General features: G+C 36.4%; 37 protein-coding genes and 1 pseudogene (2 of these 38 running past the window's edge). 32 read left to right on the top strand and 6 right to left on the bottom strand.

Features of this window, described 5'->3' with window-relative positions; genetic code table 11:
• The 8 genes in view from LY28_RS08695 to LY28_RS08660 are tightly spaced (at most 31 nt apart) and all read left to right on the top strand, a layout consistent with a single transcriptional unit that may run on beyond the window.
• A protein-coding gene (locus LY28_RS08695; RefSeq protein WP_165835534.1) for a non-ribosomal peptide synthetase crosses the window boundary here: on the top strand, positions 1-7,157 show its 3' end. Its footprint begins 8,005 nt before the window's first position; 7,157 of the gene's 15,162 nt are visible here — the last part of the coding sequence; its start codon lies beyond the left edge, outside the window; its stop codon occupies positions 7,155-7,157.
• 19 nt (positions 7,158-7,176) lie between these two features.
• Complete coding sequence (locus LY28_RS08690) at positions 7,177-14,109, top strand: non-ribosomal peptide synthetase (protein ID WP_110461787.1); 6,933 nt, start codon at positions 7,177-7,179, stop codon at positions 14,107-14,109.
• A 1-nt stretch (position 14,110) separates the two neighbouring features.
• Entirely contained in the window at positions 14,111-15,376 is a 1,266-nt protein-coding gene (locus LY28_RS08685) for an MFS transporter (RefSeq protein ID WP_110461786.1), read from the top strand.
• 11 nt (positions 15,377-15,387) lie between these two features.
• A complete protein-coding gene (locus LY28_RS08680) occupies positions 15,388-16,098 on the top strand; it encodes a thioesterase II family protein (RefSeq protein WP_165835533.1) in 711 nt (236 codons plus the stop codon).
• Entirely contained in the window at positions 16,098-18,608 is a 2,511-nt protein-coding gene (locus LY28_RS08675) for an ABC transporter permease (RefSeq protein ID WP_110461784.1), read from the top strand. The genes LY28_RS08680 and LY28_RS08675 overlap by 1 nt, the downstream gene beginning before the upstream one ends.
• Before the next feature lie 19 nt (positions 18,609-18,627).
• Positions 18,628-19,326, top strand: coding sequence for an ABC transporter ATP-binding protein (locus tag LY28_RS08670; RefSeq protein WP_110461783.1), 699 nt, complete (start codon positions 18,628-18,630; stop codon positions 19,324-19,326).
• 1 nt (position 19,327) lies between these two features.
• Entirely contained in the window at positions 19,328-20,542 is a 1,215-nt protein-coding gene (locus tag LY28_RS08665; protein WP_165835532.1) for an ACP S-malonyltransferase, read from the top strand.
• 31 nt (positions 20,543-20,573) lie between these two features.
• Positions 20,574-21,515 carry an alpha/beta hydrolase gene (locus tag LY28_RS08660; protein ID WP_110461781.1) on the top strand — a complete coding sequence of 314 codons (942 nt, stop codon included), beginning with the start codon at positions 20,574-20,576 and terminating at the stop codon, positions 21,513-21,515.
• A gap of 165 nt (positions 21,516-21,680) precedes the next feature.
• Here the strand turns inward: LY28_RS08660 and tnpC are convergent, their stop codons facing one another.
• Together tnpC and LY28_RS08650 are read right to left on the bottom strand one after the other, a co-directional pair.
• Positions 21,681-23,279, bottom strand: coding sequence for an IS66 family transposase (tnpC, locus tag LY28_RS08655; RefSeq protein WP_242981190.1), 1,599 nt, complete (start codon positions 23,277-23,279; stop codon positions 21,681-21,683).
• Positions 23,280-23,975: 696 nt separating this feature from the next.
• Complete coding sequence (locus LY28_RS08650; protein ID WP_110461780.1) at positions 23,976-24,488, bottom strand: hypothetical protein; 513 nt, start codon at positions 24,486-24,488, stop codon at positions 23,976-23,978.
• Between the two features lie 698 nt (positions 24,489-25,186).
• On the opposite strand from LY28_RS08650, the gene idi reads away from it, so the two are divergent.
• The 21 genes from idi (at position 25,187) to dxs (ending at position 51,671) form a co-directional block, all read left to right on the top strand.
• The gene (gene idi / locus LY28_RS08645; RefSeq protein WP_207658072.1) at positions 25,187-25,729 is read left to right on the top strand and encodes an isopentenyl-diphosphate Delta-isomerase; all 543 of its coding nucleotides are present in this window, start codon (positions 25,187-25,189) and stop codon (positions 25,727-25,729) included.
• A 30-nt stretch (positions 25,730-25,759) separates the two neighbouring features.
• Positions 25,760-26,761, top strand: a complete 1,002-nt coding sequence (locus LY28_RS08640) for a polyprenyl synthetase family protein (RefSeq protein WP_110461778.1) — start codon at positions 25,760-25,762, stop codon at positions 26,759-26,761.
• Between the two features lie 217 nt (positions 26,762-26,978).
• Positions 26,979-28,157 (top strand): MFS transporter, encoded by a 1,179-nt coding sequence (locus LY28_RS08635; RefSeq protein WP_165835530.1) that lies wholly within the window; start codon positions 26,979-26,981, stop codon positions 28,155-28,157.
• Positions 28,158-28,222: 65 nt separating this feature from the next.
• The gene (locus tag LY28_RS08630; RefSeq protein ID WP_110461776.1) at positions 28,223-28,852 is read left to right on the top strand and encodes a response regulator transcription factor; all 630 of its coding nucleotides are present in this window, start codon (positions 28,223-28,225) and stop codon (positions 28,850-28,852) included.
• Positions 28,853-28,972: 120 nt separating this feature from the next.
• The gene (locus LY28_RS08625) at positions 28,973-29,908 is read left to right on the top strand and encodes a UbiA family prenyltransferase (protein ID WP_110461775.1); all 936 of its coding nucleotides are present in this window, start codon (positions 28,973-28,975) and stop codon (positions 29,906-29,908) included.
• A 141-nt stretch (positions 29,909-30,049) separates the two neighbouring features.
• A complete protein-coding gene (locus tag LY28_RS08620; protein ID WP_165835529.1) occupies positions 30,050-31,810 on the top strand; it encodes a prenyltransferase/squalene oxidase repeat-containing protein in 1,761 nt (586 codons plus the stop codon).
• A complete protein-coding gene (locus tag LY28_RS08615) occupies positions 31,810-32,781 on the top strand; it encodes a UbiA family prenyltransferase (RefSeq protein WP_110461773.1) in 972 nt (323 codons plus the stop codon). The genes LY28_RS08620 and LY28_RS08615 overlap by 1 nt, the downstream gene beginning before the upstream one ends.
• Before the next feature lie 25 nt (positions 32,782-32,806).
• Complete coding sequence (locus LY28_RS08610; RefSeq protein ID WP_165835528.1) at positions 32,807-34,534, top strand: prenyltransferase/squalene oxidase repeat-containing protein; 1,728 nt, start codon at positions 32,807-32,809, stop codon at positions 34,532-34,534.
• Positions 34,535-34,553: 19 nt separating this feature from the next.
• On the top strand, positions 34,554-35,981 hold the full coding sequence (locus LY28_RS08605) for a radical SAM/SPASM domain-containing protein (RefSeq protein ID WP_110461771.1): 1,428 nt from the start codon (positions 34,554-34,556) through the stop codon (positions 35,979-35,981).
• A gap of 24 nt (positions 35,982-36,005) precedes the next feature.
• Positions 36,006-37,436, top strand: a complete 1,431-nt coding sequence (locus LY28_RS08600; RefSeq protein WP_110461770.1) for a radical SAM/SPASM domain-containing protein — start codon at positions 36,006-36,008, stop codon at positions 37,434-37,436.
• 40 nt (positions 37,437-37,476) lie between these two features.
• Positions 37,477-38,904 (top strand): radical SAM/SPASM domain-containing protein, encoded by a 1,428-nt coding sequence (locus tag LY28_RS08595; RefSeq protein WP_110461769.1) that lies wholly within the window; start codon positions 37,477-37,479, stop codon positions 38,902-38,904.
• 11 nt (positions 38,905-38,915) lie between these two features.
• Positions 38,916-40,394, top strand: coding sequence for a radical SAM/SPASM domain-containing protein (locus LY28_RS08590; protein ID WP_110461768.1), 1,479 nt, complete (start codon positions 38,916-38,918; stop codon positions 40,392-40,394).
• 2 nt (positions 40,395-40,396) lie between these two features.
• Entirely contained in the window at positions 40,397-41,818 is a 1,422-nt protein-coding gene (locus LY28_RS08585; protein ID WP_110461767.1) for a radical SAM/SPASM domain-containing protein, read from the top strand.
• 131 nt (positions 41,819-41,949) lie between these two features.
• Positions 41,950-43,386, top strand: coding sequence for a U32 family peptidase (locus LY28_RS08580; RefSeq protein WP_110461766.1), 1,437 nt, complete (start codon positions 41,950-41,952; stop codon positions 43,384-43,386).
• A gap of 152 nt (positions 43,387-43,538) precedes the next feature.
• A complete protein-coding gene (locus tag LY28_RS08575; protein WP_110461765.1) occupies positions 43,539-43,985 on the top strand; it encodes a hypothetical protein in 447 nt (148 codons plus the stop codon).
• 58 nt (positions 43,986-44,043) lie between these two features.
• On the top strand, positions 44,044-45,588 hold the full coding sequence (locus LY28_RS08570; protein WP_110461764.1) for a B12-binding domain-containing radical SAM protein: 1,545 nt from the start codon (positions 44,044-44,046) through the stop codon (positions 45,586-45,588).
• Positions 45,589-45,614: 26 nt separating this feature from the next.
• Entirely contained in the window at positions 45,615-46,613 is a 999-nt protein-coding gene (locus LY28_RS08565) for a polyprenyl synthetase family protein (RefSeq protein WP_110461763.1), read from the top strand.
• A gap of 155 nt (positions 46,614-46,768) precedes the next feature.
• Positions 46,769-47,902 (top strand): SPL family radical SAM protein, encoded by a 1,134-nt coding sequence (locus LY28_RS08560; RefSeq protein WP_110461762.1) that lies wholly within the window; start codon positions 46,769-46,771, stop codon positions 47,900-47,902.
• 51 nt (positions 47,903-47,953) lie between these two features.
• The gene (locus LY28_RS08555) at positions 47,954-48,706 is read left to right on the top strand and encodes an ABC transporter permease (protein WP_165835527.1); all 753 of its coding nucleotides are present in this window, start codon (positions 47,954-47,956) and stop codon (positions 48,704-48,706) included.
• A gap of 42 nt (positions 48,707-48,748) precedes the next feature.
• Positions 48,749-49,699, top strand: coding sequence for an ABC transporter ATP-binding protein (locus LY28_RS08550; RefSeq protein ID WP_110461760.1), 951 nt, complete (start codon positions 48,749-48,751; stop codon positions 49,697-49,699).
• 64 nt (positions 49,700-49,763) lie between these two features.
• Positions 49,764-51,671 carry a 1-deoxy-D-xylulose-5-phosphate synthase gene (gene dxs / locus LY28_RS08545; protein WP_207658071.1) on the top strand — a complete coding sequence of 636 codons (1,908 nt, stop codon included), beginning with the start codon at positions 49,764-49,766 and terminating at the stop codon, positions 51,669-51,671.
• Between the two features lie 109 nt (positions 51,672-51,780).
• Here the strand turns inward: dxs and LY28_RS08540 are convergent, their stop codons facing one another.
• Positions 51,781-52,146 carry a hypothetical protein gene (locus LY28_RS08540; protein ID WP_110461759.1) on the bottom strand — a complete coding sequence of 122 codons (366 nt, stop codon included), beginning with the start codon at positions 52,144-52,146 and terminating at the stop codon, positions 51,781-51,783.
• Positions 52,136-52,453: a hypothetical protein gene (locus LY28_RS08535; RefSeq protein ID WP_110461758.1), complete on the bottom strand. Its 318-nt coding sequence runs from the start codon at positions 52,451-52,453 to the stop codon at positions 52,136-52,138. The genes LY28_RS08540 and LY28_RS08535 overlap by 11 nt, the downstream gene beginning before the upstream one ends.
• A 384-nt stretch (positions 52,454-52,837) precedes the next feature.
• Between LY28_RS08535 and LY28_RS08530 the strand changes: the two genes are divergently transcribed.
• Entirely contained in the window at positions 52,838-54,067 is a 1,230-nt protein-coding gene (locus LY28_RS08530) for an IS256 family transposase (RefSeq protein ID WP_110461757.1), read from the top strand.
• A gap of 293 nt (positions 54,068-54,360) precedes the next feature.
• Here the strand turns inward: LY28_RS08530 and LY28_RS19350 are convergent, their stop codons facing one another.
• Complete coding sequence (locus LY28_RS19350) at positions 54,361-55,314, bottom strand: alpha/beta hydrolase-fold protein (protein ID WP_110461756.1); 954 nt, start codon at positions 55,312-55,314, stop codon at positions 54,361-54,363.
• A gap of 278 nt (positions 55,315-55,592) precedes the next feature.
• On the opposite strand from LY28_RS19350, the pseudogene LY28_RS19520 reads away from it, so the two are divergent.
• Positions 55,593-55,724: pseudogene (locus tag LY28_RS19520) on the top strand (IS256 family transposase); the annotation flags it as partial.
• A gap of 488 nt (positions 55,725-56,212) precedes the next feature.
• On the opposite strand, the gene LY28_RS08520 reads toward LY28_RS19520, so the two are convergent.
• Positions 56,213-57,061 carry a GntR family transcriptional regulator gene (locus tag LY28_RS08520; RefSeq protein ID WP_110461755.1) on the bottom strand — a complete coding sequence of 283 codons (849 nt, stop codon included), beginning with the start codon at positions 57,059-57,061 and terminating at the stop codon, positions 56,213-56,215.
• 263 nt (positions 57,062-57,324) lie between these two features.
• On the opposite strand from LY28_RS08520, the gene LY28_RS08515 reads away from it, so the two are divergent.
• Positions 57,325-57,671, top strand: partial view of a carbohydrate kinase family protein gene (locus LY28_RS08515; protein WP_110461754.1) — the 5' end (the start) only. The gene runs 601 nt beyond the window's last position; the window shows 347 of its 948 coding nt (coding positions 1-347); it begins with the start codon at positions 57,325-57,327; its stop codon lies beyond the right edge, outside the window.

Genomic DNA, 57,671 nt, shown 5'->3' with positions numbered 1-57,671 from the left:
AATTGTGCCAGGGAGAAAGCCCGATAGAAGAGCAGAATATCCAGTACAGTGATTATATAGACTGGTTGCAGGAACAGGATATGGAGGAAGCTGCCCAGTACTGGAAGGATCAGGTTTACAATTATGAGAAGCCAAATGAATTGTATAAGAGCGGTAACAAGCAGGAGAGCGGACAGAATGAGATAAAGATTAAGCTAGATAAGAAAATAGCAGACAGCCTTACAATTGCGGCAACCAACAGGGGTCTTACTTTAAACTCTATTATGCAGGCAGCATGGGCAGTTACACTCATGAGATATTGTGACACCAATGATATCGTGTATGGTTCTGTGCTTTCAGGACGTTCTGCACCTGTTAAGGGAATTGAGGATATGATTGGCTTGTTCATCAGCACCTTGCCTATTAGGGTAACAGCTTCACAGGAAGTATCCTTTACAGAACTGGCTAGACAGGTTCAGACTACATGTGTTAAGGCAGAGGGCTATAGCTATTATCCACTTGCATCCATTCAGAAGTTCTCAGAGTATGGAAGCCAATTGTTTGACCATATATTCGTATTCGAGAATTTTGACTTGATAAGAGAAAACAAGGAAAGCGTATCAGATAATGCATTTCGTATTGTAGAAGCATCTGCAGATGAGTCTACTAACTACGATTTAACTATTGTGGTTATTCCAAGGAGAGAAATTGAAATAACCTTTATGTATAAGAAAGCAGCATTTAATGATGCATTTATGGAACAGATATTATGCCATTACCAGAATGTTCTGACGCAGGTAGCAGGACATATGGATAGACCTGTTGCTGAGATGGAAGTCTTAGGTGAGACGGACTATCAGCTAATTGATGTAGAAGAAGCGTTTAACATCGGATTCACAGATGTTACTATTACGGAACTATTTGAAGAACAGGTAAGAAAATATCCTGACCGCACAGCAATCCAGTATGGTGAAGAGAGATACACCTACCAAGAAGCAGGAAGGTTATCTAACAGGATTGCAAATACCTTAGTTAAACATGGCATCCAGACGGAAGATATAATTGGAATTCTCATGGAGAAGAATTCAAAAGCAGTTATTACGGCGCTTGGTATCTTAAAAGCCGGTGGTGCATACATGCCATTAGATCCAAGTTATCCTGCAGAACGCCTTGAGTTTATGATAAGTGACAGTAATGCCAAACTTGTTGTAACTGCAGGAAACTTATTTGATGTGACGGTAAATTGCCCTGTTATCGACTTTAATACAGATTTAGAGGAAAATGATGCGGAGCTGGCTTTAATGGCATCACCTGAAAATCTTGCTTACATCATCTACACATCAGGAACTACTGGTAAACCTAAAGGCGCAATGATTTTTCACCGCAACGTGATAAGATTGTTTGTAAATGACAACTGTCTGTATGATTTTACAGAACAAGATGTATGGGTAATGTTCCACTCCTTCTGCTTTGATTTCTCTGTATGGGAGATGTATGGTGCTTTATTATTTGGCGGGAAGCTCATTATCATCTCGAAAGATTTTGCAAGAGATACTTATAAGTTTATGAAGTTTTTAGAAAATGAGAAGGTAACGATATTAAACCAGACACCATCTGCATTTAACTCCTTATCCTTACAGCTTGAGATAGAACCAGGAGTGGAACTTGCCGTAAGATATGTCATCTTCGGTGGTGAGAAGCTACATCCAGCGGTCGTGAAGTATTTCCATAGCAGATATCCATCCTGCAAAATTATCAACATGTATGGAATTACGGAGACAACTGTTCATGTTACATATAAAGAGATTACGGAGAAAGAAATTGAAGAAAACGTTAGTGACATCGGTTTGCCAATCCCAACACTAGGGCTAGTTCTGGTAGATTCCAGATTGAAACCAGTGCCAAGAGGTATGCAGGGAGAACTTCTTGTGTGGGGACATGGTGTATGCCGTGGCTATATTAACAGACCAGAATTGACTGAAGCCAAATTTATAAAATACACCCACAACGGAAAAGAACTCTATGTCTATAGGAGCGGTGATGCAGGAAGGTTTATTGATGGTGGACTTGAGTATATCGGAAGAATCGACCAGCAGGTTAAGATAAGAGGACATAGAATTGAGTTAGGCGAGATTAAGAACATCATTCTAAAGAATGAGAAAGTAGAAGATTGTGTGGTAATTGTGGATGCAGATGCAGAAGACAACAAGTTTATCATTGCATACTACCAGCAGAAGCAGGAACTGGATTACCACGAGTTACGAAGCTTTATGGAGGAACATTTACCAGGATATATGGTACCGGCATATTTTATGCCAATCAAAACTATTCCGGTAAATATAAACGGAAAAGTTGACAAGAAGGCATTGCCAAAACCTGAGATTAAGTCTGATTTAAGCAGATATGTAAAAGCCGAGAATGCCATGCAACAGTATATCGTGGATATTTGGGAAGAGATTCTGGATTATGCACCAATCAGTATTGATGATAATTATTTTGAAATTGGTGGAGATTCCATTAAGGTAATCAAGATTTTGTCCAAGGTACATTCCGACGGATATCATTTTGAGGTTGCAGATTTATTTGCCCATCCGACTATTAGGGAGTTTTATCAGTATATGCAGTCTAACAAGAGTGCTTACTCTCAGGATGAGATTGCAGGCAAGATGCTGCTGACTCCAATCCAGAAGGAACTTTCAGAAGATGAGCAGGCAATGACAGGCCAATATAACCAAGCGATTATTCTTCATTCAGAAGAACACTTGGATGAAGAAAGCCTTATGAAAGCTCTTAAAAGATTGGTAATTCATCATGACTCATTGCGTTCTGTTTTTGTAAAGGATGAAGATAATTCTTATCTGAACGTCCTGAGAGCAGAAGAGATGAATGGGCTAGATGCACTCAGAGTAGAGCATTTGGAAAATGTGACAGAGGATGAACTGGACTGCGTGATGGAAGCCATCTGCAATGAAGAACAAGAAGCAATTACACTAATCAGTGATAAATTATATAGAATGACACTTATGGTTACATCAGAAGGAGATTACGTATTTTTTGCAGTACATCATATGGTTATTGATGTGGTGTCATGGAATATAATTGCAGAGGATCTTACAAGGCTTTACCATGATGAACAGAATCATACAGAGGTTATACTCCCTGAAAAGACAATGTCTTTCAAGCAGTGGACAGATGTATTATATTCTGACGAACTGAAAGAAGAGCTTAAGTTTAATTATGAGTCTCTTTGGAGAGGACTTGCAAAGGAAAAGGATACACCGGTATGGGAAACAACTGAGTATGGAACTTTTGGGGATACTGTGTCTAAAGAATTTAACATTGACGTAGAAATCACAGAAGCCTTAAAGAATGGAACTTTCAGGGTGACTGGGGCTACGATGGAAGAAGTGCTTCTTTCCATTATGGTAAATGCCTTGGCAGCTGTAAGTGGAAAGCGCAGCATTCCGTTAGCATTGGAAAGTACAGGCCGTTTCGCTAAGTATAAGGATTATGATTTTTCAAGAACAGTTGGCTGGTTTACTGCCATCTATCCCATTGTATTTGAACCATCGAAGAATCCAGTGCAGCTAATCTGTGTTACAAAAGAGAAACGAAGAAAAGCCAAGAACTTAGAGTATACGTTTGGACTTATTGCAGACGTTGACCCAAATGCCAGCCGTTACGCAAAACCACAGATAAGCTTCAATTATTTAGGACAGATTCAGTCACAAGAGAATGGCTTTACCAGAGCGGATAAAGCTATTGGTAAATGTGTTGGAGATGCTTTGAAACGGCAATATGCAATGGATATTAGCTGTAAAATTGAAAACGGCAGGCTTCATTTTACAACTGCCTATTCAAAAACAGTTGTGAGTTGTGAATTTGTAACATCATTAATTGAAGAAGTTAAGAAACAGATTGAAGATACTGTTCAGGCATGCAAGGATTTGAAGAATTCGGTAACAACGCCAGTTGACTATAACCTTGACATCAGTATAGAGGAGTTAGACTACTTGAAAGTAATGTACGGTGGACAAGCAGATTCCTTTATGAGGATGACTCCTATGCAGAAAGGTATGCTATATCACATCATCTCAAACCCAGATGATGATGCATACCATGAAAGACTTGTGATGAACCTTACTGGACAGCTTTCATCAGAACTGTTAATAGAAGCACTCAATATCACGAAGAGGAACCACATAGCGTTACGCACAGCTTTTGTCAGTGAAAATATCACCGAACCAGTTCAGATTATATTAAAAGACACAGAACTAGGTGTGAAGGATAAAGATGTACGAGGCTTATCAGAAGAAGATACGGAGAAGATAATAGAAGCCTTTGACATAGAAGCATTTAACTATGCAAGTGGAGATTTGTGCAGATTCTTAATCCTTAAGACGGGAGAAGAAGCTTATCAGGTAATATGGAAATTCCATCATTTAATCCTGGATGGATGGTCAGTCTCCATTATACTTGAGGAGTTATTTAAGACCTATACGTACTTAAAACAGGGAGAACAAATAAAAACAGAAGCTGAGAAAGACAACTGCCGTGATTTGTATGACTGGATTGGAACGCAGAACATGTACGCTGCGAAGAAATTCTGGAAGCAGTACTTGGGAGGCAGGGAGTTAAATACCCAGATTCCATTTGAGCATGCTACGGAGGATACAGAGACTTGCGAGTTGGATTCTTATCTGGATGAGGAGTACACTGATAAACTGAAAGCAATGTCAAACCAGAGCATTACTTCCGCATCTGTTGTAATATCCGCATGGGGCTTGTTACTTCAGATGACGAACTTAGCAGACGAAGCAGTATTTGGAAGCATTGTGTCTGGAAGAAATAAAAAGAACGAAAGCGTAAACAATGCGGCAGGTATGTTTATCAATACCATTCCTGTGTGTGTGTCAATGGAAGAGAACGAGACATTTATTGATTCTGCAAGACGCTTTCAAGATGACTTAATAAAGATGGAGCAGTACTCCTATTATCCACTATATGAAATTCAATCCGATGCAAACAATGGAAATCAGATTATCAACCATGTGGTTGCTTACGAAAATTATCCTGTAAATCAGGCATTGAAGGAACAGTTAGAGAACGGTAATACTTATGATTTTGCAGTGGAAAATGTTGTACTTAAGGAACATACCAATTACAGCGTTGGAGTGGTATTTACACCAGGCAGCAGGATGAAGCTGAATTTAAGCTATAACAAGTATGCATTTAAAGAATCCAAGTGCCAGAGGATTGCGCAGATGTATTTCCACATATTAAAACAGGTAATTGATAATCCATTAATCCAAAAGAAAGATATCAGCCTGTTATCTGCTACAGAAGAGAAACAACTGGTTGGAACTTATGAGCCAGTAGCCTATGAAAGTCTGATGGAACAGTTTGAGCGTGCAAGCAGAAAATGCAGCTTGAAGACAGCAGTAAAAGATAGGAATACAGAGTATTCTTACGAAGAATTACGTCTTATGGCAAATGGACTTGCAAAAGCCTTACATGATGCATCAGTTGTAGCCGATGAGACTGTATGTTTAATGTGTGGTGCTGGAGTGGAACAGGCAATAGGTATCTTAGGAATTATGAAGGCAAATGCAATCTATCTTCCAGTTGATACAAGCCTGCCAATAGACCGTATCCGGTATATGATTGATAACAGTAGAGCTGTACGGATTGTGTCTGATAAGGAGAATGTTTCCTTTGCAGAACAGTTTGGACTTCCGGTAACGACGATCAATCCAGAAGATAAATATGAGACAGCACCTGCCAGTAAAGGTAAGTACGCTTATATCATTTATACTTCCGGGACGACAGGTAAGCCAAAGGGTGTTCTGGTATCGAAAGAGAATATCGCATCTGCAATTGGTTGGAGAAGTAAGGAGTATGACTTTGCAGCAGAGGATAATATCTTACAGTTATTTGCATATTCTTTCGATGGGTTTATGACAAGCTTCTTCACACCACTTGTGTCAGGTTGCAAGATTGTATTTGTAGAAGATGTCCTGAATGTAAGGTGTATTGGAGAGGTAATCGAGAAAGAGAAGATAACACATTTCATCTCTGTGCCAATATTATGCCAGTCCATCTTTGAGAACCTGACAGCAGAGCAGTTACAGAGCGTACGGATTGTTACAACTGCTGGAGACCGTTTAAGCGTACAAACTTATAAAGCAGTCAAAGAGAAGATTGAAAATATTGAAATTGTAAATGAATACGGACCGACAGAGTGTACTGTTGTATCCACGATTAAGCGAAATGTGTCCTATGGGGATATCGCAGATAATAGCATTGGGCATGTAATTGAGAATGGTTACCTATACATTGCAGATAAAAACATGAACATCCTGCCGGATGGGCTTGCTGGTGAAATTGTGATGGGCGGTCAGGGTGTCTCCTGTGGCTATGTGAATTCACCAGGACTTACTGCTAAAGCATTTGTGAAAGATAAGAACCACGAAGGACTGCTGGTTTACCGCACTGGTGATAAAGGAAAGCGTCTGGAAAATGGTGAGATTAGCTTTTTAGGCAGAGTGGACAAACAGGTTAAGGTAAGAGGATACCGAATCGAAACATTAGAAATAGAGAAAATAATGGAAGAGATGCAGGAAATAGAAAGTGCTGCAGTCATTGTTTATCAGGATGAATTGATTGCGTACTATGTTGGTGAGGAAGATGGACAGAATATCAAGAAGTATTTGTCCACGAAATTACCGAAGTATATGATACCTGCAAAATATATCAAATTGGATGCAATGCCGCTGACTTACATCGGTAAGGTTGACTATAAGAATCTTCCTAGCCCAGTATATACAGAGCATGATATTGTGAAACCAGCCTCTGATATGGAATGGGAGATATGGAACATATGGGAAGGCGTATTAGGACATCAGAGCTTTGGAGTTACAGATAACTTCTTTGAAGTGGGAGGTAATTCCATAAGGCTGATGAGTGTATCTGGTAAATTAAATAAGGCTTATCCTGATAAATTTACTGTTGCATCCTTATTCTCTTACGTGACCATTAAGGATATCTGCGGACACGTTGAGCAGGAAGATAAGAGCATTATAGAAAAGAAAGAAACTACAGAGCTAGCAGAAGACGATATCTTGGCATTCTTAGAGGATGACAATGCGGATCTGGATGATTTGATAAATAGATTATAAATGGATATGAGGTATTCATATGAAAGAGATGATGAAGTATCTGCTTGAAGGTGCTAAGGTGGGAACCATTGATAAGAAAATGGCAGCCAAAATAGTCATGGCTTTAAGTAAAAAGGAAAGAGAAAATGAAGAATTTGCAATCGTTGGAATGGACGGTGAATTCGCATTAAGTAAAAATCTGTCAGAGTACAGGCTGGTATTGCAAAATGGAATAGATTGTGTTGGAGATTTCCCAAAAAGAAGACAAGAGTATGCAAAAAATTATTTGAAATATTCAGGAATGGGTTCCGAGGTGGAATTTGTACGAGGAGGCTTTTTGAATAGTGTTGATAACTTTGATTACGGCTTCTTCGGAATCTCCCCAGCGGAGGCACGGCTTATGGATCCGAACCAAAGAAGGTTCTTACAGGCAGCTAGGAATTGTCTGGAGGATGCCGGATACGGTGCAGGACAGTTGAATGGAAGTAATGTTGGTGTATTTGTGGGATATGACAACTCAACGGTAAATGAGTACAGAAAGTTGGTATCTGATGTAGAACAAGAGTCACAAGCATTAGCAATGGTAGGTAATATAATACCTGTCATTGCTAGCAGGCTCTCCTATATTATGGATTACCATGGACCATCTTCTATATTCGATACCAGTTGCTCTTCTACAGCTGTGGCACTTTATTTTGCATGTCTTTCAATTGAAAGCGGTGAATGTAGTTCTGCAATTGTGGGAAGTTCAAGAATCTGTATGATTCCTGCAATGATGGGAACCAAACTTGGTGTAGAGGCAAGTAATTGGAAGGCAAAAGCATTCGATGATTCAGCAGATGGAACTGGGGTTGGAGAAGGTGTAGGCGCTATTTACGTGAAGAGGCTGAAAGATGCTTTAAGAGATAAGGATGATATCTATTGCATTATTAAGAGTGTTTCTGCAAATTGCGATGGTGATTCAACAGGAATCACAGCACCGAATCCTACCGCACAGGCACAGTTAATTGTAAATAATTTAAAGAAAGCAAAAGTAGAGGCAGAGTCCATTACATATATTGAGGCACATGGTACAGGAACCAAGCTCGGTGATCCGATTGAAATAGAAGGAATCCAGAGAGCCTTTGGCACTCAGACCAATAAAAAGCAGTTCTGTGCGATTGGTTCTTCAAAGACAAATTTAGGGCATCTAGACCATGCGTCTGGTATTGCCTCTATAATTAAATGTGCATTGTCTCTCAAATATAAGGAACTTTATCCATCGTTGCACTATAAGGTTCCAAATAGATTAATAGATTTTACCGATACGCCTGTTTACATAAATACAGAGTACCGTGAGTGGGTGAGCAGTGCACCAAGAAGATGTGCCATTAACTCCTTTGGTTTAAGTGGAACCAATATAAATATTATTCTGGAAGAGGCTCCAGTTCGCAAAGAAGCAGACAGGGCAGAGATACATCAGTTGCTGCCACTGACATTATCAGCAAAGAGCAGAAATTCTTTTAAAGAGCGCATCAACCAGATGATTGAATTCTTAGAAAATACCGAGGAACGGTATGATGATATCTGTTTTACAGCAGCGCAAAATGAAGGCTGTTACCGTTATAAATGTGTTGTAAATGTTTCCTCTCGAGTTGAAGCACTTGATGTGTTATCAAATTTAAAGGAAAATGCTTATCTGACTCAAGAGGAGAGATGTATCAGTAATCTGGATGCCGAGGAAGTTTTACTCAAACAGTGGATTGATAAGATTGAGGATGAAACTTTGAAGAAGTATGAAGCAGGGATTTTTGGCAGAGAGAAAAAAGATTTCCCATTTGCTGAAGATTGCCACAGAATACATCTTCCTGCTTATCCCTTTGAAAAACAGAGTTGTCTTGTTAAAATACCTAAAGTCAGTGAAAGTTATGGTAGGAATGCAGCAGCGTCTAGGACGAAGGAAACTGCACCAAGAAGAAAATACGATGTCATTGGTGATACGCAAGCTTTTGATGCAGATGTTCTACAGGATATGGCGTGGGTATGGTGTAGGGTGTTAGGAGTAGAATCAGTCAAACTAACAGATAATTTCTATGAGCTTGGAGGAGATTCAATCTTTGCCATGAGGCTTGCAGCAGAAGTAAAAGTGGCTCTAAATGTTGAGCTTCCTTTAAAGGATGTTATGTTACAACAGACCTTTGAAGGAATTACAGCTTGCGTAAATGAGAAAAAGAAAAATGAAGTGAAGTCTTCAGGCATGGTGATCACGAAACATGACAATGTCTCTGAGTATGAGATGACAAGTTCACAGAAACAGCTATATGCAATCCAGATAGTGAATCCTTCTTCCGTAGCCTATAACATGTTTAATGCGGTTGAGGTTAAGGGACCGTTTGAAGAAGAAAGATTTGTGGAATGTATAAACCGGCTTGTAGAGCAGCAGGAAAGTTTAAGAACTTCATTTGTTGAAGAAGATGGAAAATTTATTGCGAGGATTAGAAAGAACATCAAGATTTTACCAAGTCATTTTACAAGCGATAATATCGAATCTTGTGCTAGAGAGTTTATACGACCATTTGATTTAGCTAAGGATAGCTTAATCCGCATTGGATTTGTGAAACGTGAAGAGAACAATACGATTATTATGCTTGACACCCATCATATAATATGTGATGGAATGTCAACTGCTATCCTAACTCACCAATTATGCCAGTTATATTTGCGACAGCCTATAGAACCATTTACTTTACAGTATAGCGATTATGCTATTGCGGTAAATGAATACGAGAAGACGCAGGAATACAAGAATAAAAAAGAAAAATTAGTCCAAAAATTAAATAATCTTGAGGTTTTAAAAATTCCAACAGATTATGAGAGAACCGCGGAGCACAGTTTTGAAGGAAGAAAAGCAAGCATTGATTTAACGGCTACTGAGTCAGAGAAAGTTCGTGAATTTACGAAACAACATGGTCTCACAGGGTTCCATTATTTCCTTTCCATGTTCAAGGCTCTTCTATGGAGATACAGCGGTCAGGAGGATATTGTGATAGGTACGCCTGTATCTGGCAGAAATGACGTGAATCTAGCCAACAGTATTGGATTGTTCATTAATACGGTTGTGATTAGAAATCATATAAATAGAGAACTAAGCTGCCTTGATTTCGTGAATGAGGTAAAGAAGTCAGCGATGGAGGCTTATGATAACCAGTGCATCAGCTTTACCAGATTAGTGGAATGGCTGGGAGTACATAATGATGCTTCTCACAATCCAGTCTTTGATATTATGTTTTCCATGCAGAATTTTGAACGTGGAATGTTAACAGCAGACGGCATTGAAGTATCTAATTATCCTATTGAAAATAAAGTCTCAAAACTGGATATTACTTTAAACATCAGTGAGCATGACGGCGTTTTTAATCTGGAAATGGAATATGCGTTATCCTTATTTACAGAGAAGACAATCAATAGGATGCTTGAAAATTATAAAGCATTCCTTATGCAGTGTCTAGACACTCCGGATATGTTGCTTAAGACGCTTTCTTTCTCAGAGGAAGAGCAAGTAACGTTAGCACAGTTTGAGCGGAGTATAACAGAATATGATGCTGCAGACACTATTAAAGCCTGCATAGAAAGACGTGCGGCACAGCAGCCAGAAAAAGTGTCAGTTGTGTTTGATGGTAAGAAGATGACCTATTCAGAACTGAACACGAAAGCTAATTATGTTGCAGCGCTGATTAAGGAGCAAGGCTTAAAGGCGGGCGAGAGCCGGGTAGCAGTCATATGCAGGCGCTCACCTGAGATGATGATTGCACTATTGGCAGCAGTGAAAGCAGGAATTACATATTTACCATTAGATCCAAGTTATCCAATGGACAGGTTGCGTTACATACTAGAAGACAGTGATACAAAATGTGTGGTTCATTTTGGAGTCGGTAAGATATGGGAATCTGACGATGTAGTCAGTATTAATCTTGGCGAGATTGATTGGAAAAGTGCAGAGGCTAAGAACCTGCCGGATGACTTTGCATCCAGTGTGCCAATGTACATGATTTATACCTCTGGTTCCACAGGACTTCCAAAGGGAGTTTCGGTGACACAGAGGAATGTAAGGAACTTTATCGTAGGAATGAACCAGGCAGTTCCGTTTAAGGAGAACCAGAGATTACTAAGTGTTACCACGGTGGGATTTGATATCTTTGTGTTAGAAAGTTTCCTGTCACTGGCAAACGGAATGGAGGTTGTCATAGCATCCGAGGACAAGATAAATGATGTTGATGCGTTATGTCTGGAAATCATCGAACACAAGATTGATATCTTGCAGACAACCCCCTCTCGTATTCGTGCAATGATGATTTCCATGTATTTTGAACGTGCAATAAGACAGTTAAATTACATCTTAATTGGAGGTGAACCATTTCCGAAAGATTTCTTGTCTAAGTTACGGCCGTACGATGTGAGGGTATTTAACGTATATGGGCCAACTGAAACTACAGTATGGTCAACAGTTGGGGAATTGACTGGAAGCGATAAAGTCCATGTGGGTCGTCCTTGTGCCAACACAATATGTGTGATTGTGGATTCTGAGAAGAATAGGATACCAATTGGCTGTATCGGAGAACTTGCAATTGGTGGAGACGGTGTTTCTAATGGCTACGACAACAGAGATGAACTAAACCAAGAGAAATTCGTGGATTTAGATAGAGATGGAAGTCGTTACTTTATGACTGGTGATCTAGCAGCTTGGAATTCGGATGGTAATTTGATCATCACAGGAAGAAATGACAGAATGGTAAAACTTAATGGCTATCGAATTGAGTTAGATGAAATTCAAAGTGTCATTGCTTCGATGAATCAGGTGAAAGAAGCAGCCGTATTTATCGTACAGGAAAACTATTTGACAGCTTGCTGCAGCTTAAAGTCTCTGGTTACTGAGAAAGAAATCATAGACAGGATGCGTGCAAAACTTCCAAATTACATGATTCCAAATAAGCTTTTAATTCTGGAAGAATTGCCGCATACACCGAATGGCAAGCTGGATATTAACCAGCTTAAGAAAATGGTGAAGACAGCACCAGTGAAAGAGGCTTATGAGAAGGCGGAACCTAAGACACAGAAGCAGGAAGAGATTCTGGCTCTGTGGAAGAAGCTTTTAAATCTTCAAGACATGGGGATTGATAATAACCTGTTTGAAATGGGTGCTAACTCATTGAAAGTTATAGAATTTTTGTCTCTAATGAAACGACAGGGCTATGATATCGTCATCAATGATGTGTTTTCCAACCCAACGGTGCGTGAGTTAGAAGAGTATATTGTAAATAGAAAACAGAGAGCCCTTATTAAAGACAAAGCATCTGTGGAGGCAGAGATATTAAAAGAACAGGGCATTGAGCTAAAAATCCGAAAAGCAGAATTTGAGCAGAATTATGTGCTGTATTTTGTTTGCGATCTAGACGAAGCTAAAAAGGAAAGAATTAAAAAGTTTGTGAATGAGAAAGTCGACGCCTCTCTTTATGTAACACATTTTGCGGATATGGGGAATTATGATGCCAGGACAGAGGACGATGCAGGTATTATAAGTTTAGTTGGATTAAAAAATGAGTGTACTACAGATGTTGTGAAGAGTCTGAATGAACAGTGCACGGAGTTTGAAGAAACAATACTGAGTGCGGAGGTAGAGAAGGAATACCGAATGGCTGCAATTCAGAATTACTTCTTGGATAGCGAGAGATATTCCGGAACTATGATTTCGTTTAGAAATATATTAAATCTTGATGTATTTAATGAGGCAATTACGGTGTTCTTAAATGAACAGGGGCTTTTCAGGGCTGATATCGTGAAGAAAGGAAATACACTTTATTGGAGACAGAGGGATGAAGTAGCGGATGTGAAGATTCCATATGCTGATTTGGCAGGCTATACAAGAGAGGTTCAATTTGCTCTGGTGGATCGAATCTGTAAAGAGATTTACTTTAAGGAATACGCACAGCTCAGAGAACTTTTTAGTTCAGAGGCAGAACAGAAGGAATTCTATGGTTTGTTATACAGAATGCTTCTCATCAAGGCTTCTGAGGATGAGTATTATCTGATTCTTCCTGTAAATCATGCAATCTTCGATGCTATGAGTGGTGAGGTTGTAAAGCGGAGACTATTGGAAATATACCTTACTCTGTCAGAAGATAAAACAGTGCAATATAAGCAACAGCTTTCTTATGCTGATTTTGTTGACCAGATAAGAATGGGGCCTGTAAATGCTACACAAGATGAACTCCTGGAGCTCTTTGAAATGCAGGATTATCAGGAAGCCCTTAGCGAATTAGAGACTGCCATTGCAGCATATCCAAGGGGCAATAGTACCTACATCCGTTTTGAGATGGAAGAAGAGGTCGAACAGGATAATGATAATGCATGGAGCAGGGCATTTGAAGTGCTTCGCCTGTTTGTGAGAGATTACCTTGGAATACACAGGATACCATTTATGATTTACTACTATGGAAGAAAGTATCTAGGCAGGGAGTATTTTGATACTATTGGTGAATTCATCGATATGATTCCGATGACGGCATCAACGAGTGAATCCTCCATTGCAATTCAGGAGAAAACGCAGAATGTTATAGGGCTTAGCGAGAAGCACAACGTAAATTTCTCAGCATTATCCATGTATCAGACAAAGAAGCATATGGAACTGCTTGAGAAGGTGGTAGATGAAATTAATCGGAAGACCTCTATTGTATTTAACTTTCAGGGCAAGTTGGAAGAAAATGATATGAGTGTGTTTGAAAGCTTCTTATATAAGCGACTAATGTACGAGTTAAATATGGAAGAGGCGAAAAACATTCATGTTATGACGAGATACAGTAACCATAAGCTCCAGTTGGATATTAATCTTCCTTTTGAAGTGGGGGATAATAGCCTTAAGGATTTCTTCCTGGGAATGAAGCTTAATATTATAAATTACGAACAAAAAACGGTGGAACAGAACAGGAGGGATAAGTAATATGAATGAGATGAAACAGATACAAAATGTAAAGCGGAATTTACTATTGCTATTCTGTGGAAGGTTTGTCAGTGATTTTGGAACTGCATTATTCAAATTCTCATTAAGCCTTTATGTATTAGATGTTACAGGTTCAGCTGCATTATATTCTCTGATACTTACTTTGACAATTCTGCCTGGAATCTTTATCAGTATTTTAGCAGGAACCTTAATAGACAAGTACGATAAGAAGAAGATTATTTTCATTGCAGATTTATTAAGTTCAGTAAGTGCAGGAATTTTATTTATCTTTATTGAATGCATATCAGATAACTTATTTGTATTTGGATTAGGAGTTGTGTTAGTGAGCTTTATTCAGACATTTTTAAATTTGGGCATTAACTCAGGCGTGGCAAATATGGTACCGGCAGATATGGTACCAAAGGCAAATGCCTACTTTCAGGCAATGGGAGCAATCCTCACAATACTAGGGCCGGTAATCGGTGCAGTATGTTATGGGGCTTTCGGAATCAAAATGGTCTTATTGATTGATGCAGTTACCTATGGAATCGGAGCAGCTACTACCTTGTTAATAGAATTTATGTATAACAAGTCTGGAGAGGAAACTGAATTTAATATAAAAGAGGGAGTCAAATACATCTTTAGCTATGTGAAGAAATATAGTGCAGTCAAAATGCTTATGATTATGTTATTTGCACTTACATTTGTTTATTATCCATTAACAAATGTAGCACTGCAGAACATTATGCGTCTGAATGTAAAAGCAACAGAATTTCAGTTGTCTTATGCAGTCGCTGCAGTGGGAGTAGGTGTTATTATTGGTGCACTTGCCTCTTCTATGCAGAAGCTTGAGAAAGCATTAAGCCAGTTGCCAAGAAAACTGTTTGCATTATCCTTCTTGGTTCTATTGTGGAGTATACCGATTCTTATTTACTTAAGAAACGCGTTAAGCAGTCAGAGAAATACAATTATCACAGTTGTATTCATTATTATTCTGGTGTGTATGGGGTTTGTATATACAAGAATCGTGATTCCGGCATACTCTTACATGCAGATGTATGTCGATGAAAATGTAAGAGGAAGGGTCTTTGGACTTGCAACATCCGCATTAAATATTGCTGCACCATTAGGTCTTGTTATCTACGGATTTCTTCTGGAGCTAAACATTGAACTTATCGTAATTGCTCTATCTGCATTTATCCTCTTTGTATTTGCAATAAAGATGTTCGCAAGAATAAGAGAGCAGGGATTGTTTAAAGAGCAGTAATGGGGGGAATCATGAAAATAATTTGTCTGCATTACGCCGGAGGAAACGGCTACTTCTATTATCAATGGAAGAATTGGCTACCCGGCTGTGATATAGTGCCTCTGGATCTGCCAGGGCACGGACGCAGGATACAAGAAAACTTACTGTATGATTTTAAGGACGCTTTAGAATACCTATTTAATGAGGTCGTGAAAGCAGTAGAAGAGAATGAACCATATGTGATTTTTGGTCACAGTATGGGAGGACTTTTTGTTTTGTACATTTTAGATAGGCTTGAAATGGATGGCAAGACAATGCCGCAAGGTGTTATCTTATCTGGGGCATCGGTCCCTGTAGATGAGCCAGACCATAAAAGGATCAGTGAGATGAATGATGATGAGTTTTTACAGATGATACTTGATAGCGGAGGGACAAACATAGAACTTATAAAGAGTCTGGAATTCAAGAACTGCTTCTTTCCAATTATCAAGGCTGATTATATCATGTTAGATAAGAAGCACCCTTTGCAGAGAAATCGTAAGTTTCAAGTGAAAGCTGCTATTTTTAACGGATTGGCTGATACAAGTGCCATAAGAGATGAGAAACGGTTAAAAGAATACTTCAATGAGGAAGTAACAGTGCATCACTTTGAGGGTGGTCATTTCTACTTTGAATCGAAGAAGCAACTTATCTGCAATAGTATTAGAAATTTCGTTGAAAATGTGTTGGGTGGAGGATATTAGTGAGACTGATATTAAAATATTTAATCAATAATTTAAGATTAAAGAAATTTAGAACAGGATTAATTGTCGTTTTTTTAATACTATGTAGTTTCTTGATTATTATAAACTTAGGGGTCAATGACTACTACGAGAAAGCGTATGCAGAGAATATTGCGTATGAGAAGGGCAAGGTTGATCTGATTATCACACCGTCTGATTCTGACAAGTTATTTAAAGAAGGCGGTGTAAAGTTATCACAGAGCCAAGTTGATAATTACCTTGAGGTGTTCACTGGATTGGGTAAAGTCCAGTCAGATGAGGATGATATCAAAGTGAACCTAGTAGGTTGTGACTTGTATACGCTATTCCAGAATGGAATGATTCATGGAATTGAAGTAGACGAAGATGTCAAAGGCTATATTGTTATATCAGAAAATACAAGAGATTTATTAAACAAGGCTGTTGGTGATGTATTGTCTGTTAGCGTAATGGGGAAACCACGTAAGCTCAAGATAACAGATATTGCAAAAAAAAGCGGTGTATTCTCCAGCGATAGCAGTAATATCATTACCGTTGTTATGGATTTAAGCAAGGTTCAGAAATACTACGGTTTAAATAACAAGGTATCTAGTGTATATGTCAGTTTGAAAGAGAACGCAGATATCGATGAGACTGTTGCGGCTATCAAGAGGGATAATACAAAAGGCGGTAAGACAACGGTAAGCATTAATGAAAGTTATGACATTGATTCATATAACCAGAAAAAAAGTGCAACCTCATTAGCACTTATGGCTGCCATGATTATCATGCTGTTTATCAGCATTTACCTGATTTCCTTCATTTCCAAGATTATCTATATGGAAAGAATGCAGGTGATGGGAACATTTCAAAGCGTTGGAGCCACACCGTTTAAGACAGCGTTAATATTCATTAGTGAAAATGTATGTTATGGAGTTCTGGGTTGGATTGGTGGAATGCTAATGTCTATATTTGCCTGCCCATATGTATTTGAAATGTTAAATACTTTCCAGACTAACAGTGAGATTGACAGCACGATAAATCCTGCTTATTATGTGGTTGCCTTGGTCTGTAGTGTTGTCATTATGCTTTTGTGCAGTCTTGGCTCTGTTTTCCGTATGAACAGAAAAACCGTGAAAGAGTTATTATTTACAAATAGCAAAGAGGAAAATGGACTTGGTTTAAAAGGCATTATTGTTGGAATTGTGTTTGCAGTGGCGGCGGCAGCACTTTATATCTGCAACCAGAACTATAACCTGCTCCTTGGCACAGGCTGCTTTATACTAACAGTGGTCAGCAGTATCATTTTGTGTAAGCTTATTACCAGCTTATTGACAAAATTATATGATGTCAGTTTAGGAAGAATATTTGGAGGGGCATATCGTTTTGGTGTAGATAATATTAGACGTGATAAAATGCTTGGAAGTAGTGTGACTTTGATTACGATTGTAGTGTCAATGCTGTTATGTATTATCATGGTTATTTTTGGTGTAAGGAGTTCCATGAAAACGATGATAGACTGCAATGATTTTGATATTTCCTGTACTAACCTGACATCAGAGTTAAGAGATTATAAAGATATTGAAGATATAGATGGAGTGGAAGAAACGTATTTTGATTATCTTTCATTTACCGATGCTTATATAGACGAGAATAAGACAGCTTCCGTTTCTATTATTAGCGTTGATGACGAAGAAAAATTTTACCACTTCCGTTCCCAAAGCATAAAATATCCCAGAGAAAAGGCGCAAATATTATCAGAGGGAAGATATGCTTTAATAGATTCTTTCTGGGCAGATAAAAATAGTGTCAAGATTGGTGATACAATAAAATTTAATGATAAAGAATCTGGCAAAGTCATTGATCAGGAATACGAGGTAATTGATTTCATTAATTCATCAGGATTTGTCACAACAAGAGATGCTATTATGATCGGACAGAAGTATTTTGATTTGGATCTGGATGTGGAACCTTACCAGTACCTGATTAAGATATCAAGGGGCTATGATGCAGACACTGTGGCAAGGGATGTTTCAAATGAATTAATCAAAACATCAACTGTTGTAAAGACAATCAGTGAAGTTGTGGAGGATAGTATGTCAGGTGTCAATTCTCTGATTCTAATTCTCTATATTATAATTGGCATATCCGTTCTGCTTATTATCTTCGGAGTCATTAACAATATAACCGTCAGCTTTTTATCCCGAAAGAGAGAACTGGCAGTCTTATATTCCACGGCAATGAGTCGTAGACAGCTGATTACGATGTTTTATGGTGAAATTATCACGATGTATGTTGTCATTATCTTCTATGCAGGTGCGTTAAGTTTTCTGTACCAGTATATAATGCCGAAAATATTATGGAGTGCAGGACTGGCATTTAACATGCAGTATCCGGTTTTTGCGATTATCATAACATCAATAGCATTATTTATCGTGTTAAATATTTTAGTTTTGATACCGGTCGTAAACTTATTCAAAATGAATACTGTTGAGGTATTGAAATATGAATAGACATAAAGGGGGGATAGCTATGAGTAATAATATTGTATTGGAGACAAAGAAAGTAACCAAGGAATTTTCCAATTCGGATGTGAAAAATCAGATATTAAAGGGCATCGACCTTCAAGTTGAGAAGGGAGAGTTTATGTCCGTAATGGGGCCTTCTGGTTGTGGTAAGAGTACATTTTTATATCTGCTTGGGGGATTAGATAAGCCAACAGATGGACAGGTTATGCTGTTTGATCAAGATATAAACAAATTATCAGAGAGAAAAAGAAGTAAGCTTCGCTGTTCAAAGATTGGCTTTGTTTTTCAGTTCTACAATCTTGTACAGGGATTAAGTGTAGCGGAAAATATTATGCTTCCTCTTGTTATGGCTGGAGTTAAGGCTGAGAAAAAGAAGAAGGAGCTAAATGATATTTTAGAAGTAATCGGAATGACAGATAAATACAAATGCAAACCAAGCCAACTTTCGGGTGGACAGCAGCAGAGGGTTGCAATCGCCAGGGCTCTGATTACACAGCCTGATTTAATTCTGGCAGATGAACCCATTGGTAATTTGGATAGTGTATCCGGAGAAACTGTCATGAAGTTATTAAGGGATATAAACCAGCAATACAAAACAACGATTGTACAGGTAACGCATTCAGCTGGTTCGGCACAGTATGGTACTAGTATTATCAGAATGAAGGATGGTAAGATTCTTACTTCGGAAAAGGTGGAGAAATAGAGTGGAAAATAATTTATATAATGCTTTATTTACAGGGCAGGGTTCCCAATTTGCCGATATGTTTGATCCATTTATAGATATGGGTCAAAGCAGAGAAATTTTGGAGAGGGCATCTGAGGTTCTTGGGTATGACATATTGAAAGTGTCCCATGATGAGGAAAAAATATTTAAGACACATTACAGCCAGCCATTAAATTATGTGTATGAATATATGCTGTTTCAAATGCTTAAGGAAGAAACCAGCTACAAGCCAAATGTAGTTGTTGGACACAGTATGGGTGAGTTTGCTGCATTAGCTTGCATGGGAGCAGTTGATTTTGATACAGGTCTTAATCTTATAAAATTACGTGGAGAATTGATGACACACGTAAATGCTGAGTTTCTAATGGTATCCGTTATTGGGATATCTTCAGTGGAAGTGGAGATGTTAGTAGAAAGCTATAATGCTGCAAAAGAAAGGGATGTAAACATAAGCAATTACAATGGAAGCAGCCAGACTATTGTAACAATTCAAAAAGATGATTTCGAAAATTTTGAGAATTACGTTACTATGTTATATGACAATGCGATTGTGAAAAAATTAAAACTACCTTATCCCTTTCACACTAAACATATGAAAAAGTATTCGGTAAAATTAGCAGAATATATGGACAAGCTTGTTTTACACAAAATGGTTGTTCCAATGATATCTAATGTAACAGGTAGACCATGTAAAGATATTTACTTAAAAAAATATCTGGTGGAGCAGATGTATATGCCTATACATTTTAGTGATTGTATGAACTATGCGTATCTGACTGGTGTGAATAACTGGGTGGAATTTGGACCAGGAAGTGTCCTTGGAAAGATTGTAAAGAGGGAATATCCTGATGCTCAGGTGTTTTCGGCAAATAAGGAAGTCGGCAGGGCAGACAGTGACTTTAAGAATAAAAAGGTTGAGAAGGAAACAGACAGTCTGAAAAAGCAAATTGAACATTATCTATATTATATTACAACATATGCAGATAAAGAGGGCTGTACAGAATATCAAGATATTACGAAGAATTATAATTTATTAAGAAAGCTTTATTTATCTCAAGACATAGCTTCGGCTGGAAAAAAAGATGCCAAGCAGGAAGAATATGTGCGCCGGCTATTCATGGATACGATGAAGTTAAAAGGCTACAAAGTCCAGACACTTGATAGCATGGATTATCTTAACATTAAATTTGGCTAGGTAATATTAGATTGCTGCGAAGGAGGGAATAATGAAATTCAGAAAAATGATTAAATTTTTAGTTTGTATTATTGTTTTGTGCTTTTTGGGATGTATCATTTATCATTTTATCATGCTAAACAAAGAGAAGGAATTAATGACGCCTTTAGGAACCTTGGTTACTGTAAATGGACATAAAATGAGCGTATACTTCGAGGGAGAGGGAGATAAAACACTTGTCTTTATGTCTGGAAGTGGGACATCTTCACCGATTCTGGATTTTAAATCATTAGGCTCTTGTCTAAGTGACAAGTATAAAATTGCTATTGTAGAGAAGTTTGGATATGGATTTAGTGATGTATCAGGAGGCACCAGAGACATTGAGACTATACTGAGTGAGACGAGGGAAGCACTGATACAAGCTGGAGTGACTGGACCTTACATCTTATGCCCACATTCCATGTCAGGTATTGAAGCTTTATATTGGCAGCAACAGTATCCAGATGAAGTTGAAGCAATTATTGGATTAGATATGGCAGTAAAGGATACCTATAAAAATTTTGAACCTAGTACAGTAACATTAACGCTTGGAGCTCTTGCAGCAAAACTAGGAATTACAAGGTTACTCCCTGATGCAGCGGAAAGTGATGCCATTAAATATGGCAATCTGACTGAACAGGAAAAGAAAATCTATCGTGCGGTGTTCTATCGAAGAACTGCAACAAAGGATATGATTAATGAAGTGAAAGCCGTTAAGGAAAATGCGGCGAAACTTTGTTCTCCAGCTGATATAACAGTGCCAGTACTGTTATTTGGTTCTAATGGAAAGGGAACGGGCTTTAACGATAATTATTGGTGCTCTTGCCAGCAGGAATTTATGAAACAGATTCAGAATGGAACCTTTATTCAGCTTGATTGCAGTCACTATGTACAGGATATTGAGTATAAGAAAATTGCAGCATCAGTGAAGAAATTTATTAGTGAAACCTTATAAATCCAATTTGCTTGATTCATTTCCTGCAAAGTAAGAAATATGCGCATACAAATATAGTTTTAAAGTAGTCTGCCTACTATTGAAGAACTGGAAGATAAATTATATTGTAAGTGATTCAAAACATGGCGTATGTAAAAAAGAATTCCAGTGTGCTACAATTAGCTCCTACCGGAATTCCTTTTTTATCCTCTTATTCAACCTGCATTCCCGGGGCAAATCTTTTGACCATGGCAGGTAAGCATCTATCTGTTCTGGATGATTATGAAAATCTGTGTCTGGCATTGTATTGAGCAGAAAACGTATATACTCATAAACATCGAGAGCATTTGCCTTGGCCGATTCAACAATGGTATATAATACTGCATTTGCAGTTGCACCCTTTGGAGTGTCAGCAAACAGCCAGGCTCTTCGAGCCATCGCATACGGTTTGATATTGGCCTCACAAAGATTGTTCGAGATCGGTAGCCGTCCATCCTCCAAGAATGTTTCGAGGTAATCTTTATGGTTAGTTGCATATGCAAGTGCCTTAGTCAGCTTCTCATTTGGTGTAGAAAGAGCTGATGTCTTTTCAATCCACGACCAAAAGGCATCAAGGATGGCACGGGATGCCACCTGACGCTTTTCTTTTCTGGTTTCAGGCGAAATATTCTTCATTTCATCTTCCAGTTTGAATAGAAGGTCGATCATATCCCGTCCCTCAGCACCTTTCGATCCGGGGATATCCTTTCCGCGGCTATCCAAAGGAAGGCTCTCTATCATATACCTACGAACATGAGCCCAGCAAAGGTTTCTTTTGATATTATCCACCTTTTCATAAGCGATATATGCATCGGTGGTCAGATAACCTTTGAATTCTGCCAGTAGCTTCTGAGCAACCTTACCACTTCGGGATGGCGAATAATGAAAGTAGGAAGCCGTAATACCTTCCGTTACACCACTCAGGATAACCCACATGAAGGAATTGGTATTGGCTTTTCTTCCTTCTTCCTTGTTGCACTGAATTCTAGTTTCATCCATATGCAGGCAGTCACATTTCATTAATTCAGAATGTATCCTGTTATAGATTGGAATCAACCATTTTTCACTGCATCGGATTACCCAGTGCGCCATGTTGTTTCGCGGAAGTATCAATCCAAGTCGGTACCAGTCCTTTTCCTGACGGCTCAGTGGGATCCCCATCGTGAATTTCTGATACATTATCTGAGCTACAAGAGAAGCCGTTGCAATGAAATGAGGTAATACTGAGCTGGGAATTGCCGCTTTCTGAAAATGATCCTTTGGGTTATCATTTTTCCCGGTACCACATTCTGTACACTTTGCGATCTGTTGTACAATCTGCACCACCTTGAGCTTTGCAGGAATAACCTCTACCTCAGTGCGGATCAGCCTTTTTCCGATTACTTTCAGCTTGCCGCCACAGGTGGAACATACCTCTTCCGGATTGATGATATATTCATCAACATCCTTGGGAAGTGAGGCAAGCACCTCAGCGCGGACACCGGGCTGTCTTGTATTTCGCTGATGTGCAGGCACAGTTATCTTTTTCTGCTCCTGAAAAAGTTCTTTCGCTAGGTCCTGTGTGGTAGAGAACAGGTTCATCTGTCCGGGGAAATGAACGGTAACCTCAGTCGATTTCCCGAACATCTTTTGCCTTGCGTGAAGTAGCGCCTGAATCATGTTTTCTATACGGATATTTTGTTGTTCAATCGTTTTATCCTTCTGTTTCAGTTCTTCCTCTTGCTTTGCAACCAGGGCTCTCAGCATGAGCAGTTCTTCCTGTTCCGTCATTACCTCACCGACTTTCCCATCACGTTTTATCTACGAATAGTATACCATTTTTCGGGCTGCTTTTCTACATGACAAAAGCCCGCAAAATGTCGAATTTATAAGCATTTACGGGCATTCCCTCGTGATTCAGCCTGCTTCCTGAAATCAGTTGCGCCATATGCAAGGTAAATGTGCTCCGCTCCTGAAATAAATGAACTCAACATGAGGATTGCAGTGCGCGGATTACCTCTGCTGCAAAGAGGGCTTCGTGCTTTGATGAAATCTTGATGCTGACATCCTTCCAGCTCAGAATTACTCCATAAGATGAAACGGGAACCTTCTCCGTTTTCTGAATTTCAACAAATGCTGTCTTTGGGGAAACGGTCGGATATTCCTTTTTATTCGCAGATAGGCTTTGGTCCTATTCTAAAAAACTATTTAAAAAAAGAGAGGGAACATTACTGGCACTTGCATATGCAAGTACCAGTAATGTTGAGTTTGAAAAGGGAGATATTCTCGAGTTGCAAAATGTTAATAGTTATAGGCAGGTAAATTGCGAGGCAACATTTTGGGTTACCTTGTCAAGTATTTTTGATATTTATTGAATTTTCCTTAAGTTGACGACATTGTCCGCCAAGCGGGTCGTCCTGACTTATAAATACAAAAATATATTTATGTAAATGAAGTTAAAAATTATTTTACTATGCAACCAGAACATTCATATCTCATTTTACACTTACTACAAGATGTTTTTCTGCTTATTACATTTGTATATACGGTGATAAGCAAAAATACTACTAAAACTGCAATTTTAGTTAATGTAAAAGCTTTTACCAAAGATATTATAATTAATATGATAGGGATTATAGAGATTACACCATAGACAACGGGAGCAAGCTTCTGACCTCCACAGCCTTTAAATTTTGAAATGTCTCCCTTCTTAAAAAACAGGGAAGCTAATTTACCCCAACCCATACTACAGTTTTTGCCGTAATAGTAACAATTTGTACAAACTAATTTTCTCATTACAAAATATATCATAACAATTGAATAGGTAAGATAGATTATTGCTACTATTCGACTTAAAAACGCGCAGGCTAATGTTCCTACAGCAAACCATAAGATCATAATAATATTTCCTATAATTACGTTTAAAGTAGAGGTGTTTTCCTGCCCTTCTTCATATAACTTGACATTATTGCTCATTATTTTAGTCCCCTTTAATTTATATTTTAAGCATTTGTGAATGCCTTAAACCCATTCATCTTACTACACAATTTTCTGTGGAATTACAAAAGTTTCGATTATCTCAAAATTTGCATATTCAAATAAGATTTTTTGCTTTTAAAAATTATTAGCAAATAAAAAGTAACTGAATTATCTATCGTTTACCATAATGCTACATAGATAAAATTATTTAATAATAAGTCGTATTTATCATTTACCATTTACCCTTTGCTACCTATATAAGATATATTTGATGAAAGATAATGTCTGAACTTATTACTAATCTAATAATAAGTATGAAAGTGCTAAAAAACGAATATATCGTCTAGAATAAGTTTAGACAAGCATGTCTTTAAAAATAAATAATCGCTTTTTTCTCCCCTATAGATGCATCCAGTAAAAAACAATAAATTATACTGATTCTATTTATTCTATAGAAACCTAAAATAACTTAAATTTGGGTTTTAACCTAAAAATATAGAACTTTCAGCATAAAATGAGTATAATTTTTAGAACTTTTATAAAAAATTTACTTATGGTAATATTTATACCATAAAAAGAAGATACTGTAAATAAAAAGTATATTATTTGTTGTAAAAATAATAAAAGTAATAGGAACAATTACTTAAATTAATGCTATCAAGACTATAGAGTAAATATTTAAAGGAGGTGAAGAAGTGGGGAATCTTGTACTTGTTGATCAATATGATAATGAAATAGGGAGTGAGGAAAAATTAAAAGTCCATACAATAGGTAAGCTACATAGAGCTTTCTCTATCTTCATTTTTAATTCAAAGAAAGAACTTTTATTACAGAAGAGGGCAAAGTGTAAATACCATTCAGGTGGTCTTTGGTCAAATACATGTTGTAGTCATCCAAATTTGGAAGAAAATCTTGAGTTAGCAATTCACAAACGATTAGAGGAGGAAATGGGGTTTGATTGTAAATTGCAGGAGGTCTATAGTTTCATTTATAAAGAACAGTTTGATAATGGTTTAATTGAACATGAATATGATCATGTTTATATTGGAAACTTTGATGGTTTACCTCGGCCAAATCATAGCGAGGTTGAAGTGGTAAAGTGGGAGAATATAGATTTTATTGCAGAAGATATAGTAATAAATCCAGAAAAATATACATGTTGGTTTAAGATCACTTTTAAGGATGTAGTTAAAGCTCTAAACGGTAATTTGCACAAGGATAGCGGTAAAAACAAATAAAGTATAAAAAGAAGAAACAATGAGGTGTTTATGAAAAATTCGGTTACGTCAGATTGTAGTTATCTTCAGGAATTGAATCAACTAATAAAAAATGACATTACAAAAGTGTTTGGTGAAGCAAAATATAACTTCAAAGAATATGATGGGTTCTATAATAAACTTTCATATAGCCTTGATACTGGAGGCGCTTTAAAAAGGCCACTAATGATGTATATGGCATACAATTGCATAAAGGACACTTTTGATGAAGGTATAAAATATGTTGCTGCTGCTATTGAGATATTACACACTGCCAGCTTGATACATGATGATATTATTGATGAAAGTAGTACGAGAAGAAATTGTGATTCAGTATATAAAAAATTTGGTATTTCAGAAGCTATTTTGCTTGGGGACTTTCTTATCTTTTATTCTGAGTGGTTGATATCAAAATATAAAAGTAAGAAAAAGGATGTTTTAATTTCGAAAATACTAAACAAAACATTTCAAAATATGTGTATTGGTCAATTTATGGAGAAACAACTGATAGGAAACCTTGACATAAATTTGGACATTTATTTTAAAGTTATACGGTTTAAGACAGCATATTTTTTTGCAGCTATATGCAAAATAGGAGGCATATTAGCAAATGGGAAAAGCTCTCAGCTCAGTTTGCTAAGTGACTTTGGATTAAACATTGGTATAGCATATCAGATAAGGGATGACTTAATTAATTATATGGATGGGAGCAGCCATGAAAGTAAGCCAATAGATATAGATGAAAAAAACAGACTGGTTACATATCCTATTTCTATTGCTTATAAACTTGGAAATAAAGAGCAAAAAAAAGTTTTAGAAGGATTTTTCAGGCTTGATGATACTATTGAACCTAGTTTTCTAAGAAGAATTTTATATGAAACTGGAGCTATAGAAGAGTCAAAGCAAATTATTTGTAGATATGTAGAAAAGGCAATTAGTTCTTTGAATTCTTTAGAGAGTAGTAAGGCGAAAGCTGAATTAATAAGTTTCTGTAATTCAATTATTGTCTGCTAAGTACGGTGATTCTTGCATTTTATTTATTTCTATATAGGAGCAATTTACTTTTAAAGTATTCATTGCTTTTCAATATAAACAGAACTTTAAGCTCATTATTTCTTAATATTACTTTAGTTTCTAACTGACTATTCTATTTGTGTACTCAAAATATAGGGAAGTTTTATTTTATGAGGAAAGTAATTACACATTATTGATGCGGGGGTTTATTATAATTATGCACAAATTTATTAAAGATAGGGGAAGTTTGCATTTATGTATAGTTTTCTTGATTACATTAATTGCTGTCTTGGGAGTTGCGAGTATTTCACCTGCATTACCCCAGCTTGCAATATACTATAAAAAATCTCCGAGTGAAGTAGCAAAAATTATATCAATATTTGCAATACCAGGCATTTTTTTAACACCTGTATTTGGAATGATGAGTGATCGTTTTGGAAGAATGAAATTAATTGTAGTCTGCCTAATGATATTTGGTTCTTTTGGGGGTGCATGTTGCTTTGTTGGGAATTTTAAGTTATTGCTTATTTTAAGATCTATACAGGGGATTGGAGCAGGAGCTTTAGGTTCTTTAAATATTGCTGTAATATGTGATCTTTTTTCTGGAACCGATAGAATCAAGGCTATTGGTTTAAATGCAGGAATAATGAGTATAGGAATGGCAATTTATCCTTCTATAGGAGGTTTTATTGCACTGGAAAATCCGAAGTATCCATTCTTGTTAGCATTTATTGCAATTCCAGTTGCTATTATAACTTTTCTGGTTTTAAGGTACCCTGAAATAAAAAATAGGGAAAAATTCTTTGCGTATTTGAAAAGTACTCTTATAAGATTCAAAAGCGTAGAGGTTCTTAAGACGTTTATAACATGCGTGTCAGTTTTCTTTATATTTTATGGAGTATATCTAACCTATACTCCTTTTTTAATGAAGTCACGTTTTAATGCTTCCTCATTTATGATAGGAGTTATATTAGCCAGTATGTCAATTGCAGATGCCTTAATGTCCATATTTGTAGTCAGACTAATAAGGCTCTTCAGAATTAAATCACTTATAAAATTTGCATTTTTACTATATGCAATATTGCTTAGTATAGTCCCCTTTATGCCTACACTTTGGAGTTTATTGATTCCAATTTTCTTACTTGGTGCTGCGAATGGAATATGTATCCCCTGCATTCAGACTATGCTTGGAGATCATGCTAAAGAAGGAAAAACTGCGACTTTTATGTCGCTTAATGGTGTGGGACTCAGGTTTGGACAGGCTGTAGGACCTATGGTAATGGGCGTAGTATATGAACTATTTGGTATAAACTATGTATTCTTTGGAGGCACATGTCTACTATTTCTGATAATTTTCATTGTCATGAATTTAATCCCTTGTTCTGATAAAAAGTAGAGGTAAGTGTTTGTTTTAGAAAATTTAAATAACTATGTAACTAAATATTATTGGTGGTAAATATTATGAGTCAAATTAACGTGATGCTGGCAGACAACAATTATTACTGGTTGAAGAAAATAATAGACTTTTTAAACAAAGAAAAGGATATTTTTATTGTTGGAACTACAGAAAATATGAATGATACGTTGAAGGTTGCTGATATAGCTAATCCTGATATCGTACTAATTGCATTGAACCTTAATGACATAAAGTTTGAGGGTGCTTACACAGCTGCTATATTAAATAGAAGGAATTTAGCAAAGGTTATAATTCTTTCTCCATCATTTGAAGATGAAGCAATTATAAAGTCCTTTTCTGCAGGTGCAACAAATTGTATTTTAATGAATGATTTTGATGGGATTCTTAAAGCAATAAGGGATTGCTATAACAGTATTACTCCAATGGAAGTTCTTCTCAAAGATTATCTTAAGCTCAAGGAAAATGAATTTCTGAATAAATTGTCAAGAGCCGAAAAGGAAGTTTTTGAACTTATAGAGGCTGGTTACACAAAAGACCAGATTATGAAAAGACTATATAAGTCTGAAAGTACAGTAAAAAATCAAATTAATCATATTTTGAAAAAACTTAATGCGAGTAACTGCAAAGAGGCTATTAGTTATGTGAGGATGAGGGGAATAATGAAGGTTTTGTGATTAGTCTTAAAAATATAGTACTATTTTTGAAATATACATAAAATTGTTGGAACTGTTATAAATAAGCAGTTTAAGTATAATTTAAGCATAGTACAACGTTATACAAATAGGAGGTTAACGATGAAAGTATCATTTTTTGAAAAACTAAAGGCATTTTTAGTAGTAAATCGTTTTGAGTTTACTCCAGTGAGCGAGGGTATAATTCTTTCTTTTATGATTTTAAACCTCGGTTCATTTAAGGAGCTGATAAGTATACCCGTAATTTTAGCATTTATAACTTATAACATTGCAACATACTGGGGAGGGGCTATAAATGTTTATTTTGATTATAACTTTGATAAAAAATCTCCAACAAAGGTCCGATTAACAAAGGCTATTGATGTGCTTGGAAAGCCTTTTGTCAGAAAGATGCTGGTGGTTGAATTTTTATTGTTTTCTCTTTCGGGTTTTCTACTTTCGTATTTTACAAAAAACTATAACCTATTAATCCTTCTTATAATAGGTACATTTTTTACAATGGCGTATTCAATAGAACCTTTAAGGTTTAAACGAAGAGGTATTCTAAATTCTATTTCCCTCTTCCTAATAATAATGTTTTTGCCTCCTTTGTATGGTTGGTTAACGTTGAATTCGTCATTAAGTGTACCTGTTTTTTTAATGATTTTGGGGCTTGCATTTGTACAATATGGTAATGGCCTATACTATACTGCAGCTGATTATACTGAGGATAAGGCAGATGGCATTATTACTCCACCAGTTCAGATGGGTGTTTTGAAAGCTGTAAAGGTTTCTCTTTTGCTTGTAATGCTTGGAGGTATTCTATTGGTTTATGGATATTCTAATTTAGAGTACCTTAATACTTCTGGATTAATATTAACTACATTAGGGCAGCTTGTACCATTTTTAGGTATCCTCCAGCTTCTGGTAAAATCAAAAAATGATACTACCGTTATGGAGACACTTATAAAAAGATATGAAATGCGCATTCCGGTGTGGGTAGCAATTTCTTCTTTCAGTATACTTTTTTCAAACGTATTTTTCATGATTTATCGATAAGCTCTTTAATTATTTAGAGCATTTACTTAATAGTATAAAATGAATTTTTATGAAAAATTATCTCAAATTTAAAAGACATAACTTAATGTCATTCATTATATTGATTACCTTAACGGATTAACATATGAAAGGATGATTTTTATGGAATTAGTACATCTAAAGGAAGCAGTTAATTCTTCTATTGACAGAGCTTTAGTAAATGTATTTGAGAACCAATATATGGGTACTTTTTGGCAGGGAGATATATATTATAATGCTTATCCAACCGCGGTAGCTATTATAACTAATAAAATTCTTGGAATAACTGAACCAGAATGGGAGAGTAAGGCAGCGCATTGCATTATGGGACTTCAAAGGAGAGATGGTAGCTGGGGAATATTGGACAAGCAAGCTTTGCCGCTTCCTAATCTAGATGAGGATAAAATGGAGGAGATGCTCGAATTGAAATCAGCAGCTGCAAGAAACACCGTAGTTTGTATTCTTGCTCTTGAACTGCTTGATGTTTATCCTGAGTGCGTTGCAAAGGGTAAGGAATATATGAAAACTGTAGACGAAAAGTATATAGATCCTTTTACCGAAATATTTCTAGCATGTTTTGGAAGAAAGAAATGGAAGGATATAAAGGTTCCACCAATTGAAATGATGCTTATTCCGGCAAATTCCAAGTTTGGTTTTAATAGATTTCTTCCAGCTTGGGTTCGTGATGGTGCTGCAGGTGGAATACTGCTAAAGACCTTGAGGCAAAAGAAAGGCCTCTGGAGTCCAATAAGGCGTATGGCAATTAAGAAAGCTGAAAAAATGCTATTAAATAATCAACTGAGTAATGGAGGCTGGTTTGGAACTTTCCAACCCACAGTATATCCTACCCTTGCACTTGCAGAGCTTGGACATGATTTAAACAGCGATGTTATTCAAAGGGCTTTAGGTTTTCTTCAAACCAGACGCAGGGAAGAAAATGGTTATGTACATAGATTTTGGCTCCCTGTATGGGATACTTCATTTGCTCTTCTCGCATTGGCAAGTGCGGGATTGACAGATAGTAATCATAACGTTGCAAAAGCAAAGTATTACATTATAAATTCACAATTCAGAAACGGTAGTTGGGGATTTTGCCCAGAGGTTAATATATATCCTGACTGTGATGATACAGCAGTAGCTATGCAGGCTTTAAGTAAAATAGGAGTAAATAAAGACTACTTGATGAAGAGCGCAGAATGGCTGGAAAGAAGGCAAAATAAAGATGGGGGATGGGCCGCATTTGTCAAGGAACAAGCGAAAAAAACACCTGGAACTCTTCCGACTACAATTGAAGATAGTATGGTCATTCTAAAAGATCCAAGTGTTGCAGATGTTACCGGACATGTAATGATTGCTTTAGGAGAAGTAGGGTATAGAGTAGGTCACCCTTCTATAGATAAAGCTATAAGTTTTTTGAAAAAAGATCAACTTCCATCTGGCCCTTGGTATGGAAGATGGGGGTTGTGCTATATTTATGCGGTCACAAGGGTGTTAAAGGCATTGCAGGTTATTGGTGAAGATATGAATTCTGATTATGTGCAAAAAGCCATTAAATGGCTCGTTGAACACCAGAATAGTGATGGCGGTTGGGGTGAATGCTATGTTTCTTACTTTAAGGAGGAATATGCGGGAATTGGAATGAGTACGGCTGTACATACATCATGGGCACTTACAACTTTAATTTCTGTTGCCCCCAAGTATTCTAGTGCTATTGAGAAAGGAGCTAAGTATATTCTGGAAACGCAATGCAAAGATGGAAATTGGCCATCACCTCACACAGTAGGCGCACTGGAAGTTTATGAAAACACAAATTATAGTAGAGTATTCCCACTAATGGCATTAGGAGAATACCGAAAGTTTATTTCTAAAGGAGGTGATTTCTGATGGGCAGTGATTTGTGTACAAAGAATAAAAAAACCGGCTTTTTAAAAGCACTATTTATCATTGCTGGAAGAGCAGAATATTTCACTGCTGACCTAACACCATATTTTATAGGGGTTTTTCTTGGAATGTCAGTTACACGACTAAATGGAAATTTTGCAACGATTAACCTGCACTCCATTATTACATTTATAGAGGGGCTACTTATTGTAATACTAGCTCACTACAGCGCGGTTCATATTAATGTACTTGCGGATTACGAAATGGACAAACGTTTTAAGAGTGAGCTGACTCAAGCCGTAGATATTATAGGACATACCAGATTGGCACTTTTTGTTGTATTTAGTATAGTAATCGGCTTTCTGATTTGTCTCCATTTATCGTACAGTAATGGCTTGATTTTACTAGTAGTTTTATGGGGTATAGGAACAATTTTCGCTGTTATTTATTCTGCTAAACCTGTAAGACTAAAAAAGTATCCTTTTCTCGGAGATGTTGGAAGGGGAGTACCATTGGTAATTACAATGCCATTTGGATATTACCTGTTTACTCAAACTTATCATCATATTATTACTTTTTGTGTTGTGGGAATGGCTATAAATCTATTTGGGTTGTTTATGGTAGGTGAAACATGGGATTGGAAGGATGATAAAGGAATTGCTAACACAATTGCAGTTACATTTGGATATAAGGTAGCACTCTTTATTGGTCTAATATTTATACCAGCAGGTGTTGCTATTTGGACATATGGATTTTACACAGTAGCAGCAACCTCAAAAGCAATGTCAATTTATATTCTAATAAGCCTGGTAATATTAGCCGTTATAATGGTGGATTATATATTAAGGGTAATGTTTAGGATGAACAGGTATGAAGAAATTGAAGCTCACTGCGGAATTATTACTAAGGTTGGAACTACTGTGCTATGGTTACTTGAACTTGCTGGAGCAATAGTCTTATTTAATGTTATATAACACAACTGATTATTTGGAGGTGCTTATGTTAGGCTTAGACGCAAGAACTCTAGATGAGTGCATTAAAATAGGAATTAATAAACTTTTGACTTTTCAGAATTCCGACGGCGCTTTCTCTAGCGATGTTGATTTTAGTATATGGGCTGATGCTGGATTTTTGATATTACAGGATGAACTAAAACTGGATATTGGGAAGAGCGAGCTTGTAAAAGGAATTTTGGAAAGACAGAATATTGATGGAAGCTGGGGGCCTATTTCTGAAGCATCTGAGGGTGATTTCAAAAGTACAATATTTGCTTATCGCTCTATAGAAAAATATATCTCACAAGGACAGAAGAAGAAGATAGAAAAATGGCTGGAAAACTATGAAGGAAGCAGGTGGGTTGATCCTTACACCGAAATGCTCCTTGTAAAAAAGAATGAACAATTTTATTTTCCACCACCTGAAATGGTCTTTATACCATTAAAAGTTGGCAAATTTTTAGGATATCTACATATGCTTTTTCCTAAAGTATTCAAATGGAGTATATTTTTATTTCCCTCAGCATGGACAAGGAATGCATTTCCACAGCTTCAGGTAGTTGGAGCCGTAAAGACAGGAAAGAATAAAGGCTTTTTAAGAAAAACAGCGTTAAGAAAGTTGGAAAAGCAAATCCTTTCTATGCAACTGAGGGATGGTAGCTGGTTTAAGACTATTCTGCCGACTATTGGATCTATCTATGCTCTACATTTATTAGGATACAAAAATGATTGGCAGGAAATCAAGAGAGGGTTAGCTTTTTTAGAAAGTTGTATACAGAAAAAATCAAATAGACTCAATCGGTTTGATTTAAAAATCTGGAATACTGCATTAGCAACCTGTGCACTATTTGAGACCAGCAAATATAGTAGTAACGCTGTAAAGAAAGGCGTTTACTATCTTTTAAGAACGCAATCATCTTATGGCGGTTGGGGGTTCACTTCCGATAATGGAGAGTTGACGGATAATGATGACACTTCTCTAGTACTTATGGCTCTTGCTAAAGCGAAAGTACATGGGTACAAAATATTTGAAAAATGTATTGAAAAAGCAATTGAATATTTATTAAGTAACCAAAACAAGGATGGTGGCTGGGCTGCATTTGACAAAAATCAGAGCAGGAAGAAACCAGGGCTTCTGCCACCTTACCATGTAGAATATGGGCATGAGCTAAAGGATCCAAGTACAGCAGATGTTTCGGGACATGCTATCAGCGCATTGGCTGACAATGGCTATAGTCTGGATTCGCCCCAAATAAAAAAGGCAATAAAATGGATAGAAAGTGATGCGGTCTTTGGTAGCTGGTATGGAAGATGGGGACTTTGCTATATATATGGTACTTCGAGAGTCTTGATAGGGCTTGGAAAGCTAAAAAGTACTCAAAGAATGAAGTGTGTGGATGATGGATTAAAGTGGCTTGCCGGTTTTCAGAATTATGACGGAGGATGGGGTGAGCACTATTCAAGCTATTATTCGAGAACTCCAATAGGAGGGAAAAGCACAGTGGTTCATACGTGCTGGGCAGTTTTGAGCTTTTTGGAAAATGACCATATCACATACCATGAGCAAGTTGAACGAGGAATATCATATCTTATCAAACAACAGGGAGAAGGTGGTATATTACCTGGAGCATATACTGCTGCTGCTATTGAACCAGCTGACTATTATATATATCCTTACATTTTTTTCCTTCAGGTAATGGCAAAATATAAAAAAATTCTTGAAAAAAAATAATTAATTCGGAGTTGGTGAGATGTATATTTCAAAATATTACTTAACACATAAATATAAATCGGGTCAAAGAGTACTGGTAAATACTCTGACAGGTACGATTGACCCGATTGAAGAACGTCATTTAAAAGAACTTGATAGTATAGAAAATAATTCTTTTGATGGTCTCGATTTAAATTCTCTTGAAGAACTAAAAGCAAAGAAATATATTCTGAATTCAATCGAAGAAGAAACTAGACTTATTGAATATTGGAGACACAGAAAAGATGAGGAGGAACGGGAAGAACCTCTTGTATTTGTAGTATATCTCACATATGACTGTAATGTGAGGTGTTCTTACTGTTGCTACAATTATCTGAAAAATAATAAGAATGTAATGAATAAAGATACTATTGATGCTGTAATTCTTGCTATTAGCAAAATAGTTAAAGAATCAGGAAGAAAAAGAAGTAAGATTTGTTTATTTGGAGGGGAACCATTTATTAAAGAAAACTATGACATTATTGAATACTTTTTAGAAAGAGTTACCCTCAATATGGAAATGGAAAAATCAGAAGGCAGAGAATGTAGGCTTATGATTTTTAGCAATGGAGTTGAAATACCTTTATTCAAAAAATTACTTGCTAAATACAGCCAATATATTGAACAGATTTTAGTGACATTAATTGGCTCAAAGGAAAGTCATGATGGTCTGCGTAAGTTTCCGGATGGAACTGGAACTTTTGATGCAGCAGTTAAAGGCATTGAGACTTTGCTTGATTTGAATATTAAAACATGGCCCGTAACAAACCTTGACAAGAGCAATGTTAACCTGCTTCCTGAAATAATCAAATTTGTTGACAAACGTGGGTGGACTGCAAAACCTAGCTTTGCTGGATATTATGCGGGGAGAATAAAGTATTACAAACCGGAAAATTGCAACGCTATAAGAGAAAGTCAACTTATTGAAGAAATAACGAGAAGTTTAAAAGAAGATATCCATGCTCAAGAGGTATTTAATTTCGGGGACATGCGTGTACTAAGAAGCATTGTTAAATTGTGTGCTGAGTCAGGCACGGAAAGGCGATTTGCTAAGCCGTTTCATCGCTTTTATGGATGCTTGTCTGGAGAACTAGGACAGTTTTCCTTCAGCGTAAATGGAGAACTATATACTTGCTCAGGGGCAATGGGAATTGAAAAATATAGGCTTGGATTCTTTAAGCCTGAACTGGACATACAGGATGAAAGCTTGAAATTGTGGAGTAACAGAGATGTTTTGAGCTTGCCGAAATGCAGGAACTGCAAGGTCGCATTTTTATGCGGCGGAGGTTGTGCCTACGCAGCCTCAGAAATAAACGGCAGTATACATGACCCGGTTTGTACCGATGCGGAAGATATATTACATGCTTATCTGGATAGTCAGGAGGCAGGAGTAAATATACGCTATAAGGATTTATTAAGACAATGGTAAAAGATAAAGGAGGGAGAAGAAAAAATGTATGTTACTAAGTATTGTTTTGAACACCGCCTACCTTCAGGGAAAAAACTACTTATCAATACACTGACAGGGAGGATAGACAATTGCTATGACGAGGTTTTAAATACTCTACGGCAAATTCAGAATAAGGAAACGTCGGAAATCTGTGAAAGTAATCTCAACTTTTTAAAGCATGGTGGATATGTATTTAATACAAAAGAAGAGGAAGATGAAATAATTGATAATGCTATAAAGAAAGCGGAGGCTTCCAGAATGGAAATGCCGATGACATTTTTCCACTACATAACTTATGATTGTAATCTTAGGTGCACCTACTGCTGCTATCGTTATCTTGACAGGGAAACTCCTGTGATGACTAACGATTATATTGATAAAGCATTTGCAGCAATGAGTAAAATTCAAGAAAAGGAAAAAAGAAAAACTACCAGAATTGTGCTTTCGGGTGGGGAACCATTTATGAGCTGTAATAGGCAGTCAGTTGAATACTTCTTTACAAAGGCGATTGAATATAAAAAGAAGGAAGAGGAAAACGATAGAAAGGTGATCTTATCAGTATTTACAAATGGTGTTGAGATTAAGTCTTTTAAGGATCTTTTATTAAGATATGCAGATCAGATTTCTATTATATTTGTAACGTTAAATGGTTCCAAGGACTTGCATGATGAGCACCGAATAACCGCAAATGGTAGTGGAAGCTATGATGCTGTGATTAAAGGAGTAAATACACTGTTAGATGTTGGAATAAAAACATGGATAGTAGCCAATGTAAGCAGAAGCAATATTGACAGAATGCCTGAGCTGACAAGAATTATTGAAGAACATGCATGGAATAAAAACAAGTATTTCGTAGGTTGCTATATTAGTAAGGTAAAGGATCATAGAAATTACAATCCAGATGTTCTTAGTGAAGATGAAATGCTTGAAAGAATTCTTAATATGATTCGTACTAAAAAAATACTACCGGGGGCCTACAACTTTGGTGATATGAGGATTTTGAAAAGTGTTATGAATTTTGTTGAGGTAGCAAAGCTCAATGCCATTGGTAATCCCGATATTCCCGAATATCATCAGTTCAGCGGCTGCAATAGTAGAAATAGTCAATATTCTTTTGCAGTAGATGGAAACATATATTGCTGTGCTCCAGCAATGGGAAGAAAAGGCTATGAAATTGGTAGCTTTTCACCTGAATACCATTTCGATGAAATAAAAGAAAGCTGGTGGCTGAATAGAAATGTATTAACAATACCGAAGTGCAAAGATTGCAAAGTTGCATTTCTATGTGGAGGGGGATGTGCATATGAGTCGGCAGAGAAAAATGGTTCCAAAAGTAACCCAATATGTACTAGAACTGAAGATGTACTGAAGATGTATTTGGATAGCTTAGAGGAAGGCGTATGCATAACACATAAGGACGTACTTTATGAGTGAAATTTTATGGATATGGACTGATTATAAAGGAGGGACGTAAATGTATTTTACTAAATATTTTATTGAGCATACAAAAAAATCAGGGGATAAAAGACTCCTTAATACTTTAACTGGAGAAATTATAGATATTTCAGAAAAGCATATCGAGGCAATGAAGAAATTGCAAGAGAACAATAGTTTTCCTATTGACCCAGACATTGAAAACGACTTTAAAAGGAAAGGATTTATATATGAATCGGTTAATAAAGAGTTAGAACTTGTAGAAAATATGGCAAATGAAGCTTTTAACTCAATGAAAAAAAGACCACTTACATTTTTTGTGCATATATCAAACAACTGTAACCTTAACTGTGATTACTGCAATTATGCAAGTATAGAACATACACATGATGTTATGACACAAGAAGACATTGACAAGGTGTTTTTAGCTATTGAAAAGATTTACACAGAAAATGATGCAGAAAAAGCGACCATTGTATTATTCGGTGGGGAGCCATTTGTTAAAGAAAATTACGGCATTATTGAATATTTTATGGAAGGCTATAGAGCACTTGTTGAAAATGGTTCAAAAACGGAAAAGCGATATTCACTACTCGCATTTTCAAATGGAGTTGATTTGCCCTACTATAAGGAGTTTCTTGAAGTGAATAAAAGAAATATAGATTATTTGTTTGTTACGCTTAATGGCCCAAAAGAGATACATAATAAATCCAGAGTTTTTAGCGATGGTTCTGGAAGTTTTGATTATACGGTGGAAGGGATAAATACCCTTATAAATTTAAGTATTCCTATGTGGCTTGTAGTTAATACTGACAGAAAAAACATACAATATTTACCTTTTATATCCAGAATAATATCAGAAAAGGAATGGGATAAGAAAACCTCATTTATGGGTTGCTGTGTCAGCAGGGTGAAAAATAGATATATGACAGTAGAAAATTCTATGACAGAGGATCAGATGATTGAAGAAATTATGTCCATGGTTGCAGATAATAAAATACAAACTAATAAATTTAATTTCGAAGATATGAGGCTTCTAAAAAATGTTATGAACTTCTTTGATTTCAGTGATAAGAAGACTAAATTCGGAGAGGAGGATGTACGACAGCATATCACCGGTTGTGGAAATCGTTCAAACCAGTATTCATTTACTGTTGATGGACATATATATCCTTGTTCACCTGCTGCAGGAAACACAAAGTATGCAATAGGCAGATATAAGCCTGAAATTGAAATTAAGATACCAAAGGAAAAGTGTTGGAACAGTAGGAGTGTATTGGAACTAGAAAGCTGCAGGCAATGCAAGGCACTTTTTATTTGCGGCGGAGGATGTGCTTTTGAAGCGACAGAAAGAAACGGTTCAGAGTATGTTCCTGTATGTCCAAATACTGAAAAGATTATTCATGCATATCTAGATAGCATAGAGAACAATACTGGATTAATCCACCGAGAAACAGTATACAAATAGGAGAGTAAAAAATGTATATTACCAAATATTTTTTAGAACATAAACTCCCATCAGGAAGATTGCTTCTGGTAAACACACTTGTTGGAAAGATAAATTTTGTTAGCAAAGAGCTTGTTTTTTCATTAAATGAGTTGAAGGATGGGAATATAGCTAACGTACCTACCGAGCATATACTTTTTTTAAAGCAAAATGGGTATGCCTTTGAAAGTCAGACGGAGGAGACTCTTTTGCTGGATAAGTATAGTGGAGAGGCTTGGAAAGAGAATAGAAAAAAACCAATAGTTTACGCTTGCTGTCTTTCTTATGCATGCAATCTAAGATGCAACTACTGCTATGAAGAGGGACTCCATGATGACAGTGAATCAATGTCACTAAAGGACATTGACAGCATGTTTTCTATAATAGAACATGAACAGGAAAAAAGGGGGTGGATTGAATCAAAAATAATATTGGAGGGCGGAGAACCTTTTCTACTACAAAATGCTGAACTGTTAAAAGCTTTTTTCGAAAAGACTGCAGAACATATTGATGGCATGAGGAAGAGAGGAAGCACCTGCAAATTAATGATTTTTTCTAATGGTGTAAATACATTAGCCTATCTGGAACTATTAAAGAAGTATAAAAACTATATCGACTGTATTCAGATAACAATTGCTGGGAATAGGGATACCCATGATATTTATAGGAAAAAACCTGAGGGAGGTAGCAGTTTTGACAATGCGGTAGAAACTATCGACAAACTTTTAACGGAAAACTTTCCTGTACTGGCAGTATTAAATATTGATCGAGGAAATATTCAATGTTTACCTGATATACAGGAGCTTGCAGATGAACATGAATGGACTTATGATAACAAGTTTAAAGGCATGTATGTAAGTAGAATTAAATACTTACGTAAAGAGGATGGGAATGGGCTTAATGAATATGAACTAGTACAAGAGATTATGGAGATGTATCATAAGAAGCTGTTGAGACAAAACCTTCTAAACTTCGGGGATTTAAGGCTTTTAAAAAATGTAATTAATTTTTGTCAAAGTGCTTTGAATTCTGGGGAAAGCATAAGTTATCACCAGTTCCAGGGATGTATAGCAGGTAAACAGCATCAGTTTATATTTGGATCCTGCGGATATGTTTACCCATGTACAAAAGTAACTGGGCGAGCAGAATATTCGATGGGAACTTACAGACCTGTATTTGAGCCGGACGAAGAAAGATTGGAAAGTTGGTTATGTAGGAATGTATTATTCATTAAAAAATGTGAACATTGCCCTGTTGCGTTTCTATGTGGAGGAGGCTGTGCATATGAAGCAATGGAAAAAAATGGGTCGGCCTATAATCCTGTGTGTACCGAAACTGAAAAAATTCTAAGGATGTACTTGGATAGCATGGAAGAAGGTATGGAGTTTTTCCTCAATGATGTAGTTTATGAGAATAGGCCGACATTTCAGCAGGATATTAAGTTATTTAATCTCATACAAAAGGAGATATAGAAATGTATTTGACAAAGTACATATTTGAATACAAAATACCGTCTGGAAAGACATGTTTTGTAAATACCTTAAACGGTAAATTGTGTTATGGAGATAATAGTCTCTCTAAAATAATTATGGAAATAAGAGGGGGTGAAGTAAATGAAGTAAGCGATGAAGTTAATGCGAAACTTAATGATATAGAAGCACTTTTTGATAGCGTATCAGATGAGGAAAAGCTGGTAGAAAAGCTGTTTGCTAAAGCTAAAGATGATTTAAACCAGCAGAATTTGCTTTTTGGAATTTGCTTGACCTACGGTTGTAATCTTAGATGTAAATATTGCTATGAAAACGACATACATATTCAGGATAAATGTATGGGAGAAGATGAAATTGATAAAATTTTAAAAGTAATAGGCTCTATTCGTGAAGAACGTGGAATAAATGGAACGAGGATAGTCCTATTCGGGGGAGAGCCGTTTTTAAATAAAAATAAAAATATAGTTAGGTACTGCTTACAGAAAATATCTGAGTTCATATTGAATGAGGAACGTGAAGGCAGAAACAGTAAAATTGTAGCATTTTCAAATGGCCTTGAACTTCCCGACTTTTCAGATCTAATTGAGGAGTACAAGAAATATATAGATTCCGTTATGCTCACTTTAAATGGACCAAAGGAAATCCATGACATGCATAGGGTTTCCGAAAACGGAGAAAGTAGCTTTGAACGGACGGTTGAAAGCATAGATATGCTTTTAAAAATGGGTATACCTGTAAATTTGAGAATGGACGCAGATAGGACAAACATTAATAAATTGAAGGATATGGCGGAATTTGTAATTAAAAAGGGTTGGAATAAGGTGCCAATATTCAGATATTATGTTTCTCCGATAAGATGGGTTGAATCTCCAGAAAGTAAAACAATGAGAGAGCATGAATTAATAAAAGAATTTATAGATGAGGATGAAAAGAGTGGGGGATTGGTATCGAAAGTATTTAGTCTAGGAGCACTAAGAGTACTTCATAATGTTGTAAATCTTTTGGAAGAAGATAAGAACAGCCTGAGTCGGCCACTTGCTTTCTATCATTGCGAAGGCTTACGTCAACAGCAGTATATATTCGGAACTGACGGAAACATCTATCGATGTTTGGTATCAATTGGACATGAAGATAAGTCATTTGGTACATATGACAACAAAGTTATATTTGATGAGGAAAGAATGAAGAAATGGAATGATAGAAACGTACTTAAGATTCCTGATTGTAAAAATTGTAATGTCTCCTTGATTTGCGGTGGAGGCTGTGCTTATGAATCTGAGGAAAAAAACGGTTCGGTATTGAAAAGAGTATGCTCGCAAGCTGATTTGACACTAAAAGCATATCTTGAAGCAAAGGATAAAGGGGTAAACATTAAAAGCTACGGTTTTTACTATGACTCGGAATAAGTGTTTTTATTAAAAAGTAAAAACATTTTATATTATGCCTTTGAGCTTGACTTCTTAGTTTAGATGGTTTGTTCATATGGGCGTAATTTGAAATATGATATTTAAAACAAATTTTAGGAGGTAGAGTAATTATGGATGTAAGTGTAAGTACAAGATGGAATAAGGAATTGGTAAAAAAACTTGCAGATTTAAAGGTGGATGAAGTTTTTGGCTCACTTCGTTCAACAAATACTGGAACAGCTTTTGCATCTGCTGTTCTGCCCGGCGTGAGTTATAGAGAGGCTAAGGAGCATGTCGACTACGTGCATTCATTGGGTATGAGATTTAATTATACTATGAATACATCTTGCCTTGGAAATAATGAATATAATCCTAAGGGGTTAACGAAAATACTCGAAGATATTGACATGGTAAATGATCTTGGCGCAGATATTGTCACAGTAGCAATACCAGCTCTTATTGAAATGATTAAAAAAAGGCATCCAAATCTAAAAGTTAAAGCTTCGATAGTAAACAATATAGGATCAATTGAATCAGCAAGACATTTTGTAGAACTGGGAGCAGATATCCTGACAATCGGGGGCAGCTCAAATAGGGATTTCAAATTTCTAAAAGCATTACGAAAGTCAACTGATGTTAAACTTGAGGTGTTGGCTAATGTAGGTTGTCTCTATGAATGTCCTTATCGTCAATACCATTTCAATGTAGGGGCACATTCCAGCCAATGTCATGATCCTAATGAAGAAAAGTTTACTGATTACTGTGTTATGAAATGTATGAGGGAGCATACGACAAATCCTGCTAGAGTAATAAAGGCTAACTGGATTCGCCCTGAAGATGTAAAGATCTATGAGGATATTGGTATAGATATTTTGAAGATAGGAGCACGTCATTTAGCATCCGAATGGATTTATAAATGCGCACAAGCGTATGTGAATAGAAAGTATGAGGGAAATCTAGCAGATATAATCTGTCCGGTAGCAATGAACATACCACAGGACGAAATAGAAAAAGTTGAATCATGGACCGATGAAGAATGGGCGAGACTTAACTATGTAATGAATTTTCCAATACCGCAAATCAATATAGATAATACAAAACTAGATGGATTTATTAACCATTTTATGAATGAAAATCAGGATTGCAGAAGCATGTGTGGTGTTACCTGTAATTACTGTGAAAAGATTGCAGAAAAGGTTATTGAAGTTGACAAAGTGAGTGATACATATAAGAACTATATAGATTTACTTCAGGAGGGTATTGACCAAGTTGTTACAGGATCATTGGTACAGGATGATGCAATTCAGCTTGAGGGATTGAAATGGGACAAGGCTACCCTTGAAAAATACGAGGATATAATAAAGATAGTACCATGGATGTTTAGAGGAGTTGCTAGGAAAAAAACATCAGCAAAGGCCGAGCAATTTGCAAAAAGCCGTGGTTCAGGAATTGTCAGGGATGAGGATATGGCTCAGGCTGTATACAGTGAAACACCCAAAAACAGTATGAAGGATATGTATAAAAAGCTTGAAAAACATGGGCTACTACATATGATTGAGAATAAGTAGGTTTTAAAACAAAAATGTAACTGATACTGGATTATTATCCAGTATCAGGATAAAACTATGAGTTAGATTAGAGTGTATTCAAGCTCATTTTCGAAGTTTGTTAAGAAAGGATGGCAAAGCTCAAACTAAGTTAAATAGGAAGGGAAATTTTAATGAAATTTTTAATACTGCTATTAAATAATAATTCCGGATTTGAAGGGAAAATGAATAATGGTATTGACCTTGATATGTATGTAAATGCCTTTGAAGAAACAGGGGGAAAGGTGCTTTTCAAATATACATGTTCATCCAATGCAGGCAATATTTTAATAGCTGAAAGCAACTCTGTCAAGACAACAAGCAGAGAGCTCCTTTCAGATGAAGAAAAGGAAATGAGTAAAGCAGAAGTTTATCCTTTGTTAGACTTTGAGGTAGATGCTAAGGAAAAAGGCGAACTTATAGAAAAATTTTTATATAGTATTATTTACACTTTTATACCGCTTACACTTTCTATTGAAGCTGAGGATAGGACTAAAACCGCACTTCTGGCAGATATTTCAGAAATGCTTGTAAAGCTTAAAAGTTATAGTATAAAACCTGTTAATGGTGACTCAGTATAAGCATAAAAATACTAAATAGATTGATTTGATATTACTAACTGCTAAAAGGAGTGGGAAAATGAAGGTAGTACTAATTAATTCACCTATAGTTGGAAGTTTATCTACTCCACAGGAAAAGGGGCCGTTTTCAGATATAGGAGAAAATCTTGGACTTGGATATATAGCTGCAATATTGAGAGAACATGACTACGAGGTTGAACTCATAGACTGCTATCTTGAAGAAAGAAAAATTGAGAGTATTGTAGAATATGTCAAAAAAATAGACCCCATAGTTGTAGCATTTTCAGTGCCTTCAATTGCAGCAATACCTATAACAAAGAAGATTATAGCAAGTCTACGCGAACAAAAAGTTAAATCACATATTACAGCGGGTGGACATTATATAACTGTTGCATATAAAAAGGTACTTGAACAGGTTGGAGCAGACTCTCTTATTTTATTTGAGGGAGAGTATACAATGTTGGAACTGGTAAAAAAGATTGAAAGTGGTGGCACGATTGATGATGTAAAGGGATTAGTGCTTATGAAAGAAGATACTTTGATTGTTAATCCATTAAGACCATTTATTGAAGATTTGGATGCATTACCTTTTCCGAGTAGGGACCATTTAAAACAGGTACTTGAAATGCAGGGATATGCTTCAATATCTACTTGCAGGGGGTGTTATGGAAAATGTATTTTTTGCTCAGCCTCTAGCTTCTACGGTTCAATAGTAAAAAATTTTTGGAGACCGAGATCGGCAGAAAATGTGGTGGATGAGCTTCAAAACCTAATAAAATATTATGGGGTGGATAAGGTAATCTTTGTAGATGACAGCTTTATTGGAGTACAGAAGAAGGGCGAAGAAAGGGCTGCAAAAATAGCTAAGGAGATAATCAAGAGAGGACTAAAAATAAAATTCTTGATAATGTGTCGCCCAGAAGAGGTATCAAAAGATGTGTTTGCGTTACTAAAAGAAGCTGGTCTGGTAGCAGCCTCTATAGGAATCGAATCAGGAGCACAATCAGGTCTGGACAGGCTTAGACGAAATTCAACTGTCGAGCAATGCAGAAATGCAGTCAAAATACTAAAAGATCTTAAAATTGAAGTGTTTGTAGGAGTTATTCCTTTTGATCCTTGGACTACAATGGAGGAACTAAAAGAGACCTTAAACCTTTTAAAGGATATTGGAGAACTAAGCATTGGCAGCTTTAGAAAAAGAATGATGTGTCTTGATGGAACTACTGCAGAAAAAATGCTCCGGGATGAAAATCGTTTGAATGCCGGAAAGTATAAAATAGCCGAAAATAAAACAGAAGTTCTTTGTAGTATTCTTGAAAGAGCAGGAGCTAAGTGGGGTAATAAAATAAACTGTATCATGTATCTTATGAAGTGGGAAAGAAGTCTTGCTGACAATGAAACAGAGAATTGTAAAAAAAATTGTGACATAGCAGATAGGGTGTTAACTTTGGCAAGCAATCAGATTTTGGAACAGACAATAGCATTTGTTGATAGAGAGGAATTACCTCCGACATCTGAAATAGAGTTTTTTATACGAGAGTTGGAACAAAAATTGATGCTACTATATGAGTCGCTTGTGATAATTAAAGAGAAAGGCCTATAGATGCAGGGGATAAAGGTAGGTGGAAAATGGAAAAGGGAATAGAGAAGCTTGATGATATTATAAACTCAAAATTAATGAAATTGAAGGAAACCCCGGCGTTATTAAGTATGACAGAACATCAACTTAAAAGAACGGGAAGCAGAATGATGGCAAGAATGAGTCTTTTAGTATGTAATGCTATTTGTGGCAACAATGAAAAGGCATTACCATTAGCAGCTGCTATGGAGCTATTTCACAACTTTTCACTGATACATGACGACATAATTGATGAGGATGAACTTAGAAGGGGACAAGAGGCAGTATGGAAGAAGTGGGGAATGCAGAAGGCAATCGTTGGAGGTGACTGTATGCTAAGTTTAGCCTACCAGTCAATGATTGACGTTGTTAAAGAATGGGGTATGCTGGAAGTTTCGAGGAAGGTGCTGGAGGCGTTTAATTTGTTGGTTAAGGAGGTATTCGAAGGAGAATGTATGGATATTGATTTTGAAGGAAGAGTGGATGTTTCTATTAAGGAATGTTTGAAAATGATAGAGATGAAATCGGGAGCATCTGTTGGATTTTCTTCATTCTGTGGAGCAATATCTGCAGGTGCCGAAAATTCAATTGTTAATAGCTATACTACATTCGGGCGAAATTATGGAATAGCACTTCAGATCAAGAATGACTTGATAGATATGACATCCCCGGATTTGATAGGAAAAGGTCAGAATAGTGATATAAAAAAGCGTAAGAAAACTATTCCTGTTACATATGCTTTGGAGTCAGCTTCTGGTAAGGACTTGGAAAAACTTATTAGATATTATGAAAAACGACAGGATGAAGGAGTCTGTGAAATTCCCAATATTTTTAAAAAAGTAGGTGCTTTTAAGTATGCAGAGGAGATGGCATCAATGTATAAAAGTATTGCAATGACTGAGCTAAAAGAGATTGGCAAAGTAGTTAAGAGTGAGGGACAGAAGTGCTTATATCAGACTGCTGCTGGAGACTTTAATATGGGAAATACGCCTCTTGATTTCAAGGTCTAAGGAATAAATTACTGGTTTTAAGAATAATTGACAATAAATCTGTTATCTAATATACTATTTTACGTTAATCGAAGATAATTCCTTAGTTATTTCAAGCAAATCAGTTGCTAAGAGCTACTTAGGAAGAAAAATGTTATTAATAAGGAGAAAATTATATGATAAAAGAAGAATGCAAATCTTTACTCTATAGAATACGTCCACAGGGGCCAGTATTTAAATTCTATCCTCATAGAGCTACATTGAACTATTATATAGGTTGCTCCCATGGCTGCAAATACTGTTATGCATGTTATACTATGAAAAATATCGGGTTAGAACCAGAGGATTTTGCAAAAGAAATTTGTTTGAAATCCAATGCAATTGAAGTACTTAATAAAGAATTGGGTAAAAAGGCATGGAAGGCTTATAGCGGTATTACCCACCTTGGAACAATACAGGATCCTTATCAACCGATAGAATTAGAGCTGGGTTATACAAGAAAGGTATTGGAAATATTCTTGGAAAATGGCATTCCTACAACGATACTCACAAAATCACCGTTGATTGAAAGAGATATAGATATACTAAAAGAAATGGCTACAAGAAATTTGGTACATGTTGATTTTTCAATAGCCTATTTAAATGAGATGTTGAGGAGTATATTGGAACCAGGGACACAGCCGTTTGAAGAGAGATTTAGAACCTTGGAAAAGCTAAGGGATAATGGAATATCTACAGGAATTTTTATTAACCCAGTTATCCCTGTTTATACAGGGAAATCACTAGAAAAAATTATAGCAAGGGCGAAGGATTGTGGTGTTAAGTATGTACTTATGGGGTTTATACATCTAATAGGGAGCAGATATAAGGAAATGAGAGGTTTGATAAACTCTATTAATCCTTCCTTAAACTATGACAAATACTTTAATTTTAGCGGCCGGCGTGTAGTTATGGAAAAGAATGCGAGAATGGAAATAACTAAATATACCAACCAGCTTTCCGTCAAATATGGTGTTCCATTTATTACAACAGAATTCCATCAATATAAAACCGGAGACTATAATTTTGGAGTGTTTACGCATAGGCATCCGCTTATATTTGATTATGTAGACTTATTAGCGAGAAATAAAAATAAATATTTAGGATTAGATGATGCCATAGAGTTTGCAAATGGCTTCAACTGTGAAAAAAGTTATTTCAGCTCCTTAAAATGGTACTGGAATAGCGAAAAAATGTTTAACGATATGGAACACCTTAATATACAGAGAAGGGTGGAAAATGATAACGTTCAATATATGCTTGCAGACTAGAAATAGTCTGCAACATAAAAAATTTAATATATGAATCTGGAGGTTAAAAAAATGACGTTTCTTATTTGGAAGAGAGAAATGACCTTGTTTAAAAAAAATGCTATGGGGACTATAATTCCCGGAATTATGCTACCTCTAATAATGTTGTTTGCTATAGGTAAACTTCTTGGAGGAATAGTACCTTTTAAATCCAGTGTAGATTACCTTACATATGTATCAAGTGCGATAGTTGTTATCACAATAATGACAACCAGTACATTTGTAACTGGATTTGATCACCTATCTGATTTTCAATTCACAAAAAATGTTGAAGAACTATTAACATCTCCGGCAAATATATTGCAAATTGTCCTTGGAAAAGCTTTGGGAATTACCAGTAAAAGCCTTTCGGGAAGCCTTGTTATATATGCTATTGCCACCTTATGTGGAGCAAAAATTATAAATTTCAAACCCTCTTATCTACTTGGGTTTTCTGTACTGATACTTGCAGGTATTTTATACAGTCTTTTTACTATAATATGTGCATTAGTTGCACCAAACCATGATTCATTTGTAGGAATCTTAAATCTTTTTGTAATGCCACAGCTTTTTTTCAGTGAAACTTTTTTCAATATAGAAATACTTGGGGAATATAAATGGGTTCTTAATATATCTCCACTTTATCACTTAGTAAGAGCATTCAGAGACAGTATTCTATTTTCAATTGACAAATGGACTTTTATTTCAATAGGAGTAGTTGTTATAGTGATTCTACTGTTTCTATCAGTTGCAAAAAAGCTGATTAAGAAAAGGCTAATAAACTGACAATAGTATAATTGATAGGTATTGTAAAGGGGGTAATTAATAATGATTTTGACGAAAATATCAACAGAAGTGCCTGTTGAAGTTAAAGGTATCAGAAAAGACTATGGTAATATGAGGGGCTTAAATGATATAAGCTTTAAAATAAAACCGGGTGAGATATTTGGCTTGCTTGGCCCGAATGGTGCTGGGAAAACAACAGCAATACGTTCTTTATGCCAACTCTGTGAAATTGATGTGGGAAGTATTTTAATAAATAATAAGAACATAAATGAAGATTCTATAGCAGCAAAAAGAATGACCGGAATCATTCCACAAAACAGAAATTTGCATCCTAACCTGAACGTTTTAGAAAATTTAATGTTTCATGCAATGTACTACGGGTTTTCTAAATCAGAGGCAAAGGTAAAAGCCATAAACATGTTGAAACAACTTGGACTTAAAGACCGAGCAAGAGAGAACATATCAAAGCTATCAGGAGGAATGCAGCAAAAAGTTTTGATTGGTAGAGCTTTGATACAAGAACCATCATTTCTCATTATGGATGAGCCAACAGTTGGTCTTGATCCTTTGGCAAGAAAAGAGATTTGGAAAATTATCAATAAATTAAAAGGAAAATATACAATCTTAATGACTACACAGTACATAGAAGAAGCTGATGACCTCTGTGACCGGGTGGCAATAATGGATAAAGGCAAAATAGTAGCTACCGGAACTCCCAAAGAGCTTAAAATGGAAATGGGAGAGACTGTGGTAGAGTTTAAGTTTAATGGTGAAACAGGAGAAATACAGAATATAGTTAAAAACAAGACTAATGGGAGAATGATTATAGAAAAGCACGGTAAAAGCTTACGAGTGTTTTTAAATGAAAATGATGCCATTGATGTTGCTCAAACTCTTTCTGGTAGAGGAGCTACAGATATAAAATTACATAATTGTACGCTTGAGGATGTATTTATTTTCAAAACAGGTAAGGGATTTGCAGATATTGGTTGATTATTTTTCAAATAGAACTACAGGCTATTGAGAAAGACTAAAGTAAGGCGAGGTGAAGGACGGGATGTTGGAAGAACGGCAACATAATACTTTGATACTTGACAGAATAAGATCCCCAGAGGATTTAAAAACTTTAAGTTATGAAGAACTTGAAAGATTGGCAATAGAAATAAGGGACTTCTTGTTAGGTAGTTTGTCAAAAACAGGAGGACATCTTGCTTCCAACTTAGGAATAGTTGAACTAACCTTTGCAATACATCGCTCTTTTGATGCTGCAATAGATAAAATAATATGGGATGTAGGGCATCAGGCATATGTTCACAAAATTATAACTGGACGCAGAGATCAGTTTCAGGATTTACGAAAAATAAAAGGGCTATCAGGATTTCCAAAAGCAAAAGAGAATAAAATGGACTGTTTTGATACCGGGCATAGCAGTACATCTGTTTCAGCAGCTATAGGGTTGGCAAGTGCAAGGGATATAAAAAAAGAGAGTCATCATGTTGTTACTGTCGTGGGAGATGGAAGTATGACAGGGGGGATGATTTTTGAGGCATTAAATAATGCCGGAGAGCAGGGAAAAGCAGTAATTGTTATACTAAACGATAATGGTATTTCTATATCTCCTAGTGTGGGTGGTTTATCAAAATACTTAGAGCGTATAAAGAAAAATCCTTTATATGTAAAAGAGAAAAGTAATCTAAGTTTGGAACTAAATAATTTTTGTTCTGAAAGACCATTAAAAAAGCAAATGTCTATACCGCCGATACGATGTAATGTAAAATACACAAGTATGTTTGGAGATTTTTTTGAAGAACTTGGGTTTCACTATATTGGACCTATTGATGGTCATGATTTAAATAAGCTTATGGAAGGACTTGAACATGCTAAAAGTATCCACGGACCTGTAATAGTACATGTTTGTACAAGGAAGGGAAAAGGATATAAGTACGCAGAAGAAAAGCCTTCGAAGTACCACGGAGTATCTCCTTTTAATATAGAAACAGGTGAGCCTTTGATACGAAATGAGACAGGATATTCAGGTGTTTTTGGGAGGGAAATAATCAGGTTGGGAGAGATCGAACCTAAATTAGTTGTTATCACTGCAGCTATGAAGGAGGGAACTGGAATTAATGAGTTTTCTCAAAAATATCCTAATAGGTTCTTTGACGTCGGAATTGCTGAACAGCATGCAGCTACTTTTGCAGCAGGACTTGCTGCCGGAGGGCTGAAACCAGTATTTGCAGTATACTCCACATTTCTTCAAAGAGCATACGACCAGATTATACATGATATAGCAAGACAAAAATTGAATGTTGTGTTTGCTATAGATAGGGCTGGAATAGTTGGGGAAGATGGAGAAACACATCAGGGAATTTACGATATTTCCTATCTTAGGCATATTCCTAATATGTCGATAATGTCACCGGCTGACTACCGAGAGCTTTCGGAGATGCTTAAGTATGCAGTTCTCATGCATGAAGGACCCATTGCAATACGCTATCCTAGAGGTGTTGGAAGGGAAAAACTAATGAACTCAGATTCTATAATATATCCCAAATCATATATTGCACGAGAGGGTAAGGATTTAACTATTGTGGCATTAGGAAAAATGGTTGAAACAGTGCTTAATGTTGCAGAATTGCTCAAAATTAAAGGCATTAGCGCAGAAGTAATAAATGCTAGGTTTGTAAAACCACTAGATACTATAACAATTTTTGAATCAGTGAGAAAGACAGGGAATCTTGTTACAATTGAGGATAATACAATAATTGGAGGATTTGGAGAAGGTATTTTAGATGCTTTAAACTCAGAGGGAATTGTAGTGAATATAAAAATAATTGGGTTTCCAGATGAATTTATAGAACAAGGAACAATTGAACAAATATTTAATAAGTACAAAATGAATGAAAAGGGTATCGAAAATAGCATATTTGAGTTTCTAAACAAAAGTGCCTCTTTAAAAATATAATTACTGCAATTTCCGCAGTATGCATTAATAAATTATTGTAAGCTGGTAATACATCTTCATAGATATATTACCGGCTTACTTCAATTTTAAAAATAGCATATTACAAATGCTAGGTATTTATATTCGACTCTTTATAAGATGTCATGCATTTGTTGCAAGTAACTTCAAAACTGTATGAAGATACATTTTTATTAACAATTGAAAAAAGAGGACTCTCATCTACCGGGCATGTAAGCCGATTTTTCTTGATGAGCAAAGGCATATCGCTATTGGATTTGGAATCTTTATTTTCTATTAGCTCAAAAGAACCTTCACATCCGCAATTACATTTAAAATTATATTTAAAATAGGAATATGTAGAATAGCAAAGATAGCCTACAGTATTTCCACATTCATTACAGTACATCCAGCCACCATAGTTACATGCAAGTCGTCCATTAATGATTTTTTTTTCTACTTGTTTTTTACTTGGCATATTTATCTCCCCAAATACCTAGAATAGCACCGAAAACGGCTGATAATACAAGAATAGGAACACCGGATACAGGCTCGGATTTCAAAAGTAATGCTACAATTGGAAGAGCTGTAATTTCTGCAAGGAGAATACCTTTTAACCATGGTTTTATATTCAGATTTACGTAATTGATAAGAAAACCTAGTACAATCCAGTGGATAAGAGTAGATATGTTAGAATACAAATCTGCATTCTGAAAAGTCATAAGACAAACTTCCAATATACCTACAATAGCACCCATTATAAGGGACTTAAATAACTTACTCATTTTCAAACCTCCAATCATTATTTGTTTTGAGAATTAGAGTACAATATGATAAGAAAGTAATTGTACCATGAAAAATATACCATTATATCATATAAAAGTAAATACATAATTACACATATATAGAAGCTGTTACTATTGGGTACGTGACGATACAATACAATATATAGTATGTTGCATATTAAATAAAGTAAATACTGAAATTTATGCTTAAAAAATTTTAAAAGTTATCAAAATATGCTTGTAGATAATTAATTGAAATGATGTCTGAAATGGACTCAAGGTATAAAGTTTATGCTAATAGCAAAAAAGGAATACTGGAGAGGGTAAATAATTTTGTGTAAACCTTCAGGGTGATATAAAATAATATCAAACTGGAGGTTTTTTATGCCTAAGAAAAGATTGCCCAACGAACTATTGGATCAACTCATTAAGGAGTACAACATCAAGGACACAGATGATATCAAAAACATGCTCAAAGACCTTATGGGAGGCACCATTCAGAGGATGCTCAATAGCGAACCGGATGATGAGCTCGGCTACGAAAAGTATGATACCCAAAACAAGGAGACGGATGATTCCCGTAATGGCTTCAGCAAGAAGATGGTCCGATCAGAGTTCGGAGAAATAGATCTCGATATCCCTCGTGACCGGAATGGTGAATTTGAGCCTCAGATTGTCAAGAAACATCAAACGGAGATTAAAGGAATTGAAGGACAAATTATCGCTCTGTATGGAAGGGGGATGAGCAACCGGGATATTGAGTCACATCTGAACGAGCTTTATGGCATTGATGTTTCGCCCACTCTGATTTCTAAAATCACAGATCGAATATTACCGGAAATCAAAGAATGGCAAAATAGGATGCTTAAAAGTGTTTATCCTATTGTCTTTTTGGACGCTATCCATTATTCGGTTCGGAAAGACGGAACTGTAGTCAAAAAGGCTGTATACATAGCCATAGGCATTGATTTGGAAGTCCAGAAAGATATTCTTGGCATGTGGGTTGGCGAGGCTGAAAGCAGTAAGTTCTGGCTTGGAATCATGAATGAGATCCGCAATCGAGGGGTTCAGGATATCCTCATTGCCTCTGTAGATGGGCTGACTGGCTTTCCGGATGCAATCAGGGCAGTATATCCTCATACCGAAATTCAAAGATGCATCGTCCACCAAATCAGGAACTCCGTAAGGTATGTCTCCTATAAGGAATTGAAAGCATTTACGGCAGATTTAAAGCCGATTTACAAGGCAGCTACCGAATCTCTGGCATTACAGGAATTGGATACTTTTGACGCCAAATGGGGTTCCAAATATCCGAACGCAGTGCGTTCCTGGAGAAACAACTGGGAAGAAATCAGCGTGTTTTTTAAATATCCTGAAGAAATTCGGAAAATCATATACACCACCAATGCCATTGAAAATTTCAACCGGCAGTTGCGGAAAGCTACCAAGACGAAATCGGCATACCCTTCGGATGATGCCTTGATGAAATCTCTTTATCTGGCTATCCGCAATATTATCAAAAAATGGACAGGACGGGTTCAAGGGTGGGGTACTATCCTGGACCAGCTCATGATTTACTTTGACGGTCGCATAACGGATAGGGATCTTGTTTGATTCTCCCTCAAAAAATCCTTATTGACTCTATAAAAATCACGTGATAAAGTACAGATAACCGGATGCTCCAAAAATCCGACATCCGGTTATTCAAAAAATATATTATCTCTGGGTTTACACAAAATTCTGGACACTACCATGGAAATCTCCAATAGCCCAATCCTTTCAATAGTGCTAACCAATGAGAGACTTAAAAAACCAAGGCTTTCAACAATCACTACCCGATTGCAGTATGATTCTCAGGGCAGGTAGTATTGAACAGGCGTATCAATCATACCGGTTCAGGCAGTCACTCACTTCAACAGTTCTGCTTTTAATAGTGCCAAATCTATAGCATCAATAGACTTGTCATTATTCATGTCGGCTGCAAGGGTATCTATATCAGAGAAGGATTCTTCCAAAAGCGCTGTCTTTATTGCTGCAAGATCCAGTGAGTCCACATTACCGTCCTTATTGGCATCGCCCTTATTCGAGCTTCCGGTTATAAAATATTTGCTGGCAAATACGATTGCTTTCGGCAGGCATGCATTCCAGAACTCCACACTATGAGTTCCGCTTCTGGTAATATAATCATGGGATATTCCTGCTTGCTGTAATTTATTATGGAAACTTACATTCATTTGACCGACCAAGGTATCCTCTGTTCCACATTCCATAGTAAAGGCAGGATATTTGTTTTTATTTACGACAGAGAATAAATTTCCGGTAACTTCTAAGGCTCCACTCATGGAATAAGCTGAGCTGAACTTATCAGGGTATTTGAATCCGTGATATGCAGCTCCGAAGCCACCCATTGAAAGTCCCGCGATGGCACGGTTTTTTCCATTTGCAGGGTCTATCCTGTACTTTGCTTCAACATACGGTATCAGCTCTTGCTCAAAGTATGTATCCCAATTTATGCCGGATTTGTATCCATCAACGTAGAATGCGTTGTTCAATCCGTCAGGCATAATAATTACCATTTCTTTTCCACCAGCCTTGTCCACAATGGATTGCATACCCATGCGCTTCCAATCATTATATGATCCCCCCATACCATGAAGAAGATACATAACAGGGTATTTTCTTGCCGCATCTGTCGAATAGGAAGGGGGAAGATAAACATTGTAATCCATTGTACGATTTAATACTGTACTGGAATGAGACTCTGTTTTAACTGAACTCGCCGCATAGACTGCAGATGTATAAAGGCCGTTAATTAATATAATTCCCAGTATCATGGCGAGCAGCTTTTTTATTGACTTCATTATAGCACCTCCATAACTTAAAAAGGTTTATTTACCTAGGACATCATATTTCAAAATTTAATGTGATCTGATTGATTTCCAATATGGATTTTACAGTCAGATACTTTAAAAAATAATACCTCCTTCCATGTAAAATAGATTTTATAATATGTTAAATTTTACCATATAAGAACAACGCGGTCAAGCATTCCTGCGAGAGCCGGCATAGCTAATACAGTGAACTCATTTTATCAATTAATATCGAGAGCTTTTACATCGACAGCAATAATTGTCCCATCTCTTTGAAGAAAATGCTCTATATAGAATAAATGAATGCGATTAAAAAATGGACTCAGAGATACCGGAACTGGGATCAGGTAATGAGCCAATTGATGATTATGTACGATGGAAGGCTAGAACTATACCTTTAGATCGGATAAGCCCCCACCGCCCTAAAGGGCTTGTCCTCATTGCCGGACGGGCTAGGCCCCAAAATACAGGGGTTAGGACATAGAGATATCATTATTAACATTATTGCCAGATTTATTCACCAACATGCATAATAATGAGAAAATATAATTTAAATATAAAATAAAATTTTAATAGTTAATACTTAGGAAATACTTAACCAAATACTAGTATAAAGACTCTCCATATACAAAATTATTTACATTCCGTGAATCCAGCGGAGCTGGCATAGTTCCTGCTTTCTCTGTGATGTGAAAACCGCATATTTCCTGCATCAGGCAGCTGGCTTGATATTCTAAAAAGAGTGTTGATTTACACAATTAAAGCTGCCACCTTCTACATCCCTCTTGCATATCTCCATTTTATATGCCTGATTATATACTTTTCCCATTTATCGACACATTCTTCTTTTTTATTATACTTGATGTTTAATGTGTCTGTAAAATTGGGCTTAGGTCAGTGTGCCGGAGCCTCTTTTTTTGTGGCTGCTCTGGCTGCCTGCCTCCATAGAGGCATACTCGAACATTTCAGCATCAGACTGAAGCTTATCTTTTTCAGGATAAACATCAATTTCAAATTTATTCATATCGCCTCTGTAACGGGAAAAGGCATAGTCAATAATATTGCCGCTTTCTGTTCTGGTAATTGTATTAAAACTGAGAATCGGAACTCCCGGTTTGATTCCCAGAAGAGTAACATCTTCAGCTGTGGATTTTGTGGCTGATACGATGGTTTTAGTCACGGAGGTTCGTGACTCAATATGTTGGGATAGTACTTCGTATAATGACTCCTTTTCAAAATCATGACTTAAAATAAAGCTGCACAAGGAATAGGGTAAAAAATTCTGCATTGTTACCATTGGCATATTATTTGAATATCTCCTTCTGAACATCGAAATAACTTTGCTTTTAGGATCTATATTTAAATATGAGGATATAACCTCACCGGCTTCAATTACTTTCAGGTCAACTAATTCTGTACGTGCCTCCATTCCGCTTCTGGCTACCTGCTGATAAAAAGGCTCGAAAGACCTTATGTGAGATACATCCTCCTTGGGATGAGTGACAAAGGTTCCCTTGCTTGTCTGACGCGACAGCCAGCCTTCCTGAACCAGCTCTGATATGGCTTGTCTTACAGTGAAACGGCTTATTTTAAACATTTGCTGAATCTCATATTCAGTAGGGATTGATGCTCCTATTTTGTAATTTCCGTTTTTTATTTCCTCAAGTAAAAAGCTTTTAAGCTGATAATAAAGAGGAATCGGAACTTCTCGGTTTAACTCATGCTTGTTTAGGGGCATGAATAGCACCACCTTTCTTTTGTCGTGGTTGCTTGATATCTTTGTACGTACTAAGTATACATCTAATTATACATAAAAGAAAATATAATACAAGGTCTGTTGAATAATATTTGTAATAACTTAACAATATATACTATCAGCATTATACATAAATAATGCAAGTTGCATAAAAATGGTGGTTGACATTTTAAAAAGTGAGTGGTATAACTAATATCATAATGATGCTATGTACGAACAAACCAATCAAGGAAAGGTGAACTTCAATGAAAGTACTTTGTGTAGGTATGATGGTGTGTGATATTCCATTGCATCCTGTTCCCGGGAATATCCTTAAGCTGGATAGCTGGAAAATTGACAACCCTGTTCCGACAACAGGAGGGGATGCGCTGAATGTTGCGATTGGCTTGGCCAGACTTGGGCTGGAAGTATCTCTGTGCGGCAGAATAGGACAGGATATCAATGGTGAATTTATTATGGACTGTGCAAAAAAAGAGGGTGTGGAGGTATCTGCTGTAGTCAGGGATACGGAATATCCTACAGCTGCGAGCTATATACTTATTGACACATTGAGGGAACGCCATTTTTTGGCATCTAACAAAATTTTTAACAG

Source organism: Ruminiclostridium sufflavum DSM 19573, from assembly GCF_003208175.1.
In the GTDB taxonomy this organism is placed as follows: Bacteria; Bacillota; Clostridia; order Acetivibrionales; family DSM-1351; genus Ruminiclostridium; species Ruminiclostridium sufflavum.
Note: the sequence above shows the minus strand (reverse complement) of the source record. Positions and strands in the feature narration are given on the sequence as shown.

Coding starts and splice junctions, on each gene's coding strand:
- LY28_RS08690 (WP_110461787.1), top strand. CDS start 7,177: ATGAAAGAGATGATGAAGTATCTGCTTGAAGGTGCTAAGGTGGGAACC.
- LY28_RS08685 (WP_110461786.1), top strand. CDS start 14,111: ATGAATGAGATGAAACAGATACAAAATGTAAAGCGGAATTTACTATTG.
- LY28_RS08680 (WP_165835533.1), top strand. CDS start 15,388: ATGAAAATAATTTGTCTGCATTACGCCGGAGGAAACGGCTACTTCTAT.
- LY28_RS08670 (WP_110461783.1), top strand. CDS start 18,628: ATGAGTAATAATATTGTATTGGAGACAAAGAAAGTAACCAAGGAATTT.
- LY28_RS08660 (WP_110461781.1), top strand. CDS start 20,574: ATGAAATTCAGAAAAATGATTAAATTTTTAGTTTGTATTATTGTTTTG.
- tnpC (WP_242981190.1), bottom strand. CDS start 23,279: ATGCTGAGAGCCCTGGTTGCAAAGCAAGAGGAAGAACTGAAACAGAAG.
- LY28_RS08650 (WP_110461780.1), bottom strand. CDS start 24,488: ATGAGCAATAATGTCAAGTTATATGAAGAAGGGCAGGAAAACACCTCT.
- LY28_RS08640 (WP_110461778.1), top strand. CDS start 25,760: ATGAAAAATTCGGTTACGTCAGATTGTAGTTATCTTCAGGAATTGAAT.
- LY28_RS08635 (WP_165835530.1), top strand. CDS start 26,979: ATGCACAAATTTATTAAAGATAGGGGAAGTTTGCATTTATGTATAGTT.
- LY28_RS08630 (WP_110461776.1), top strand. CDS start 28,223: ATGAGTCAAATTAACGTGATGCTGGCAGACAACAATTATTACTGGTTG.
- LY28_RS08625 (WP_110461775.1), top strand. CDS start 28,973: ATGAAAGTATCATTTTTTGAAAAACTAAAGGCATTTTTAGTAGTAAAT.
- LY28_RS08620 (WP_165835529.1), top strand. CDS start 30,050: ATGGAATTAGTACATCTAAAGGAAGCAGTTAATTCTTCTATTGACAGA.
- LY28_RS08615 (WP_110461773.1), top strand. CDS start 31,810: ATGGGCAGTGATTTGTGTACAAAGAATAAAAAAACCGGCTTTTTAAAA.
- LY28_RS08610 (WP_165835528.1), top strand. CDS start 32,807: ATGTTAGGCTTAGACGCAAGAACTCTAGATGAGTGCATTAAAATAGGA.
- LY28_RS08605 (WP_110461771.1), top strand. CDS start 34,554: ATGTATATTTCAAAATATTACTTAACACATAAATATAAATCGGGTCAA.
- LY28_RS08600 (WP_110461770.1), top strand. CDS start 36,006: ATGTATGTTACTAAGTATTGTTTTGAACACCGCCTACCTTCAGGGAAA.
- LY28_RS08595 (WP_110461769.1), top strand. CDS start 37,477: ATGTATTTTACTAAATATTTTATTGAGCATACAAAAAAATCAGGGGAT.
- LY28_RS08590 (WP_110461768.1), top strand. CDS start 38,916: ATGTATATTACCAAATATTTTTTAGAACATAAACTCCCATCAGGAAGA.
- LY28_RS08585 (WP_110461767.1), top strand. CDS start 40,397: ATGTATTTGACAAAGTACATATTTGAATACAAAATACCGTCTGGAAAG.
- LY28_RS08580 (WP_110461766.1), top strand. CDS start 41,950: ATGGATGTAAGTGTAAGTACAAGATGGAATAAGGAATTGGTAAAAAAA.
- LY28_RS08575 (WP_110461765.1), top strand. CDS start 43,539: ATGAAATTTTTAATACTGCTATTAAATAATAATTCCGGATTTGAAGGG.
- LY28_RS08570 (WP_110461764.1), top strand. CDS start 44,044: ATGAAGGTAGTACTAATTAATTCACCTATAGTTGGAAGTTTATCTACT.
- LY28_RS08565 (WP_110461763.1), top strand. CDS start 45,615: ATGGAAAAGGGAATAGAGAAGCTTGATGATATTATAAACTCAAAATTA.
- LY28_RS08560 (WP_110461762.1), top strand. CDS start 46,769: ATGATAAAAGAAGAATGCAAATCTTTACTCTATAGAATACGTCCACAG.
- LY28_RS08555 (WP_165835527.1), top strand. CDS start 47,954: ATGACGTTTCTTATTTGGAAGAGAGAAATGACCTTGTTTAAAAAAAAT.
- LY28_RS08550 (WP_110461760.1), top strand. CDS start 48,749: ATGATTTTGACGAAAATATCAACAGAAGTGCCTGTTGAAGTTAAAGGT.
- dxs (WP_207658071.1), top strand. CDS start 49,764: ATGTTGGAAGAACGGCAACATAATACTTTGATACTTGACAGAATAAGA.
- LY28_RS08540 (WP_110461759.1), bottom strand. CDS start 52,146: ATGCCAAGTAAAAAACAAGTAGAAAAAAAAATCATTAATGGACGACTT.
- LY28_RS08535 (WP_110461758.1), bottom strand. CDS start 52,453: ATGAGTAAGTTATTTAAGTCCCTTATAATGGGTGCTATTGTAGGTATA.
- LY28_RS08530 (WP_110461757.1), top strand. CDS start 52,838: ATGCCTAAGAAAAGATTGCCCAACGAACTATTGGATCAACTCATTAAG.
- LY28_RS19350 (WP_110461756.1), bottom strand. CDS start 55,314: ATGAAGTCAATAAAAAAGCTGCTCGCCATGATACTGGGAATTATATTA.
- LY28_RS08520 (WP_110461755.1), bottom strand. CDS start 57,061: ATGCCCCTAAACAAGCATGAGTTAAACCGAGAAGTTCCGATTCCTCTT.